The 55265-nt window shown below is 70.9% G+C and carries 57 protein-coding genes, 1 tRNA gene, 5 pseudogenes and 1 riboswitch (1 of these 64 running past the window's edge); of the genes and pseudogenes, 32 read left to right on the top strand and 31 right to left on the bottom strand.

Going from position 1 to position 55265, the window contains the following annotated elements; genetic code table 11:
• The 3 genes from ACFV7R_RS38975 to ACFV7R_RS38965 form a co-directional block, all read left to right on the top strand.
• Nucleotides 1–212: the end of an alpha-galactosidase gene (locus ACFV7R_RS38975; RefSeq protein WP_385272912.1), read on the top strand. It extends 1858 nt beyond the left edge of the window; 212 of the gene's 2070 nt are visible here — the last part of the coding sequence; the start codon falls outside the window, past its left edge; the stop codon is at nt 210–212.
• Nucleotides 213–519: 307 nt separating this feature from the next.
• Nucleotides 520–677: riboswitch (cyclic di-AMP (ydaO/yuaA leader) on the top strand.
• Nucleotides 678–681: 4 nt separating this feature from the next.
• Nucleotides 682–1674: a peptidoglycan DD-metalloendopeptidase family protein gene (locus tag ACFV7R_RS38970; RefSeq protein WP_385272909.1), complete on the top strand. Its 993-nt coding sequence runs from the start codon at nt 682–684 to the stop codon at nt 1672–1674.
• 212 nt (nt 1675–1886) lie between these two features.
• On the top strand, nt 1887–2672 hold the full coding sequence (locus ACFV7R_RS38965) for an SGNH/GDSL hydrolase family protein (RefSeq protein ID WP_385272943.1): 786 nt from the start codon (nt 1887–1889) through the stop codon (nt 2670–2672).
• 117 nt (nt 2673–2789) lie between these two features.
• On the opposite strand, the gene ACFV7R_RS38960 is transcribed toward ACFV7R_RS38965, so the two are convergent.
• Nucleotides 2790–3407, bottom strand: coding sequence for a TetR family transcriptional regulator C-terminal domain-containing protein (locus ACFV7R_RS38960; RefSeq protein ID WP_385272906.1), 618 nt, complete (start codon nt 3405–3407; stop codon nt 2790–2792).
• 53 nt (nt 3408–3460) lie between these two features.
• On the bottom strand, nt 3461–4639 hold the full coding sequence (locus tag ACFV7R_RS38955) for a Glu/Leu/Phe/Val dehydrogenase dimerization domain-containing protein (protein WP_385272903.1): 1179 nt from the start codon (nt 4637–4639) through the stop codon (nt 3461–3463).
• Nucleotides 4640–4768: 129 nt separating this feature from the next.
• On the opposite strand from ACFV7R_RS38955, the gene ACFV7R_RS38950 reads away from it, so the two are divergent.
• On the top strand, nt 4769–5953 hold the full coding sequence (locus ACFV7R_RS38950) for an MBL fold metallo-hydrolase (protein WP_385272901.1): 1185 nt from the start codon (nt 4769–4771) through the stop codon (nt 5951–5953).
• A 173-nt stretch (nt 5954–6126) separates the two neighbouring features.
• On the top strand, nt 6127–6561 hold the full coding sequence (locus tag ACFV7R_RS38945) for a VOC family protein (protein ID WP_385272898.1): 435 nt from the start codon (nt 6127–6129) through the stop codon (nt 6559–6561).
• A gap of 209 nt (nt 6562–6770) precedes the next feature.
• Here ACFV7R_RS38945 and ACFV7R_RS38940 read toward each other — a convergent pair whose 3' ends face one another.
• Nucleotides 6771–8093, bottom strand: a complete 1323-nt coding sequence (locus ACFV7R_RS38940) for an MFS transporter (RefSeq protein WP_385272895.1) — start codon at nt 8091–8093, stop codon at nt 6771–6773.
• On the opposite strand from ACFV7R_RS38940, the pseudogene ACFV7R_RS38935 reads away from it, so the two are divergent.
• The 7 genes and pseudogenes from ACFV7R_RS38935 to ACFV7R_RS38905 form a co-directional block, all read left to right on the top strand.
• Nucleotides 8086–8421: pseudogene (locus ACFV7R_RS38935) on the top strand (MBL fold metallo-hydrolase); the annotation flags it as partial. The gene ACFV7R_RS38940 and the pseudogene ACFV7R_RS38935 overlap by 8 nt on opposite strands.
• A 497-nt stretch (nt 8422–8918) precedes the next feature.
• Complete coding sequence (locus ACFV7R_RS38930) at nt 8919–10952, top strand: ATP-binding protein (protein ID WP_385272892.1); 2034 nt, start codon at nt 8919–8921, stop codon at nt 10950–10952.
• Between the two features lie 98 nt (nt 10953–11050).
• Nucleotides 11051–11485, top strand: coding sequence for a roadblock/LC7 domain-containing protein (locus tag ACFV7R_RS38925; protein ID WP_129803880.1), 435 nt, complete (start codon nt 11051–11053; stop codon nt 11483–11485).
• A 2-nt stretch (nt 11486–11487) separates the two neighbouring features.
• Nucleotides 11488–11859, top strand: a complete 372-nt coding sequence (locus tag ACFV7R_RS38920) for a DUF742 domain-containing protein (RefSeq protein WP_385272940.1) — start codon at nt 11488–11490, stop codon at nt 11857–11859.
• Nucleotides 11837–12463: an ATP/GTP-binding protein gene (locus ACFV7R_RS38915; protein WP_385272889.1), complete on the top strand. Its 627-nt coding sequence runs from the start codon at nt 11837–11839 to the stop codon at nt 12461–12463. Before ACFV7R_RS38920 ends, ACFV7R_RS38915 begins: the two co-directional genes overlap by 23 nt.
• 62 nt (nt 12464–12525) lie before the next feature.
• Nucleotides 12526–13095: a GAF domain-containing protein gene (locus ACFV7R_RS38910; RefSeq protein ID WP_385272886.1), complete on the top strand. Its 570-nt coding sequence runs from the start codon at nt 12526–12528 to the stop codon at nt 13093–13095.
• 59 nt (nt 13096–13154) lie between these two features.
• Nucleotides 13155–13745, top strand: a complete 591-nt coding sequence (locus tag ACFV7R_RS38905; protein WP_385272883.1) for a TetR/AcrR family transcriptional regulator — start codon at nt 13155–13157, stop codon at nt 13743–13745.
• Between the two features lie 15 nt (nt 13746–13760).
• Here ACFV7R_RS38905 and ACFV7R_RS38900 read toward each other — a convergent pair whose 3' ends face one another.
• The 4 genes and pseudogenes from ACFV7R_RS38900 to ACFV7R_RS38885 all read right to left on the bottom strand — a co-directional run bounded on the left by ACFV7R_RS38900 (nt 13761) and on the right by ACFV7R_RS38885 (nt 15314).
• A complete protein-coding gene (locus ACFV7R_RS38900; protein ID WP_385272937.1) occupies nt 13761–14366 on the bottom strand; it encodes a GPP34 family phosphoprotein in 606 nt (201 codons plus the stop codon).
• A 123-nt stretch (nt 14367–14489) separates the two neighbouring features.
• Nucleotides 14490–14747, bottom strand: a pseudogene (locus tag ACFV7R_RS38895) (YbfB/YjiJ family MFS transporter); the annotation flags it as partial.
• Nucleotides 14748–14764: 17 nt separating this feature from the next.
• Nucleotides 14765–14956 (bottom strand): YbfB/YjiJ family MFS transporter, encoded by a 192-nt coding sequence (locus tag ACFV7R_RS38890; RefSeq protein WP_385272880.1) that lies wholly within the window; start codon nt 14954–14956, stop codon nt 14765–14767.
• 55 nt (nt 14957–15011) lie between these two features.
• Nucleotides 15012–15314 (bottom strand): muconolactone Delta-isomerase family protein, encoded by a 303-nt coding sequence (locus tag ACFV7R_RS38885; RefSeq protein ID WP_385272877.1) that lies wholly within the window; start codon nt 15312–15314, stop codon nt 15012–15014.
• Between the two features lie 115 nt (nt 15315–15429).
• Here ACFV7R_RS38885 and ACFV7R_RS38880 point away from each other — a divergent pair, with 115 nt between their 5' ends.
• The 11 genes from ACFV7R_RS38880 (at nt 15430) to ACFV7R_RS38830 (ending at nt 25624) form a co-directional block, all read left to right on the top strand.
• On the top strand, nt 15430–16359 hold the full coding sequence (locus tag ACFV7R_RS38880) for a LysR family transcriptional regulator (RefSeq protein ID WP_385272874.1): 930 nt from the start codon (nt 15430–15432) through the stop codon (nt 16357–16359).
• Nucleotides 16360–16499: 140 nt separating this feature from the next.
• Nucleotides 16500–17213: an SDR family NAD(P)-dependent oxidoreductase gene (locus tag ACFV7R_RS38875; RefSeq protein WP_385272871.1), complete on the top strand. Its 714-nt coding sequence runs from the start codon at nt 16500–16502 to the stop codon at nt 17211–17213.
• A gap of 33 nt (nt 17214–17246) precedes the next feature.
• Entirely contained in the window at nt 17247–17666 is a 420-nt protein-coding gene (locus ACFV7R_RS38870; protein ID WP_385272868.1) for a YybH family protein, read from the top strand.
• 208 nt (nt 17667–17874) lie between these two features.
• Nucleotides 17875–18903, top strand: a complete 1029-nt coding sequence (gene tdh / locus ACFV7R_RS38865; RefSeq protein WP_385272865.1) for an L-threonine 3-dehydrogenase — start codon at nt 17875–17877, stop codon at nt 18901–18903.
• A 27-nt stretch (nt 18904–18930) separates the two neighbouring features.
• Nucleotides 18931–20124, top strand: a complete 1194-nt coding sequence (locus tag ACFV7R_RS38860; protein ID WP_385272862.1) for a glycine C-acetyltransferase — start codon at nt 18931–18933, stop codon at nt 20122–20124.
• Between the two features lie 36 nt (nt 20125–20160).
• Nucleotides 20161–21063 carry a LysR family transcriptional regulator gene (locus ACFV7R_RS38855; RefSeq protein WP_385272859.1) on the top strand — a complete coding sequence of 301 codons (903 nt, stop codon included), beginning with the start codon at nt 20161–20163 and terminating at the stop codon, nt 21061–21063.
• 36 nt (nt 21064–21099) lie between these two features.
• Nucleotides 21100–22473: a B12-binding domain-containing radical SAM protein gene (locus tag ACFV7R_RS38850; protein WP_385272856.1), complete on the top strand. Its 1374-nt coding sequence runs from the start codon at nt 21100–21102 to the stop codon at nt 22471–22473.
• A gap of 48 nt (nt 22474–22521) precedes the next feature.
• Complete coding sequence (locus tag ACFV7R_RS38845) at nt 22522–23109, top strand: helix-turn-helix domain-containing protein (RefSeq protein WP_385272853.1); 588 nt, start codon at nt 22522–22524, stop codon at nt 23107–23109.
• On the top strand, nt 23106–23639 hold the full coding sequence (locus ACFV7R_RS38840) for a GNAT family N-acetyltransferase (protein ID WP_385272850.1): 534 nt from the start codon (nt 23106–23108) through the stop codon (nt 23637–23639). Before ACFV7R_RS38845 ends, ACFV7R_RS38840 begins: the two co-directional genes overlap by 4 nt.
• A 30-nt stretch (nt 23640–23669) precedes the next feature.
• Complete coding sequence (locus ACFV7R_RS38835; RefSeq protein WP_385272847.1) at nt 23670–24029, top strand: MmcQ/YjbR family DNA-binding protein; 360 nt, start codon at nt 23670–23672, stop codon at nt 24027–24029.
• Between the two features lie 197 nt (nt 24030–24226).
• Nucleotides 24227–25624 carry an MFS transporter gene (locus tag ACFV7R_RS38830; protein WP_385272844.1) on the top strand — a complete coding sequence of 466 codons (1398 nt, stop codon included), beginning with the start codon at nt 24227–24229 and terminating at the stop codon, nt 25622–25624.
• A 1-nt stretch (nt 25625) separates the two neighbouring features.
• On the opposite strand, the gene ACFV7R_RS38825 is transcribed toward ACFV7R_RS38830, so the two are convergent.
• Together ACFV7R_RS38825 and ACFV7R_RS38820 are read right to left on the bottom strand one after the other, a co-directional pair.
• The gene (locus ACFV7R_RS38825) at nt 25626–26531 is read right to left on the bottom strand and encodes a transketolase family protein (RefSeq protein WP_385272841.1); all 906 of its coding nucleotides are present in this window, start codon (nt 26529–26531) and stop codon (nt 25626–25628) included.
• A 69-nt stretch (nt 26532–26600) separates the two neighbouring features.
• Complete coding sequence (locus ACFV7R_RS38820; protein ID WP_385272838.1) at nt 26601–27308, bottom strand: transketolase; 708 nt, start codon at nt 27306–27308, stop codon at nt 26601–26603.
• A 162-nt stretch (nt 27309–27470) separates the two neighbouring features.
• Between ACFV7R_RS38820 and ACFV7R_RS38815 the strand changes: the two genes are divergently transcribed.
• Nucleotides 27471–27547 (top strand) — tRNA-Pro (locus ACFV7R_RS38815).
• 104 nt (nt 27548–27651) lie between these two features.
• On the opposite strand, the gene ACFV7R_RS38810 is transcribed toward ACFV7R_RS38815, so the two are convergent.
• From ACFV7R_RS38810 to ACFV7R_RS38770, 9 genes and pseudogenes are all read right to left on the bottom strand, one after another.
• Nucleotides 27652–28782 (bottom strand): hypothetical protein, encoded by a 1131-nt coding sequence (locus ACFV7R_RS38810; RefSeq protein ID WP_385272835.1) that lies wholly within the window; start codon nt 28780–28782, stop codon nt 27652–27654.
• A gap of 95 nt (nt 28783–28877) precedes the next feature.
• A pseudogene (locus ACFV7R_RS38805) lies at nt 28878–29009 on the bottom strand (IS630 family transposase); the annotation flags it as partial.
• 295 nt (nt 29010–29304) lie between these two features.
• Complete coding sequence (locus ACFV7R_RS38800) at nt 29305–30339, bottom strand: IS110 family transposase (RefSeq protein ID WP_385272832.1); 1035 nt, start codon at nt 30337–30339, stop codon at nt 29305–29307.
• Nucleotides 30340–30421: 82 nt separating this feature from the next.
• Nucleotides 30422–30789, bottom strand: a pseudogene (locus ACFV7R_RS38795) (transposase); the annotation flags it as partial.
• Nucleotides 30790–30907: 118 nt separating this feature from the next.
• The gene (locus tag ACFV7R_RS38790) at nt 30908–32161 is read right to left on the bottom strand and encodes an ABC transporter substrate-binding protein (RefSeq protein ID WP_385272829.1); all 1254 of its coding nucleotides are present in this window, start codon (nt 32159–32161) and stop codon (nt 30908–30910) included.
• A complete protein-coding gene (locus ACFV7R_RS38785) occupies nt 32158–33414 on the bottom strand; it encodes a branched-chain amino acid ABC transporter permease (protein ID WP_385272826.1) in 1257 nt (418 codons plus the stop codon). Before ACFV7R_RS38785 ends, ACFV7R_RS38790 begins: the two co-directional genes overlap by 4 nt.
• The gene (locus ACFV7R_RS38780) at nt 33407–34297 is read right to left on the bottom strand and encodes a branched-chain amino acid ABC transporter permease (protein WP_385272823.1); all 891 of its coding nucleotides are present in this window, start codon (nt 34295–34297) and stop codon (nt 33407–33409) included. The genes ACFV7R_RS38785 and ACFV7R_RS38780 overlap by 8 nt, the downstream gene beginning before the upstream one ends.
• A complete protein-coding gene (locus ACFV7R_RS38775) occupies nt 34294–35247 on the bottom strand; it encodes an ABC transporter ATP-binding protein (RefSeq protein WP_385272820.1) in 954 nt (317 codons plus the stop codon). The genes ACFV7R_RS38780 and ACFV7R_RS38775 overlap by 4 nt, the downstream gene beginning before the upstream one ends.
• Nucleotides 35244–36113 (bottom strand): ABC transporter ATP-binding protein, encoded by an 870-nt coding sequence (locus ACFV7R_RS38770; protein WP_385272817.1) that lies wholly within the window; start codon nt 36111–36113, stop codon nt 35244–35246. The genes ACFV7R_RS38775 and ACFV7R_RS38770 overlap by 4 nt, the downstream gene beginning before the upstream one ends.
• 365 nt (nt 36114–36478) lie before the next feature.
• Between ACFV7R_RS38770 and ACFV7R_RS38765 the strand changes: the two genes are divergently transcribed.
• The 4 genes from ACFV7R_RS38765 (at nt 36479) to ACFV7R_RS38750 (ending at nt 41085) form a co-directional block, all read left to right on the top strand.
• Nucleotides 36479–37855 (top strand): PucR family transcriptional regulator, encoded by a 1377-nt coding sequence (locus ACFV7R_RS38765; RefSeq protein WP_385272815.1) that lies wholly within the window; start codon nt 36479–36481, stop codon nt 37853–37855.
• Between the two features lie 320 nt (nt 37856–38175).
• Complete coding sequence (locus tag ACFV7R_RS38760) at nt 38176–38487, top strand: hypothetical protein (protein WP_385272812.1); 312 nt, start codon at nt 38176–38178, stop codon at nt 38485–38487.
• A complete protein-coding gene (locus ACFV7R_RS38755; protein WP_385272809.1) occupies nt 38487–40121 on the top strand; it encodes a cation acetate symporter in 1635 nt (544 codons plus the stop codon). Before ACFV7R_RS38760 ends, ACFV7R_RS38755 begins: the two co-directional genes overlap by 1 nt.
• A 346-nt stretch (nt 40122–40467) precedes the next feature.
• Nucleotides 40468–41085, top strand: a complete 618-nt coding sequence (locus ACFV7R_RS38750) for a hypothetical protein (protein ID WP_385272807.1) — start codon at nt 40468–40470, stop codon at nt 41083–41085.
• Between the two features lie 45 nt (nt 41086–41130).
• Here the strand turns inward: ACFV7R_RS38750 and ACFV7R_RS38745 are convergent, their stop codons facing one another.
• The 5 genes from ACFV7R_RS38745 to ACFV7R_RS38725 all read right to left on the bottom strand — a co-directional run bounded on the left by ACFV7R_RS38745 (nt 41131) and on the right by ACFV7R_RS38725 (nt 44542).
• Nucleotides 41131–41763 carry a proteophosphoglycan 5 gene (locus ACFV7R_RS38745; protein WP_385272804.1) on the bottom strand — a complete coding sequence of 211 codons (633 nt, stop codon included), beginning with the start codon at nt 41761–41763 and terminating at the stop codon, nt 41131–41133.
• Between the two features lie 51 nt (nt 41764–41814).
• The gene (locus ACFV7R_RS38740) at nt 41815–42024 is read right to left on the bottom strand and encodes a hypothetical protein (protein WP_385272801.1); all 210 of its coding nucleotides are present in this window, start codon (nt 42022–42024) and stop codon (nt 41815–41817) included.
• A 225-nt stretch (nt 42025–42249) separates the two neighbouring features.
• The gene (locus ACFV7R_RS38735; RefSeq protein WP_385272934.1) at nt 42250–43251 is read right to left on the bottom strand and encodes a glycoside hydrolase family 43 protein; all 1002 of its coding nucleotides are present in this window, start codon (nt 43249–43251) and stop codon (nt 42250–42252) included.
• A 94-nt stretch (nt 43252–43345) separates the two neighbouring features.
• A complete protein-coding gene (locus ACFV7R_RS38730; protein ID WP_385272798.1) occupies nt 43346–44095 on the bottom strand; it encodes a PP2C family protein-serine/threonine phosphatase in 750 nt (249 codons plus the stop codon).
• Nucleotides 44096–44110: 15 nt separating this feature from the next.
• A complete protein-coding gene (locus tag ACFV7R_RS38725; protein ID WP_385272795.1) occupies nt 44111–44542 on the bottom strand; it encodes an SRPBCC family protein in 432 nt (143 codons plus the stop codon).
• A gap of 135 nt (nt 44543–44677) precedes the next feature.
• Between ACFV7R_RS38725 and ACFV7R_RS38720 the strand changes: the two genes are divergently transcribed.
• Nucleotides 44678–45475 carry a VOC family protein gene (locus ACFV7R_RS38720; protein ID WP_385272792.1) on the top strand — a complete coding sequence of 266 codons (798 nt, stop codon included), beginning with the start codon at nt 44678–44680 and terminating at the stop codon, nt 45473–45475.
• A 74-nt stretch (nt 45476–45549) separates the two neighbouring features.
• Here the strand turns inward: ACFV7R_RS38720 and katG are convergent, their stop codons facing one another.
• The 4 genes from katG to rox all read right to left on the bottom strand — a co-directional run bounded on the left by katG (nt 45550) and on the right by rox (nt 50343).
• On the bottom strand, nt 45550–47766 hold the full coding sequence (katG, locus tag ACFV7R_RS38715; protein WP_385272789.1) for a catalase/peroxidase HPI: 2217 nt from the start codon (nt 47764–47766) through the stop codon (nt 45550–45552).
• Between the two features lie 33 nt (nt 47767–47799).
• Nucleotides 47800–48237: a Fur family transcriptional regulator gene (locus tag ACFV7R_RS38710; protein ID WP_385272786.1), complete on the bottom strand. Its 438-nt coding sequence runs from the start codon at nt 48235–48237 to the stop codon at nt 47800–47802.
• Nucleotides 48238–48342: 105 nt separating this feature from the next.
• A complete protein-coding gene (locus ACFV7R_RS38705) occupies nt 48343–48762 on the bottom strand; it encodes a molybdopterin-binding protein (RefSeq protein WP_385272783.1) in 420 nt (139 codons plus the stop codon).
• A 150-nt stretch (nt 48763–48912) separates the two neighbouring features.
• Complete coding sequence (gene rox, locus ACFV7R_RS38700) at nt 48913–50343, bottom strand: rifampin monooxygenase (protein WP_385272780.1); 1431 nt, start codon at nt 50341–50343, stop codon at nt 48913–48915.
• A 331-nt stretch (nt 50344–50674) separates the two neighbouring features.
• Between rox and ACFV7R_RS38695 the strand changes: the two genes are divergently transcribed.
• Together ACFV7R_RS38695 and ACFV7R_RS38690 are read left to right on the top strand one after the other, a co-directional pair.
• Nucleotides 50675–51355 carry a hypothetical protein gene (locus ACFV7R_RS38695; protein ID WP_385272777.1) on the top strand — a complete coding sequence of 227 codons (681 nt, stop codon included), beginning with the start codon at nt 50675–50677 and terminating at the stop codon, nt 51353–51355.
• 178 nt (nt 51356–51533) lie between these two features.
• Entirely contained in the window at nt 51534–52178 is a 645-nt protein-coding gene (locus tag ACFV7R_RS38690) for a sigma-70 family RNA polymerase sigma factor (protein WP_385272774.1), read from the top strand.
• Nucleotides 52179–52297: 119 nt separating this feature from the next.
• Here ACFV7R_RS38690 and ACFV7R_RS38685 read toward each other — a convergent pair whose 3' ends face one another.
• The 4 genes from ACFV7R_RS38685 to ACFV7R_RS38670 form a co-directional block, all read right to left on the bottom strand.
• Nucleotides 52298–53125, bottom strand: coding sequence for a class I SAM-dependent methyltransferase (locus ACFV7R_RS38685; RefSeq protein ID WP_385272771.1), 828 nt, complete (start codon nt 53123–53125; stop codon nt 52298–52300).
• Nucleotides 53126–53198: 73 nt separating this feature from the next.
• On the bottom strand, nt 53199–54368 hold the full coding sequence (locus tag ACFV7R_RS38680; RefSeq protein WP_385272769.1) for a GTP-binding protein: 1170 nt from the start codon (nt 54366–54368) through the stop codon (nt 53199–53201).
• A 6-nt stretch (nt 54369–54374) separates the two neighbouring features.
• Entirely contained in the window at nt 54375–54545 is a 171-nt protein-coding gene (gene rpmF, locus ACFV7R_RS38675) for a 50S ribosomal protein L32 (RefSeq protein ID WP_385272766.1), read from the bottom strand.
• A gap of 127 nt (nt 54546–54672) precedes the next feature.
• The gene (locus ACFV7R_RS38670; RefSeq protein ID WP_385272763.1) at nt 54673–55026 is read right to left on the bottom strand and encodes a winged helix-turn-helix transcriptional regulator; all 354 of its coding nucleotides are present in this window, start codon (nt 55024–55026) and stop codon (nt 54673–54675) included.
• A 144-nt stretch (nt 55027–55170) separates the two neighbouring features.
• Between ACFV7R_RS38670 and ACFV7R_RS38665 the strand changes: the two are divergent.
• A pseudogene (locus ACFV7R_RS38665) lies at nt 55171–55265 on the top strand (FMN-dependent NADH-azoreductase); the annotation flags it as partial.

Below are 55265 nucleotides of genomic sequence, written 5' to 3'. Positions count from 1 at the left end.
GCGACGAGGCCGTCGTGCTCGCCTGGCTTCAGGCGCAGAGCTACGGGGAGCCCGTCCCGGCGCTGCGGCTGCGTGGCCTCGACCCCACCGCATCGTACGAATGCCGCGAAACGGGCGAAGTGCACCGGGGTGCCGTACTGCTGCACCACGGACTGCGCACCGGGCTGCGGGGTGACCTCGATGCGACGGTTCTCCGACTGCGCCGCATCTGACTCTTCTGTCCGAATTAACCTCTTCATTCCAAGTCGCTCGGGAATAAAGGAACCTGGAGCGACGTCACGTGAGCAGCGTCATATCCGTGACCGTGCGTCGCCCGTCATGTCCACGTAATCCAAGCGCTTTTCAAGGGCATTTGCGGAACATGACGGTTTCGGAATCCACGGAGGGTGACGGTGAATTCGGTGAACTGATCAAGAAGTGGGTGTTCGTGCGGAACCTCTTGCTTGTCCCATTGCGTCTTGGTCGCTTACGTTCCACACCGATCCGGGCGGACGCCTAATCCTGCCGCCGCCCGGTGCCCGCGCAAACCCACCCGTGTACGGCAGGAGCGGGGGACCCACAGGTACAAATGCCTGTTCCGGTCTCCGGAACGGCTAGGGGTACAGCCGCGCTTCGGCGCGGCCGGGCATCTCCAGTCCGCACCCGACAGCTCACCTCGCAGGCGCCGGAGAGGAATTCGCCATGCCCGCGAAGGGTAAGCACCGCCGTCCGAAGACCCAGCGTTTCACCCGTTCCATCGCCATTGCCGGAACCGGTGGCGCCGCACTCGCCCTCCCGCTGATGGGGGCCGCCGGCGCCCATGCCGCCACTGCGCAGTCCGCTCCGGAAAACGCCGTTCAGTCGGTCGCCGCAGAGAAGGCCACCGCCCAGAAGAAGGCCGCCGAAAAGAAGTCCGCCGCCAAGAACGCCGGTGTGAGGACCTATTCGGTGAAGATCGGCGACTATCTTGCGAAGATCGCCGAGGGGCAGAACGTCAGCGGTGGCTGGCAGAAGCTCTACCAGGACAACCGTGAGGTCGTCGGCGACAACCCGTCGCTGATCCACCCCGGCCTGAAGCTCACGATCGGCAAGAAGGCCGCGGCGGGCACGGACGAGCCGTCGTCCGCTTCGTCCCCTTCCTCGTCGGAGTCGTCGGAGGCGTCCGAGGCCTCGAAGTCGTCGAACTCGACGGAGTCCTCGGCGAAGCCGTCCGATCAGTCGTCGTCCGCCGAGTCCTCCGCGTCGAACACGTCGACGGCCACCCAGACCTCCGCCGGCACCTCCAGCGGTTACTCCTCCCCCGTTGAGGGCGTCGCCGTCGGCACCGCCTACAAGGTGGCGGGCAGCATGTGGTCCAGCGGCTACCACACCGGCGTCGACTTCGCCACGCCGACGGGCACCCCGCTCAAGGCCGTCGGCGCAGGCACGGTCGTCTCCGCGGGCTGGGCCGGTGCGTACGGCAACCAGGTCGTCCTCAAGCTGGCCGACGGCTACTACGCCCAGTACGCCCACCTGTCCTCGCTGTCCGTCTCCGCCGGCCAGACCGTGACCGCGGGCCAGCAGGTCGGCTTCTCGGGCTCGACCGGCAACTCGACCGGTCCGCACCTGCACTTCGAGATCCGCACCACGCCGAACTACGGCTCGGACGTGGACCCGGTCGCGTACCTCCGCTCGCACGGCGTCTCCGTCGGCTGACGCACGCGCTCTCACGCCACCGAAGGCCGGACCCCGATCCCCGGGTCCGGCCTTCGGTGTGCGCGGACGGAGCGGTTATTCCACAGTTGACCAACCTTTTGGCAGTGGCTTATCTCACCGCCCGTCAACCTCTTCCTACGGTCGCGTAGGTCACATTCGACGCGGAATCATGTCCCGACGTGGCAGACGATTCGAAGAATGACAGCAGATCAGTGATCGGGTCGTACGTGGCGGTGGGGGACAGCTTCACCGAGGGCGTAGGCGACCCCGGCCCCGACGGGGCGTTCGTCGGCTGGGCCGACCGCTTCGCCGTACTGCTCGCGGACCGCCGAGCCGAGGGCGACTTCCAGTACACGAACCTCGCCGTACGCGGAAAACTGCTCGACCAGATCGTGGCGGACCAGCTTCCGCGGGCCGTCGAACGCGCGCCGGACCTGGTCTCGTTCTGCGCCGGCGGCAACGACATCCTCCGGCCCGGCACCGACCCGGACGACGTCGCCGAGCGCTTCGAGCGGGCGATCGCCGCGCTGACGGCCGTCGCGGGCACGGTGATGGTGACGACCGGCTTCGACACCCGGGGCGTACCCCTGCTGAAGCACCTGCGCGGCAAGATCGCCACCTACAACGGGCATGTGCGGGCCATCGCCGACCGGTACGGCTGTCCGGTGCTCGACCTGTGGTCCCTCAAGTCCGTTCAGGACCGCAGGGCCTGGGACGACGACCGGCTGCACCTCTCGCCCGAGGGGCACACCCGCGTGGCGCTGCGGGCCGGTCAGGTCCTCGGCCTCCCCGTCCCCGCCGATCCGGAGCAGCCCTGGCCGCCGGTTCCGCCGCGCGGCACGCTCGACGTCCGGCGGGACGACGTCCAATGGGCGCGCGAGTACCTGGTGCCGTGGATCGGCCGCCGGCTGCGCGGCGAGTCGTCGGGCGACCACGTGACGGCGAAGGGGACGCTGTCGCCGGACGACATCAGGATGCGGATCGCGTCGGTGGCTTGAGGCACATCCGTGGCGGACGCCGGGGGAGCGGGTCGTTCCGATCGCCTGCGTCGGATCGGCCCGCCTCCGGCGCTGACGGGCGTACGCCTTGAACCGCAACCTGTCCTCGCGGACGGCTCACGCGTGCCCCGCCGACGGCACCTCGGCCAGTCCGAGCTCGCGGGCGAGCGCCTCGTCGGCCCACTCCTGGGCCCGGGCGCGGGACAGTGCGCCCGGGTACGACGTCAGCTGGACGGCGAGGCCGTCGAGCAGGGCCGTCAGCCGCAGCGCCGCGCCCATGGGGTCCGGGCAGCGGAACTCGCCGGCGGCCACGCCCTCGGCGATGACCTCGGCGATCGCCGCCTTCCAGCGCTTGTCGAGGTCCCGGGTGACCTCCTGCAGGGCCGGCTCGCGCAGGGCGGCAGCCCAGCCCTCTATCCACAGCCGCCAGCCCTTGGCCTGGCCGGTCGGGGCGTACCAGCGCACGGCCGACCGGAGCCGGCGCAGCGCCGTCGTGCGCCGGCCGAGCAGCTTGCTCAGCTGGGCCAGGTCGTCCTCGGCGGCGTATGCGAACGCGGCGGCGACGAGCTTTTCCTTCGTCGAGAAGTGATAGAGCACCAGCGCGTTGCTCACGCCGAGCGTGGAGGCCACGTCGGCGATCCGGACCGCCGCGACACCCCGCGCCTCGATCTGCTCCACGGCGGCGCGCAACAACTCCTCGCGCCGTTCCTGCACGCTCAACCGCACTCTCGCCACGCGTTCACCCTAGGCCCTGTCGCACCATCGGTGCGCACGCGCGCGTGCGGCCGTCACCGGTACCAGCCGTAGCGTTCCGCGAGCACCGGGAGCCGGGCCGCCGCGACGGCGTGCGCGGCGGTCCGTGGTGTCGTGCCGTCGGTCTGCGCGCGGGACAGGACGAGCTCGACGAGAGCGCGCATCGAGCGGCGCGTGTACGTGAACGCCTCGTCCGCGTCGGCGCCGATGTCGCCGAAGAGGGTCCACCACCACCAGGCGTTCGTCCCGGAGTTGACCACCACGTCCGGCAGGACCGTGACTCCGCGCGCGGTCAGCAGCTCCTCCGCCTCCGGCAGTACGGGCATGTTGGCCGCCTCGACGATCCAGCGGGCGGTGATCCGGTCCTGGTTCGTGGTGTCGATCGCGTAGGAGACCGCCGCCGGCACCAGCACCTCCGCGTCGGCGGACAGCCAGGCGTCACCGGCCAGTTCACGGTCCCCGGGCCGCAGTACGCCGCGGTCCACCACGCCGTACGCGTCCCGCGCGGCGAGCAGCGCCTCGACGTCGAGCCCGTCGGGGTTGGCGATGGTGCCCTTGATGTCGGCGACCGCCACGATCGTCAGACCCGCGCGCGCGAGGAACCGTGCGGTGGCCCCACCCATGGTGCCCAGCCCTTGGACGGCGACCCGCGTCCCGGCATACGGCACTCCGGCCCGGTCGAGGGCCGTGAGCAGCGACTCGGCGACCCCACAGCCGCCGACCAGCTCGTCGAGCCCGATGCCGTCCACCTCGACCGCGAACGCGTCGGCGAGCCTCTGCCTGGCGGTGGCCTCGTCGTCGAGCAGCGGATACACGGCCTGGATCGACGAGACGAGCCCTGCATCGGTGGCGGCCCGGTCCACGAGGTCCTGGGTGAGGCCGAGGTCCTCGCCCGTGGTCCAGCAGCTCTCGACGTACGGCCGCATGGCCCGCAGGTACCGCACCAGGATTCCGTACGCCTCCGGGTCCCGCGGGTCGCAGTCGATACCGCCCTTGGCGCCGCCGAGCGGGACGTAGCGGCCCTCGGGGTTGTAGTGCAGCGCCTCCTTCGTGGTCATGCCGCGCGCGAGCCCGGTGACCTCGTCCGACGTGCAGCCCGCGCGCATCCGCAGCCCACCGCTGGCGACGCCGCGCACCAGCCGGTCGACGACCAGGAAGCCCTGGCGGCCGGTGACGTGGTCGGTCCAGGTGAGCGACAGCAGGGGGGCGGTCATATGGAGACTCCTCGGGGCGGATCGGCCAGTGATTACTGACTCCCGGTTCAGTATGGCGCCTGGTCGGTGCAGGAGTGTCGGAGGGGCGGACCATAATGGGAGGCCTTACCGACTCCACCTGGAGGTACCGTGGCCGGTTCCCGTTCCCTGAGCTCCGGGCTCCGCGCGCTGCAGCCCGAGGCCTTCGGCGCGGATCCGAGCGGTGAGCGCATGGCGCGCATCCGCAGATCTCCCTACTTCAAGGACGGGGTCTTCCAGAACCCCGGCGGCCCCTCCCGGACCCGGCCGTCGGGGTCGCCACTGGACTTCGCGAAGAAGTACTTCGACAAGGAAGATCGCAGGCGCCGCTCCCCGAAGGGTGCGGTGCCGGTGCATGCCACCACGCTCGCCGACCTCGCCAAGCCGCCGGTCACCGGGCTGCGGCTGACCTGGATGGGCCACTCCAGCGTCCTCGCGGAGATCGACGGACAGCGGGTGCTCTTCGACCCGGTCTGGGGTGAGCGCTGCTCACCGTTCCCCTTCGCCGGCCCCAAGCGCCTGCACCCGGTGCCGGTCCCGCTGGCGGCGCTCGGCCCGGTCGACGTCGTGGTCATCTCGCACGACCACTACGACCACCTGGACATGCCCACGATCAAGGCGCTGGCCGGCACGGACACCCTGTTCGCCGTCCCGCTCGGCGTCGGCGCACACCTCGAACACTGGGGCGTGTCCGCCGAGCGGCTGCGCGAACTGGAGTGGCACGAGACGACGCGGGTCGGCGGGCTCACCCTGACCGCCACCCCCGCCCGTCACTTCTGCGGCCGTGGCCTGCGCAACACCCAGCACACGCTGTGGGCCTCCTGGGTCGTGGCGGGGGACGAGCACCGGATATTCCACAGCGGTGACACCGGGTACTTCGAGGGCTTCCAGGACATCGGCGCCGACTACGGCCCGTTCGACGCGACGATGATCCAGCTCGGCGCGTACAGCGAGTTCTGGCCCGACATCCACATGACTCCGGACGAGGGCATGCGCGCCCACCTCGACCTTCAGGGCGGGGAGCCGGGCGGTGTGCTGCTGCCGATCCACTGGGGGACCTTCAACCTCGCCCCGCATGCCTGGGCCGAGCCCGGCGAGTGGACGATGGACGCCGCCGGCGCGGTCGGACAGGCGGTCGCCGTCCCTGTTCCGGGCGAGCCCTTCGAGCCCGCTGGAATCCTCCCCACGCGCCCCTGGTGGCGGGATGTGTCCCTGCCGCTGAACCGCAAGTGGCCCGTTCCGGAGATCACCCCGGAGGCGTCTCGTGACGACCTCGACCTTGTGGGTGAGGGCTGACCGCGGATGGGCTGAAGCGCGTGACGGAAGTCCTCGCAACCATGTCGGAGTCCGAGCGGGAGCACCCCCTGCAACCGCACGACACAGCAGCGGCTCGCAAGGGCCATCCGCTCGTCAACATGCGGATTCCGACCGGGAATTGAGCAACAGAATCCCCCTGCTACGGTGGGCCGATGGCATTGATCAAGCAGTTCCAGGTCACCTTCGACTGCGCAGAACCTGAGCGCGTCGCTCGTTTTTGGTGCGAGGTGTTGGGGTACGTCGTACCGCCGCCACCCGAGGGGTTTGCCACTTGGGACGATTTCAATCGCTCGCTGCCGCCCGAGGACCAGGGCTCATGGTTCGCATGCAGTGATCCCTCAGGTGTGGGCCCGCGACTGTTCTTCCAGCGCGTTCCCGAAGGCAAGGTCGTCAAGAATCGGCTGCATCTCGACGTGCGGGTCGGCACCGGACTCGTGGGTGAAGAGCGCCTGGCCACGCTTGAGGCCGAATGCGCACGACTGGTCGCGCTCGGCGCGGTACGCGTGCGACTACTGCCTGCCGATGACGACAACGAGTCGTGCATCGTGATGCAGGACATCGAGGGCAACGAGTTCTGTCTCGACTGAGATCCTCCGAGACGGCAAGGCGGGGAGCCGTCTCCTTCGAGCCTCTCCAAGGGCTTGCAGATCATCAACGTGTCGTCTCGACCTTGCAGTGATCTGCAAGCCCTTACTTCCAGATCCCGTTGAGGACGAGGGCGGCGTGGGCGAGGCCGCCGGCGAGTGGCGATGCGGCACAGCGAACACACCACGATGCACTACGAGGAGAAGTGAGTTCACCGAGAGCCGGGCGAGTGCGGCAGGACGGCATTCGCCGGCGTGCCTGCCGCGGTCTGAGCACGGCCTCCTTCTGCAACGAGGCGGAGCACGCGCTCCCGCTCATGGCGGCCCCAGGTCTCCTTGGTCGCGAGGATGCCGATGAGGCCGATCAAGGCCGCGCCGAGATAGAGCAGCGCCGCGCCCGGCCATCCGAAGGCGCCTACCAGGGCGGCGGCAAGCAGCGGCGCGAAGCCGCCGATGGCCGCGGCGACTTGGTAGCCGAGCGAGGCGCCCGAGGTACGCGTTGCGGTGCGGAACTGTTCGGTGAGCAGAGAGCCCTGGGTTCCTGTAAGTGATGCGTGGATGAGGCCGATGCCGATGATGAACACCGTCACCACCAGGGCGGGTCGGGCGGAGTTGGTGAGCAGATACATCGGAAAGGCGAAGAGGATCGCCGCCGTACAGGCCGTTATGTAGATGGGACGGCGTCCGATGCGGTCGGTAAGTGCGCCGGCGAGGAAGGTGACCGCAATGGCGAGGACGCTGGCGGCGGTGATTGCGCTGAGGGCGACGGGCCGGAGGTCGGGGTGGCGTTCGGTGATGTAGTTGAGCAGGTAGGTCGCGGTGGAGTAGTAGGCGAAGGATTCCACGACGCGCAAGGCGATGACACGCAGGATGCCGCGCCAATCGCCGGCCAGGGTCTCGAGGAGGGGGTTCTTCTCGGTCTTGCCGTTGGCCTGGGCCTCCTGGAACTCGGGGGATTCCGAGAGTCGGGAACGTACGATCAGCGCGACCATCACAAGGACGGCGCTGAGCAGGAAGGGGGTCCTCCACTGCCAGTTGCCGTCGAGGGGGTCACTCCACGCGAACACGCCGCTGGCCAGCGCAATGCCCAGAGGGTTGCCGGACTGGGGGATCGCGGCGAACATGCCGCGGCGGTGCCACGGCGCGTGCTCGTAGGCCATGGTGATCGCACCGCCCCATTCGGCACCGAACGCAAGGCCCTGAAGCATGCGGAGGACCACGAGCAGGATCGGTGCGAGCACACCGACCTGTTCGTAGGTCGGCAGCGCGCCGATGAGAAAGGTGGCGGCACCCATGACAAGCATCGCCGTGACGAGGACGGGTTTGCGACCGACCTTGTCGGCGAAGTAGCCGCCGATGGCCCCTCCGAGCGGGCGCATGACGAAACCGACGGCGAGAGTGGCGAAGGAGAGCAGGGTGCCGACGAACCGGTCGCTCTCGGGGCGGCACCGTCGCTTTGTGCTGCCGCCTGGATGTGCTGGCTCGGCATGTGGCCGAAGTTCTGACACCTGATAGAGCGTCATGTTGCCCGACATCCACATGACTCCGGACGAGGGCATGCGCGCCCACCTCGACCTTCAGGGCGGGGAGCCGGGCGGTGTGCTGCTGCCGATCCACTGGGGGACCTTCAACCTCGCCCCGCATGCCTGGACCGAGCCCGGCGAGTGGGTGATGGACGCCGCCGAGCAGGCGGGGCGGGCGGCGGCGTCCCCCCGTCCCGGTGAGCCCTTCGAGCCGGCCGAGGAGCTTCCGGTCGACCCGTGGTGGCGAGCGGTGTCCGCGCCTCTGCCGCACGCGTGGCGCCGTCCGACGGGAGCGGTGACGGCATCGCCCGGCCGGGGTGACCTCGGCCCGGCGGGCCAGGGGCGACGGTCGAGGTCCCGTCGCGGCTCACCTGCTGACCGGCGGCAGCAGCCGCTGACCAGCACGGTGACGACCGGTGATGTTCCACGGGGCCGGGCGGGGACGGCACAGGCGCTCGGCAAGCCTCGCGGCCGTCCCCGGCGAGCGAGGAAACCGACAGACGGAGGGGGTCGGGGAGCTCTGAACTCCCCGACCCCTCCGCCTCTTCGTGACCGCTTCTGACCAGGTCCGATCGTTCGATGTGCCATTCGATACGGAGCGTCCGGCGGGCTTATCGGTCTGTCGTACGAGGCCTCATACCAGAGTGGGACGCTTGCCGTAGGACTTTGTCAACTGCCCACCGCACATGATGTGTTGGCGACTACTGTGAGTGTCCGTCGGGCGACGCAGGGCCGGTTTCGTCGGCTCTCTCGACCGGCGCCGCGATGCCGCATGCCCGAGTCACGCAGACCGGGCCCACTCAAGGCCCCGACCGACGGACCAGTACGAGGACACCGATGTCACACCTCCGCGCACCGGCCGCACGCGCAGACCGCCGCGAGGGCGGACGGCACGGACGGCCGGTCGCCCGTACCGTCCCCTCGCTGCCCGAGGCCCACATACGGCCCCAACTGCTGCGCCTGGCCGTACTGCCTCCCGTCGCGGTTGCCCTCAGCGCCTGCGCCGCCGTCCTGTTCACCGTCCGCTCCACCGGCGCCCGCAGCAGCCTCACCCTGTGGGGCGTACTCGCCGGAGCGGTCTGTGTGACGCTCGCCGGCATCGTGATCGCCGCCGTCGCCGCCGGCCGGACCGCCCGGTCCGTGCACGAACGCGTCGGTGCCCTGCGCCGCAGCAGCGCCCGCCGCGAGGCCGATCTACGGGCGCTCGTCGAGGCGTTGCGCCGCGGCGAGGTCCCGCCCCAGCGCAAGCCGCGCGGCGGACCCCCCGAGGACGCCGACGACTTCGAACTGCTCGCCGCCGACCTGGCCCGCGCGCACGACGGCGCCGTCACCGCCGTCGTGCAGGCCGCCCAGCTCTCCAGCCAGGCCGGCAGCGAACAGAAGCTGGAGGTCTTCGTCAACCTCGCGCGACGGCTGCAGTCGCTGGTGCACCGCGAGATCGCGATCCTCGACGAGCTGGAGAACGAGATCGAGGACCCCGACCTGCTCAAGGGCCTCTTCCACGTCGACCACCTCGCCACCCGCATCCGCCGCCACGCCGAGAACCTCGCCGTGCTCGGCGGCGCCGTCTCCCGCCGGCAGTGGAGCAACCCGGTCTCCATGACCGAGGTGCTGCGCTCGGCGATCGCCGAGGTCGAGCAGTACTCACGGGTGAAACTCGTGCCGCCCGTCGACGGCACCCTGCGCGGCCACGCGGTCGCCGACGTGATCCACCTGCTGGCCGAACTCGTCGAGAACGCCACCGTGTTCTCCGCCCCGCACACCCAGGTGCTGCTGCGCGCCAACCTCGTCACCTCGGGACTGGCCGTCGAGGTCGAGGACCGTGGCCTCGGTATGCCGGTCGCCGAGCAGAACAAGATGAACGCCCTGCTCACCGACCCCGACCAGGTCAACGTCGCGCGACTGCTCGCGGACGGCCGCATCGGGCTGTTCGTCGTCTCGCAGCTCGCCCGACGGCACGGCATCACCGTCCGGCTGCAGAGCAACATCTACGGCGGGGTACAGGCCGTACTCGTCGTGCCGCAGGCCCTGCTGGGCACCCCGCCGGGCGCCCTCGGCGCCGCACCCCCCGTGCAGGACGGCGCGGCCGAGGGGCGGCAGCCGCGGGAGGCCACGAGCGCGCGCCGAGCAGCCCCCGTACCGCCGCCCCACCTGCAGCCTCCGCACACCCGAACCGACACGGCCGCCCCCACCGGGCAACCCGTCACCGGGCAACCCGTCACCGGGCACTCGCGGCCGCCGGACACCGCACCGGCCACCGGCAGCCGACCGACGCCCCTGCCGGTGCGCGGAGCTGAGGAGCGGCCCAACCCGGCGGAGGCGGTGCCCGGCATCAGGCCCGGCGAGCGTGCGGTCGTCGCCGAGCACACGGCGACGCCGCCCACGCCCCGAGGCGGCGCGGTCCGCGGCACCATGGACAAGCCCCAACTGCCCCGTCGCCGCGCCCAGGAACACATCGCACCCCAACTGCGCGGCGGACCGGCTCCACGGCAGGACACCGAGCCCGTCGTCGGCCACGACCCCGGCCTGATGGCGGCCTTCCAACGCGGTATCGGCCTCGCCGAGGCCCAGCAGAACACGGAGTCCGCCCCCACGGCCGCCGCCCACCCCGAGCCCCAGCCGACACGGCCCGCACACCGGCCGCCGACCGTGGTGCCGGAGCCCCGCCACACAGACCTGACCACCACGACCACGCCCCTCTCCATGGACGTACGCCCCACAGACGTACGGCACATGGAGGGACCGCATACGGACGTACCACCGCACATGGAGCCGGCTCATATAACCGAACCGCGGCCCGCACCTGCCTCGCGCAACAGCGCGCCCGCGCCCGGCCCCGACCGCCCCGACGGGAGCGCACCAGCCGGATGACCACCGCTGCCACGCCCGTCACCACCCCCACCGCAACCACCCCCGGCGCACCTTCGGGCACGCCCGCAGACCTTCGTATCCCAAGGAGTCGATCCACCATGGCGACCGATGCCCCCACCGGCCATGTATCCGATCTCGACTGGCTGATGAGCGGCCTCGTGCAGCGCGTACCGCACACCAGCAGCGCCGTGCTCCTCTCCTGCGACGGGCTTGTGAAGTCGGTGCACGGCCTCGACCCCGACAGCGCCGACCACATGGCCGCCCTGGCCTCCGGTCTCTACTCACTCGGCCGCAGCGCCGGCGTCCGCTTCGGCGACGGCGGTGACGTCCGGCAGGTCGTCGTCGAACTCGACTCCACCCTGCTGTTCGTCACCACCGCCGGCTCCGGCACCTGCCTCGCCGTGCTCGCCGGCCGCGAGGCCGATGCCGCGGTACTCGGTTACGAGATGGCGATGCTGGTCAAGAGCGTCCGCCCCTACCTGGTGACCGCGCCCCGGCAGCACGCCGTCGAACCCACGGCGATGAGGCCTTGAGCGTGGCCACGGCCGGCGACGGGCCCTGGCTCGACGACGCGGCCGGACGGCTGGTGCGCCCGTTCACGGTCAGCAACGGCCGCACCCGCCCCAGCGTCGCGCTCGACCTCATCTCCCAGGTGATGGCCACCGGAGCCACCCCGCTCGGCTACCTCGGTCCCGAACACGCACAGGCCCTGGACCTGTGCCGCGCCCCCGTCTCGGTCGCCGAGGTCGCCGCCCACCTCAAGCTGCCGGCGGCAGTCACCAAGGTGCTGCTGTCGGACCTCGTCGACTGCGGCGCCCTCACCACAAAGCCCCCCGAGTTCCACCACAACACCACGGACCGGGCCCTTCTGGAGGCAGTGCTCGATGGACTACGACGACAGCTCTGACCACAACTACGGCGAAGGCACCGATCCCTTCCCCACCGCGCTCAAGATCCTGGTGGCGGGCGGGTTCGGGGTCGGCAAGACGACCTTCGTCGGAGCCGTCAGCGAGATCGCGCCGCTCAGCACGGAGGAGCTGCTCACCACGGTCAGTGCCGCCACCGACAACCTCGACGGGATCGAGAACAAGGTCGAGACGACGGTGGCCATGGACTTCGGCCGCATAACCCTCGACCCGCAGCACGTGCTGTACCTGTTCGGCACCCCGGGGCAGGAGCGGTTCTGGTTCATGTGGGACGAGCTGTGCGAGGGCGCGCTCGGCGCGGTGATCCTCGCCGACACCCGGCGCCTGGAGGAATGCTTCGCCGCCGTCGACTTCTTCGAGGAGCGCGGCCTGGGCTTCATCGTCGCCGTCAACGAGTTCGACGGGGCCCACCGCTACGACCCCGAGGAGGTACGCGCCGCCATCGACCTCGACCCGGACATCCCGGTCGTCCGCTGCGACGCCCGGATCTCCGCCTCCGGCGTGCAGACCCTGCTCACCCTCGTACGCCACCTCATCGCCCACGCCCCTGCCACCCCGGCGCCGAGCCACGGCGCCCACATGTGACACCCCCAACCCTTCCCACCGGAGCCGCATATGACGTACGCGCACAGCGACGGAACCCGGCCATGAGCTACGACCCGCCGCGCCCGGCCGGTCGTCTGCTGCTCACCCCCGAGGACAAGGAGGCCCCCGCCCGGACCCGGCGACTGCGCGGGCTGGGCCTGGGAGAGCGCCCCGAGCCCGCCCTCGACGCCTTCGCGGGCCATCTGGCGGCGCTCACCGGCTCGCCCTACGCCATGGTCAACTTCCTCGACGAGAACGGCCAGTTCTTCGCCGGCCTGCATGCGCCCGCCGTAGGACTCGTCGTGAAGGAGGACGGAACCCGGCCCGATCTCGGCCGCTCCCTGCCCCGTGACCACGGTTTCTGTCCCCATGTGGTGGTCCGGCGCAGGGCCCTGGCCCTGGAGGACGTCCGCGACTATCCGCGGTTCGCGGGCAACCCCGTGGTCGACGAGTACGGCATCCACTCCTACCTCGGAGCGCCGCTCATCGACACCACGGGCATGGTGCTCGGCACCGTGTGCGTCGCCGACGTCGCGCCGCGGCCCTGGGGGATGACCGGCCTGGAGGCCATCAAGGCGTCGGCGGCCGAGCTCGTGGCGAGCCTCGAGGCCGGCGGGCTCCCGCTGCTGTGACGGAGGACCGAGCCCGGCGGTACCAGCCGACCGGTCTAGTACCGCCGTACACTCCATGCATGGGACGCACCAGTGACGCCAAGCAGAAGATTCTCGCTGCTGCGCGCTCGTTGATCGAGGGGCGCGGTTACTCGGCGCTGGGCGTGGCCGAGATCTGCAAGGCGGCCGGGGTGCCGAAGGGCAGCTTCTACTACTTCTTCGAGTCCAAGGAGTCCCTCGCGCTCGCCGTCGTCGACGAGCACTGGGCGGCCCAGAAACGCGACTGGGCGCGCGTCCTGGGCGCAAACGCCGAACCCCTGGAGCGGCTGCGGCAGCTGTTCGAGGAGACGGAGGCCGGCCAGCGCACCGTCCAGCAGGGCTGCGGCACCGTGTCGGGCTGCCTGTTCGGGAACCTCACCCTGGAGCTGAGCAACCAGACCGAGACCGTCCGCGGGCGGCTGCAGGAGATCTTCGACGCCCAGGTCGACATGGTCGAGTCGGTCGTCGCCGAGGCGCGCGAGCGCGGTGATGTCACCGTCGCCGACACGCGGGAGGCGGCGCGGGCGGTGGTGGCCCAACTGGAGGGCCAGGTGATGTTCGCCAAGCTGTACAACAACACCCAGCGGCTGAGCCCCCTCTGGCAGAACTGCCGGGCCTTGCTCGGCGCCTGATCCGCCGGACAGGCCTCAGTAGCCGCGCCAGACGTTGTCGAACGCGGCGTCCTCGATCGCCTTCCGCTGTCGTACGGCCTCCAGCTCCATCACCGCGTCTCCGACGGCGGCCAGCACCGTCGTGGCCGCGTCACCGGCGAGGGCCTCCGCGTCCTCGGCCGGTTCGTCGCGGAGCCCGGCGGCGGCAGCCAGGGCGGCCAGGACGGGTTCGCCCGCCGACCAGCGGGCCTCGGCCTGGCGCCGGGCCGGCGAGTCGACCAGTACCGTCCGCCCGGTCCGCAGCGCAAGCCGGTGGCTCCGAGGTCGGGCCGTCAGCCCCATCCGCTCGAAGTCGTCGACGTAGGCGGAGGAGAGCCCCCGGCCCCGGCGCCACAGCCAGTCCTCGACCGACTCGTACGGCTCCTGTCGTACGAGGGCCGCGGCAGCCTCGTCCAACAGTCGGTCCCCTGTGGGCGCCTGGGCGCCCGGCAGGATGCGGTCGCCGTCCAGGACGAGGGCCTTGGCCTCGACGAGGTCGAACACCTCGGCTCCCGCCAGGGCGAGCGACAGATCACCCTGCTCCACTGGGCGGCCGGGCGCCGCGTCCAGGGCGACGATCGCGAGGTCCCGTGCAGTGGTCATGAGCGGCTCCAGGTCAGTTCGCCGAGTGCGGGGGAGAGCGTCGGGTCCGGCGCCCTCGGTCGATTCTCGCCGCTGTTCGGGGGCTGTGTGTCGTACTACGACCATGTGGTGCGGGAATCCGGTCCGCAGCACGGCCGCGAGCGCGGCCGCCGCCCACCAGGCGGTCCGCCAGTCGGCGACGGACCGCAGGACCAGGACCAGCAGACCGGACAGTGCGATGCCGGCGCCCACACCGCCGAACGCCCAGCCGGGCAGGTGCGGCGGGTGTTCCCGCAGGTGGTGGAGGAGGGAGGCGACCGCAACGACGAAGACCAGGGCACTCGCCACCCCGGCCGGCTGCCGCAGCGAAGCCCACGCGACGGTGCTGTGGGTGGCGGGCATCGCGGCGAGCGTGCCGGTCAGCAGGAGCAGCGAGCCGCGCAGGACGGCACGCGAACGGACCAGGGCGGGGCAAGGATGTCCGCGAGTGCCCCGACGAGATGGCCGACGTGGTCGGCGGTGGCCGGGTTGGCTCCGGCGGCGGCCGACAGACCGGCCTGGGTGTGCATCAGCGGCAGGACCGGGGTGTAGACGAAGTGGCCGACGCCCATGCCCCCGCGAGCGCCGTGGCGGACCGGGCGACACGGCACCGGGGGGACGTGGTGCTCACTTCGTGCTGTCGGCGTTGCCCGGGTCGTTGGGGTGGGACTCGAGCGGGGTGACGGTGATGGTCATCCACGGGCGCAGGGGCAAAGTGCCGAGCACCTTCTCGTGGAGCTCCTCCTCGTCGGCGGCCCGCCACACGCCGATGCTGCGCAGCTCGCCCACCGGACGCCACAGTCGGGCCAGGTTGCCGGTGGCGGCAAGCTCCTTCGCGCGGACCGCCTCGGCGGCCCGTCGCCGGTCGACCTCGTCCTGGCTGGTGCCCTCGGGGACGGTGGTGGTGATCTCGGCCAGGAACTCCCGCATGATCTGCCTCCGGTCGTGCTCGTCGGGTGTGCCCCCATCGTGGGCCCCTCACCAGCATCGATGCCACGACCGGCTTCCTCGCTGCTGATAGGCGCAGCCTCCCAGCGCACGTAGCATGGCGCGTGTGGAACTGCGTCAGCTGCGGTACTTCGTCGCGGTCGCCGAGGAACTGAACTTCGGCCGGGCCGCCGAGCGGCTGCTCATCGCGGGCCCCTCGCTCTCCCAGCAGATCAAGGCGCTCGAACGGGACCTGGGCGTCCGGCTGTTCGACCGGGACCGCCGCTCTGTCTCCCTCACCCCGGTCGGCGCCGCCCTGCTCCCGCACACCCGCGCCCTGCTGGAGCAGGCCGACGACCTCAAGCGCCGGGCCGGTCGGCTGGCGGGCTCGGAGTCGGTACGGCTCGGCTACGTCAACTGGCTTCCTCCGGACCTGACGTCACGTACGGCCGCCGTGGCCAAGGTGCACATCGACGCCTGGGTCGCGCCCTCCCACACCCAGGCCGCCCGGGTCGCGGACGGCAGTCTGGACCTCGCCGTGTGCTGGGTGCGCAACGAGGACCTGAAGCGGCTCGGGCTGCGGGGCCGGCTGATCGGCGCCGACCGTCTCTACGCCGTGGCCAAGGGCCCGCGCACCGGCGATGTGCGAGCCGGGGACACCGACGTCCTCATCGACGACGACATCACCTCCTGGCAGTCCTGGAACATGTACGCCGAAGAGCTGGCGCGGACCACCGGGGCTCGTGAGGTGCGCATCTCCGACGGGGCCGTCACCGGTCCCGCCTTCTTCGACCACGTTCGCCGATGCCGCCGCCCGGTCGTCAACTCGCCCAAGGGACAAACCAATCCCATCCCGCCCGACCTGGTCCGACGCGAGATCGTCGAGCCGAAGATCTACTGGACCTGGTCCCTGGTCCGGCGCGAGAACGAGGACCGCCCCGGGGTGCTCGACACCGTGGACGCCCTGTGCGACGGCGTCGGCGACCTCGGGATCCACGCCCCGGACGCCTGGCTGCCCGCCGACGACCCGTACGCACTCCCGCACTGATCTGCACTGCGAGCCTGAGCCTTCCAAGCGGGAGGAAACGAGTCCCATCCAGCCTTTGACGTCGTCTGTTCGCCGACCTACCTTCTCAAATAGTCGACCGGTCGGCTAGTAACCGGTCACCCACTTCGGAGAAGGTCACCTTGAGCACGCAGAACCAGAAGGTCGCGGTCATCACCGGCGCTTCGCAGGGCATCGGTGCCGCCCTGGTCGAGGGCTACCGCAAGCTCGGTCACGCCGTCGTCGCCACCTCGCGCACCATCGCCCCCGCCGACGACGCCGGCATCGTCACCGTCCAGGGCGACATCGCCGACCCGGCCACCGCCGAGCGCGTCGTCGCGGCCGCCGTCGAGCGGTTCGGCCGTATCGACACCGTGGTCAACAACGCGGGCATCTTCATCGCCAAGCCGTTCACCGACTACACGGCCGAGGACTACGCCGCCGTGACCGGCATCAACCTGTCCGGCGTCTTCCACATCACCCAGCAGGCGATCCCGCACCTCCTCGCCCAGGGCGGCGGCCACATCGTCAACGTCACCACGAGCCTGGTCGACAGCCCGGACTCCAGGGTCCCCTCCGTCCTGGCCTCGCTGACCAAGGGCGGCCTGCAGTCCGCCACCAAGTCCCTCGCCATCGAGTACGCCACCCGCGGCATCCGCGTGAACGCCGTGTCGCCCGGCACCATCAAGACCCCGATGCACCCGGAGGAGACCCACGACGTCCTCGCGGCCCTGCACCCGGTCGGCCGGATGGGCGAAGTGAGCGACATCGTCGACGCGGTGCTCTTCCTGGAGACGGCTCCGTTCGTCACCGGCGAGATCCTGCACGTCGACGGCGGTATGAGCGCCGGTCACTGAGCGGTCGCCGGATCACCGAGGAAGGATGACGTCATGAACAGCACGACGGAAGACACCACGGTCCTGCGTGACGTCCTCGACCGTTGGAAAGCGGCCGTCGACGCCCATGAGCCGAAGCAGGTCGCCGCCGTCTTCACCGACGACGCGATCTTCCAGGGGCTGCAGCCCTACGGTGTCGGCCGGTCCGGTGTCGCCGAGTACTACGCCTCCCAGCCGATCGGGATGAGGGCCGCCTACCACGTCCTGGAGACCCGGCGGTTCGCGGACGACCTCGTACTCGGTTACCTGGACGTCGAGTTCTCGTTCACCGACCGGCCCGCGCGCCCCGTCAAGCTCGCCGTCCTGGTGAAGCGGCAGGAGGACGGTTGGTACATCGCCCACTACCAGGTCTCCCGCCTCGACCAGGCCGGTCCTCCCGAGCGGCCCCGGGCGCACTCCTACGGAAAGGTCTGACAGGTTCCGCCGCTGGATCCCGAGCCGGCCGCCCGTTCCGCGGCCGGGCGGAGGGCGTGAAGCAGAGCTGAGGCGCCGCTTAAGAAATCCTCGATGGACCGGGGGTGGCGTCGTACGGCAGATTGCTACGCGATTCCACCCCTCTCCCCGGCCGCGGGCTCCTTCGGCATGCCCGTGGCCCGGGGTCTCACCCACAGGAGCCGTAGCGTTGAAGGCGCTGGTCAAGGAGAAGGCGGAGCCCGGGCTGTGGCTCGCGGACGTCCCGGAACCCGCCGTCGGGCCCGGCGACGTACTGATCAAGGTGCTGCGCACCGGCATCTGCGGCACCGACCTGCACATCCGGTCCTGGGACGGCTGGGCGCAGCAGGCGATCCGTACGCCGCTCGTGGTCGGGCACGAGTTCGTCGGTGAGGTCGTGGAGACCGGCCGGGACGTCGCGGACATCGCCGTCGGCGACCGGGTCAGCGGCGAGGGCCATCTGGTGTGCGGCAAGTGCCGCAACTGCCTGGCCGGGCGGCGGCACCTGTGCCGGGCCACGGTCGGGCTCGGTGTCGGCCGGGACGGGGCCTTCGCCGAGTACGTCGCCCTGCCCGCCGCCAATGTGTGGGTGCACCGGGTTCCGGTGGACCTCGATGTCGCGGCGATCTTCGACCCGTTCGGGAACGCCGTGCACACCGCGCTGTCCTTCCCCTTGGTCGGCGAGGATGTGCTGATCACCGGCGCCGGGCCGATCGGCCTGATGGCTGCGGCTGTGGCACGGCACGCGGGTGCCCGGAACGTCGTGATCACCGACGTCAGCGAGGAGCGGCTGGACCTGGCGCGGAAGATCGGTGTGAGCCTGGCGCTCAATGTCTCCGGCTCCTCGATCGCCGACGGACAACGGGAGTTGGGCCTGCGCGAGGGCTTCGACATCGGTCTGGAGATGTCCGGCCGCCCCGAGGCCCTGCGCGACATGATCGCCAACATGACGCACGGCGGGCGGATCGCCATGCTGGGCCTGCCGGCCCAGGAGTTTCCCGTCGACTGGGCCCGGATCGTCACCTCGATGATCACCCTCAAGGGCATCTACGGCCGGGAGATGTTCGAGACCTGGTATGCGATGTCCGTGCTCCTGGAGGGCGGCCTCGACCTCGCCCCCGTGATCACCGGCCGCTACAGCCACCGTGACTTCGAGGCCGCGTTCGCCGACGCGGCAAGCGGCCGCGGCGGCAAGGTCATCCTCGACTGGACTGCGTAAGTCACCCGTATTTCAAGGAGTTCCCTGATGTTCGACTCCGTGCGCGACGACCTGCGCGCCACCCTCGACGAGATCCGCGCCGCCGGTCTGCACAAGCCCGAGCGCGTGATCGGCACCCCGCAGTCCGCGACCGTGCACGTCACCGCGGGCGGCCGCCCCGGCGAGGTCCTCAACTTCTGCGCGAACAACTACCTCGGCCTCGCCGACCACCCCGAGGTGATCGCCGCCGCCCACGAGGCGCTCGACCGCTGGGGCTACGGCATGGCCTCCGTGCGCTTCATCTGCGGTACGCAGGAGGTGCACAAGGAGCTGGAGGCGCGGCTGTCGGCCTTCCTCGGCCAGGAGGACACGATCCTCTACTCCTCCTGCTTCGACGCCAACGGCGGTGTCTTCGAGACGCTGCTCGGCCCGGAGGACGCGGTGATCTCCGACGCGCTCAACCACGCGTCGATCATCGACGGCATCCGGCTGTCGAAGGCCCGCCGCTTCCGGTACGCCAACCGTGATCTGGCCGATCTGGAACGGCAGTTGAAGGACGCGTCCGACGCGCGCCGCCGCCTCATCGTCACCGACGGCGTGTTCTCCATGGACGGCTATGTGGCGCCGCTGCGTGAGATCTGCGACCTCGCCGACCGCTACGACGCCATGGTGATGGTCGACGACTCCCATGCTGTCGGCTTCGTCGGCCCCGGCGGCCGTGGCACCCCCGAGCTGCACGGCGTGATGGACCGCGTCGACATCATCACCGGCACCCTCGGCAAGGCGCTGGGCGGCGCCTCCGGCGGCTATGTCGCGGCCCGCGCCGAGATCGTGGCTCTCCTGCGCCAGCGCTCGCGCCCGTACCTGTTCTCCAACACGCTCGCCCCGGTGATCGCCGCCGCCTCCCTCAAGGTCCTCGACCTGCTGGAGTCGGCGGACGACCTGCGCGTCCGGCTGGCCGAGAACACCGCCCTGTTCCGCCGCCGGATGACCGAGGAGGGCTTCGACATCCTCCCCGGCGACCACGCCATCGCACCCGTGATGATCGGCGACGCGGCGAAGGCCGGCCGGATGGCCGAGCTGCTGCTGGAGCGCGGTGTGTACGTGATCGGCTTCTCGTACCCGGTGGTGCCTCAGGGCCAGGCCCGCATCCGCGTGCAGCTGTCGGCCGCGCACTCCACGGACGACGTGAACCGCGCGGTGGACGCGTTCGTGGCGGCGCGGGCGGAGCTGGAGGGCTGAGATTCAGCACACGGGGCATTTGAGACAATCGATCCCATGATCGAAGCGCGGCGGCTCCACATCCTCCGTGCGGTGGCCGACCACCGCACGGTGACGGCGGCTGCCGCCGCGCTGTACCTCACGCCCTCGGCCGTGTCCCAGCAGCTCACAGCCCTTGAGCAGGAGACGGGGCACCGCCTGGTCGAACGCGGTGCGAAGGGCGTACGGCTGACCCCGGCCGGCGAGATCCTGCTCAACCACACCAACGCGGTCCTCGCCCAGCTGGAGCGGGCGGAGGCCGAGCTGGCCGCGTACGGCTCGGGCGAGGCCGGCACGGTCACCGTCGCCTCCTTCGCGACCGGCATCGCCCTGGTCGTCGCGCCCGCCGTGGCCCGCCTCGCCGACTCGGCGCCCGGCATCCGCATCCGGGTCCAGGACGCCGAGGGCGACGCGAGCCTGCCGATGGTCCTGGACCGGCAGGTCGATGTCGCGGTCGCCGTCGAGTACCGCGGGGCGCCGCCCGCCGACGACCCGCGGCTGGCCCATGTCCCCCTGTACGCCGAGCCCTTCGACGCGGTCGTCCCGGTGACGCACCGCCTGGCCGACGTGGGCGAGGTGCCGCTTGGGGAACTGGCCAAGGACCCTTGGATCGGCCCCTACCCGGGCAACCCCTGCCATGACGTGGTGGTCCTGGCCTGCGAGAACGCCGGATTCCAGCCCCGGCTCGAACACTCCTCGGACGACTTCCGCGCGGTCGTCGCACTGGCCTCGGCCGGGGCCGGCGTGGCCCTCGTACCGCGCTCGGCGCTGATCGGCATGGACCTCGCCGGGGTCGTCGTACGGCCTGTCGACGGTGTCGCGCCCACCCGCCGGGTCTTCGCGGCCGTACGCCGGGGCGCGGAGGAGCACCCGCTGATCCGTCCCGTGCTGGACGCGCTCGGAGAAGCATCCCAGCCGTAGGGAACCGGCCACCGGTCGAACGCAGTCTCGGCTGTCATGCGTGTGACGATGATCCTTCCGGCCCTGACCGAGGCGACGAGCCCGTTGTTCCGGCCCATCAAGTACTCGCTGTTCCCGCCGCTCGGCCTCGCCACCCTGGCCGGCTATCTGAACCCCGACGACGAGGTCACGCTGCACGACGAGCACGTGGAGCGCATCGACCTGGAGACCCTGCCCACCCCCGATCTCCTGGTGATCCAGCCGTACATCACCTCGGCCCGGCGCAGCTACGAGATAGCCGATCACTTCCGCGCCCGGGGCGTGCACGTCGCCATGGGCGGTCTGCACGTCACCTCGCTCCCCGACGAGGCGGCGGCCCACGCCGACACGATCTTCACCGGGCCGGGTGAGGACACCTGGCCGCTGTTCCTGAAGGACTTCCGCGACGGCGCCCCCGCCCGCCGCTACGACTCGACCCGGCGCACCCTGGCCGGACTACCGCCCGTACGCCGTGACCTGATCAAACGTCACCTCTACCTCGTGCCCAACTCGATCGTGGTGTCGCGCGGTTGCCCGCACCACTGCGACTTCTGCTACAAGGACGCCTTCTTCGAGGGCGGCAAGTCCTTCTACACCCAGACCGTCGACGACGCCCTCGCTGAGATCGACCGGCTGCCCGGCCGCCACCTCTACTTCCTCGACGACCACCTGCTCGGCAACCGCCGCTTCGCGGAAGCCCTGTTCGACGGCATGAAGGGCATGGGCCGGCTGTGGCAGGCAGCGGGCACGGTCAACTCCGTCCTAAAGCCCGACCTGTTGGAGAAGGCCGTCGAGGCCGGGCTGCGCAGTCTGTTCGTCGGCTTCGAGACCGTCAACGACGCCAACCTCGCCGAGCGCCGCAAGAACCAGAACATCGGCACCGACTACGCGGCGGCCGTACGGCGTCTGCACGACGCCGGGGTGATGGTCAACGCCAGCTTCGTCTTCGGGCTCGACCAGGACGGTCCCGACGTCTTCGGCCGCACGGTGGAGTGGGCGGTCACGCAGGGCATCGAGACGGCGACCTTCCACATCATGACGCCGTATCCGTCGACCGGGCTGTGGAAGCAGCTGGAGTCCGAAGGCCGGATCGTCCACCGCGACTGGGACCTCTATGACACCCGCCATGTCGTCTACCGGCCCAAGGGAATGACGCACCGTCAGCTGGAGGACGGCTACTGGCGCGCGTACCGCGACTTCTACCGCTGGTCCAACATCTGGCGGGGTGCGGCGGCCCAGCCGGGCCGGCACGAGCGGGTGCGGCACCTCGCGTACGCGGGCGGCTGGAAGAAGTTCGAGCCCGCGTGGGATCTGCTGATCCGGTCGAAGCGGGTGGTGCGGGCGCTGCCCGCGCTGGAGCGGACGCTGGCAGCCTTCGGCGGGCGGGAGTGACGGGGGCCGCAGGGCAGGATTTCTCACATCTGGGATAGCATCCCAGATGTGAAACAAGATCTTGCTGTCGAGGCCGGGCCCGACCCCGTCGACGCCCGGCTCGGCGCCCGCCTGGCCGAGCTGCGGGCCGAACGCGGCTGGTCCCTGGGGGAGTTGGCGGAGCGCAGCGGAGTGAGTCGGTCGACCCTCTCCCGGGCCGAGCGCGCGGAGATCAGCCCCACCGCCTCGCTCCTGAACCGTCTGTGCGCCGTGTACGGGCGGACCATGTCCCAGCTGCTCAGCGAGGTCGAGGCCGAACCCGCGCTGCTGGTGCGGGCCGCCGAGCAGCCGGTGTGGGAGGACAAGGCCTCCGGGTTCGTACGACGCTCCGTGTCGCCGCCGCACACCGGGCTGCGCGGCGAACTCGTCGAGGGGCAGCTGGCCCCGGGCGCCGACATCGCGTACGACCGGCCGCCCGTGTCCGGCCTCGAACAGCACATCTGGGTGCTGGAGGGGGCGCTCGACGTGACCGCGCAGGACGTCGAGCACCATCTCGACGCCGGTGACTGTCTGCGGCTGAGGGTGTGGGGGCCGACGCGGTTCCGGTGCGCCGGACCCGAGCGGGTGCGGTATGTGCTGGCGGTGGTGCTGCCGTGATCGTGAACCGGCTGGATGCCGCTCAACTGACGGACTGCGTGGAGCAGTTGGCCGGGCTGATGGTCGACACCGTGGACGGCGGCGCCTCGATCGGCTTCCTCGGGCCGCTCGACCACGCGGTGGCCATCGCCTGGTGGAAGGAGCGGGCGGCGGGAGTGGCCGCGGGACAGTTCGCCGTCTGGGTCGCCCAGGACGGCGGACGGACGCTGGGTACGGTCAGTCTGGCCTTCCCCGACAAGCCCAACAGCAGCCACCGCGCCGAACTGGTCAAGCTGATGGTGCACAGGGAGGCCCGCGGCCGGGGTCTCGGCCGCAGCCTTCTGAGCACGGCCGAGGAAGCGGCCGTCGACGCCGGCATCACGCTCCTCCATCTGGACACCGAGACCGACAGCCCGGCGGAGCACCTCTACACCTCGGCCGGCTGGACCCGGGCCGGGGTGATCCCGGACTACGCGGCCGACCCGTACGGGGTGCTGCGGCCGACCACGCTGTACTTCAAGCATGTGGGGACAAGCGCTCCCACCAGGTGATTGTCAGTGGCAGCGGCTACGGTGCCTGTCATGCCGGATGCCGAAGACGTACGCCGTATCGCCCTGTCCCTGCCGGACACGACGGAGAAGATCGCCTGGAGCATGCCCACGTTCCGGGTCGCGGGGAAGATGTTCGCCACGCTGCCGGAGGACGAGACCTCCATCGCCGTGCGCTGCCCCAAGGAGGAGCGCGACGAACTGGTCCTGGCCGAGCCGGAGAAGTTCTGGATCGCCGACCACGAGGCGCAGTTCGCCTGGGTGCGGGCGCGGCTGGCGGCGCTGGAGGGCGAGGGCGAGCTGCGGGACATCCTCGCCGACTCCTGGCGCCAGGCGGCCCCGACCCGACTGCTCGACGCCTACCCCGAGTTGGGCCTGCCTGCCGCCGACTGAAGCATCCTCCGGCGTTGTCAGTGCCCCATGGAATGATCCGGAGGGCGTGGGAGCCGGGGCGGAGGGGGCCTCGGCCACCACAGGCACGGGAGGGGCTCGTGCCGGGTCGGCCGGGGAGGGGAGCGCGGGGGATGACCGGGACGTCGTCACAGCCATCGCACGAAGGGGGCGGGGTGGGGCCGGCGGAGGGTGCGCCTGTGGGCCGGGCGTCCGGTGACGGGTGGGCTCCGGGGGAGGGTGCGCCGTCGGGAGCGGGGGGCGGCAGCAGGTTCGGCGACGGACGGGGTGACAACGTTGCCGGGGCGCCGCGTGAGCGGAGCGGCGGGGGAGCGCGGCCGGTCTGGTCGCGGGACTTCGCGCTGTTCTTCGTCGCCCGGGGCGTCGCCCGGCTCGGCGACACCATGCTCCCGGTCGCCCTCGCCGCAGGCCTCCTCCAGCACGGGTACGGTGCGGGCGCGGTCGGCCTCGCCATGGCGGCGACGGCCGCGGCCTTCGCCGGCCTCGTCGTCTTCGGCGGGGTCATCGCCGACCGGTTCAGCACGCGCAAGCTGATGATCGGCGCCGATCTGGTGCGGCTCGGCACCCAGTCCTTCGCGGCCGTGCTGTTCCTCATGGATCACGTGGTTCTCTGGGAGATCTGCGCGATCGGCGTCGTGAACGGCGTTGCGGGCGCCGTGTTCCAGCCCGGTGTGGCCGGCATGGTGCCCCGGCTCGCCTCCGACCTCCAGGGCGCCAACGGCGCCATACGCATCGCCGAGTCCGCCGCCCAACTCGCCGGTCCCGCCGTCGCCGGCCTCCTGGTCGGCTTCGCCTCACCGGGCGGCGTGTTCGCGGCCCATGCCGCCACCTACGCGGTCAGCGCCCTCTGCCTGCTACTGCTCCGGCTCCCCCCGCTTCCGCAGGGCAGCCGCTCTCCGGGGCGTGGCGCGAGCGCCTTCAAGGCCGATCTCGTCGAGGGCTGGCGGGAGTTCCGGTCGCGCACCTGGCTGTGGGGCGTGATCGCCGTCTGGTGCGTCTACATGATCGCCGTCCACGGTCCGACCGTGCCGCTCGTCGCCACGGAGGTCGTCCAGGAGCACGGGCCGCGCGCCTACGGGCTGGTCAACTCCGCGCTGGGCGCCGGCACCGTCGTCGGCGGACTCCTCGCCCTCAGGCTGCGCCCCCGCCGGATGCTACGGGCCGGGGCGATCGCCCTCGTCGGCTTCGCCGGGTTCCCCGCGACCGTCGGCCTCGGCCTCGACGTCCCGGCGATGGCCGCCGGTGCTGCCGTGGCCGGGGCCGGGATGTCGTTCTGGGGCGTCATGTGGGCGACCAGCGTCCAGACCCAGGTGCAGCCCGACGTCCTGAACCGCATCCACGCCTACGACGTCGCCGGCTCCCTCGCCATGATGCCCGTCGGTCAGGCCCTCGCGGGCCCGGCCGCAGCCGCCCTCGGCGCGGACCACGTCCTCCTCGTCTCCGGCGCGATGAGCTTCGTCGTCGTGATCGCCCTGCTCTCGGTCCCGGCGATACGCGGCCTGGTGCGCGTCGACCCGCCGACGGCCCGCTCCGGGAGGAGGGGCATACGAGGGGAGGTGTGTGCGGAGAAGGGGTGACTCACCGGGCTGCCGCCACGAAACCCGCGATCCGCTCCCGCAGTGACCGGGCGTCGAGGCCGTGCGCGGTGACGTGCTCCTCGACGGTCCCGTAGCGGCGCAGCTCCCGGCGGCCCACTCCCAGGCCCAGGACACGGTGCGGCACGTGGGAGAGGGCGTCGTTCACGGTGGCTGTCGAGGTGCCCGCCAGGTAGGGCTCGACAAGGACGACGTCCGTCCCCGCCGACTCCGTGGCCCGGCGCAGGGCGGCCGTGTCGAGAGGCCGGACGGTCGTCGCGTAGAGCACGGTGACATCGATGCCCTCCGTGGCGTCGAGCACGGCGTCGAGCGTCGGCCCGACGGCGAGGACCACCCCCGCACGCCCCTCGCGGACCGTACGGAGACGCGCGCCGTCGACCGGGAGGCCGTGCGCGTTCGACTGCACCGACAGCCGGACGTACACCTTGTCGTCGCCGGCGGCGACCGCCTGGCGCAGGAGCGTCTCGGCCTCGTCCGGGTGGCCGGGCACGTGCACGGTCCAGCCGTCGACGGTGTCGAGCAGCGCCACATCGCCGGGAGCCATGTGCGTGTACCCGCCCGCCGGCCAGTCGAAGGACGCCGCGGCACTCACCAGCACCGCCCCCACCCCTTGGTGGCCGAGGTCCAGCTTGACCTGCTCAAACGGCCGCTCGACCAGAAAGCTGGCAAAGGTGTGCACGACCGGCCGCAGCCCGGTCAGCGCCAGCCCCGCGCCCGTCCCGATGAGCAGCTGCTCGCGGATACCGACGTTGATCACCCGGTCGGGGTGCCGTCCCCGGGCGTCGGTGAAACCGTCCACGCCGATCTCGGCCAGGACGACCGCGACCCGGGGATCCTCGTCGAGCAACCGGGAGATGACAGGGGCGAAACGGTCACGCATGGTGTCCATGGACGTCGGCTCCTTCGCTGAGGCCGTAGGGAGAGCGAACTGGTTCTGCAGGCCTGCCCGATCGCCGCCTCACGCGGACTTCGGCTCCACCCGGGCCACGACCACGTGCGGGCGGCCCGGATGCGGCGCGGTGAAGGCGGCGTGCAGTGCCGCGTGATCGCGACCGTCGACGGTCACCGTGGACCAGCCCGCCGCGTCGAAGCGAGCCGCGATGCCGCCGGGCCGGGCGTGGCTGGCGGAGGCGTTGTCCACGACGACGGTGTGCAGCCGGTCCAGTCCGGCGGGCCCGGCGAAGGCGATCGCCTCGTGGTTGCTGCCCTCGTCCAGCTCGGCGTCCCCGACCAGCACCCACACCCGCGGTTCGACCAGGCCCTGGGCACGCAGCCCCAGCGCCGTGCCGACGGCGATCGGCAGCCCGTGCCCCAGCGAGCCGCTGCCGATCTCGGCGCCCGGCACCAGCATCCGGTCGGGGTGGTGTCCGAGCGGGGAGTCGTAGGAGCCGAAGCCCGGCAACCAGTCCACCGGAACGAAGCCCTTGGCGGCCAGGACCGCGTAGTACGCCATCGGCCCGTGCCCCTTGGACAGCAGGAACCGGTCCCGCCCCGGGTCCTCCAGCCGCCCCGGCTCGACCCGCAGAACCCGGTCGTAGAGCACCCACAGCACGTCCAGCGTGGACGTCGCCGCAGGCCCGTGCTTCTCGTCGCCGGTCATGAGGGCCATCAGGCGGGGCAGATCGGTGCAGCCGTACGTACGGGTGCCTTCGTCGATGATCGTCATGTGGACGATCGTGCAACCTCAACCAAACTTCAGGTCAAGCGTCACTCGTCGGCGAGCTGCACCGTGCGCCGGCCACGCATAATCGGGTGCGCGACCACCGACCCGAGTGCGGTATTGTTTCCATGCGTGCTCGGCCGGGGGAAAGCCCAGGTCAGACGGCACCGGGACGTGGCGCAGCTTGGTAGCGCACTTGACTGGGGGTCAAGGGGTCGCAGGTTCAAATCCTGTCGTCCCGACCAGCTTTGATGCAGGTCGGAGGCCGTTCTCCCGCTCAGGGAGGGCGGCTTTTCGCGTTGCTGGAGGGCTGGTAGTCGCACTGTGGTCGCGGGCCGGATGCGGGGCGTTACCGGAGACTGTGGCGGTCGAGGCGGTGGATGAGGGCGGGGCGGCGTTGGTAGTTCTCGCGCAGGCGGGTCAGGCGCTGGTGGAAGTCGGTGCCCCGTCCGGTGTGGCCGTAGGCGTCGCGCAGTTCCGCGAGGAGGGCGACGGCCTGGTCGTAGGCGGTGCTCTTCTTGGTGGCGATGTGCGCCTCGATCCGCTGCCAGGCGGACTCGGCCTCGCGTGCGAGGGCGGTCAGGTGCCGGGCGCGGGCTTCGGCTCGTTCGTGTTCGGCGTGCTGTCGGCGTTCGGTGCGCAGGGTGTGGGCGGCGTCCAGGAGGTGGGCGGCGGACCGGCGCCCGGGGATCGCAGTGGGGGCGGCGGTGCCGCGCAGGCGGTGCAGGAGTTCGGTACGCAGCTGCGGTTCGGGGCCGAGAGCGAGCCGCAGCAGCAGGGCGTCTTTCTCCTGCTCCGGTAGGGCGGCGATCAGCGGCGCGAGTTCCTTCTTCGCGGGATTGGCCGACTTCCTTGGGCTCGGCGGGCTGGCCTGCGCCGCGGCCGCCAGCAGATCGGCGTCCACACGCAGGAAGTCCGCGAGCGCGCGCTGCGGAGCGGTCAGCTCGCCGAGGCCGGCCGGGACAGGCGGTTCGGGGCAGGACTGATACTCCTCTTCTTCGTCGTCTTCGAGTTCCCAGGCGGCGAGCGCGGAGAGCCACGCGAGGTAGAGGGGGCGCAGGTCGCTGGTGGCGAGTTCGTCGCGTACGCCGATGAGGGCGGCCAGCGAGTCGTCGGAGCCCTCGATCCAGTCGCCGCCTTCGTCCTCGCTGGTGAGGTCGAGCAGCAGGTGGGTGCGGGTGGTCCAGGCGTCGACGCGGTGGTCCAGGCAGTACGGCTTCACCGTGGGCAGGGCCAGGGCTTGCCTGGGCAGGCGGAGCATCAGCCGGTGGGTGCCCCAGTTGGTGACGTATAGGTGTGCGTCGAAGTAGCGCTCGACCATGCGGCGTGGGTTTCCGCTCAGATCACCCCAGTTGTAGGTGTTGGTGAAGCTGGTGGCGGTGATCCGGGCCCGGCTGGAGATGGCCCGCAACTGGTCCTGCTCCTCGCGGCTGAGCGGCCGGTCGAGGGCCTGGAACTCGTAGTACTGGTACTCGCTCACACGGCGGACCCTACTGCCGTCGCTGATGGACCGGGGACCGGGCGAGGTTGCCGGCGCCGCCTAGTGCTGTGACCGCATAGGTTCGCCGGGTGGGGTCAGGCTGCGGTTTTGAGGGGGCGCCCGCCCCATCGGATGCCTTTCTCGCTGCGGATGCGGGCGCGTTCACGGCGTTCGGCGGCCAGGACGTCGCGGTGGCGGGCGTTGGCGTTGCGCCAACGCACCCATGAGGGCCGGACTTGTCAAGGGCAGACGAGTACCTGGCCCGGCGTGCTCACGGGCTGGGGCCGGGCAGGGGAGCCTGTGCCTCTTCGGCCGGGGTGTCGGTAGTCCCCGGAGACAGGTCGGGCGGAGGAGGTCTCACACGCACCCATTCGGTTCCGTGCACCGCTGCCGGGCCGGCGCCATGACCCTGGTCCGGGGGCCGGGCTGCTCATTCAGGTAGTCGAGTGCGGCGGGGCCGGCTCATGCGTTGACGCGAGCGCGCCCGGGGTCGGCAACCCTTCCGGGAAGGAAGTGTGGGTGTCATCGGCTCGGTGCTGCCTCCCGGACCGGACGGGTGTCCTGCTGGCAGGCTTCGTACTGGACGAGCAGATGCCCGGCGCGGGTGAGGAGTTTGCGGGCGATCGCGCTCGTGGCGATCTTCTTGCCGCGGCGGTGGGCGATCTGCTGGTAGCAGGCGACGAACTGCGGGGATCGTTTGGCGGTTTGGGCCGCTTCGTTCAGGATCCAGCGCACCCAGGGATTGCCTTGTCTGGAGATGTGGCCGTAGCGGACGGTGCGGTCCGAGCCGCGGACGGTGGGGGTGAGCCCGGCCCAGGAAGCGAGCCTGCGGGCAGAGGGGAACCGGCGGATGTCCCCGATCTCGGCCAGCAGGACCAGAGCGGTGAGTGGTCCCATTCCCGGCAGGGTGGTCAGGACCTGTACCCGCGGGTCGGCCCTGGCCGCCGCCGTCAGCTCGGCGTCGAGCCGGTCGATGGGGGCCTGCACGGCATCGATCATCTCCAGCAGATCGGTGACCACGGTGCGGGAGGCCGTGGGCAGCGGGAGCTGGTCCATCCACGCACGCCCGGGTCCGCTCCAGCAGCTGCGGCTGGTTCCCCGGTCACAGCCGTGGTCGGCCAGCACAGCGTGGATCCGGTTGCGCAACAGGGTCCGCAGCCGGACCAGTTGGGCCCGGTGCCGCAGCATGGCCCGCCGCTGCCGGACCGGGAGCGGGGCGATCCACGCCTCGGGCAGCAGATCGGCCCGCAGCGGCCGGGCCAGGGTGGCCGCATCGACCTTGTCGTTCTTCAGCCGGGCCGCGGCGATGGCCCTGCACTGCAGCGGATGGACGAGGTGCGGCTCGAAGCCGTGCTCCTGGAGCAGGTCCACCAGCCAGCCCCACCCGAAGGCCGCCTCGAACGCCACCGGGGTGCCTGCCGGAAGATCCCCGATCACCCCCAGCACCGACACCCGCCCGTTGGGCACATTCCTGTTCACCCTGATCCCGCCGCCCTGGCTGGCGACGGCGATTTGCGAACCCTTGCGATGTACGTCGATCCCGACGTAGACAGACATCCCGGGCCTCCTTCCCGAGCTCGCAGGAACCCGGAACCAGAATCCACCGGGCTGAGCGAAGGGGGCCCGGCCCTCATAGCGTCAGGTAGGCGGCGAGTTTGCGGATCGACCAGCGGGTGAAGGGCTGGCCGAGCTTGGTCGGGCGGGTGGTGGCCGTCTGGACGACGAAGTCCTCGTCGTCAGGGTTGAGTTGGCGGGGACGACCTCCCGCCCACTGAGGTCCAGGCAGGCCAGGCCGATCTCGTTGAAGCGGTGGATCACATCGCGGACGGTGTCCTCGTCGGCCTGCACCAGCTGGGCGATCACCGGCACGCGGTTCCCGCCGGCCGAGGCCAGCAGCATCATCGCGCGCCGGTAGCGCACCGAACTGGTGCTGCCCCGGCGCACGATCTGCTGCAGCCGTTGGCCCTCCTGGTCGGTCAGTCTGCGCACACGGACAGGCTCGGCCACCGCGCCTCCAGCGATCGGAACGGACATCACCGCACATCCAACCGCCACGACCACCAACCCGGCGAACCTATGCGGTCACAGCACCAGCTCCTTGGTCATGCCCTTGAGCCGGGCGGGTTCAGCCCTTGGGCAGGGCGTAGGTCCGCGCCGCGGGCACCTCGTGGGCCGGTTCGACGTTCGCGAGGCCGCCGGGGGCCGTCTTCGCCGGCTTGTGGATGAAGGACTGGTACGTCGGCGGCTTGGTGCGGTCCGAGAAGTTCAGCGGCACGCCGAGCACGGTGAGCCGGGACTGCTTGCGGTGGGCAGCGGCGATGCCCTCGCGCGTCAGGTCCTTCGCCTTGCAGGCTGCCTTGAGGTCTTCGCCGAGGACGCTGATCGCGTTCCAGCCGCTGACGACACCTGAGTCGAGCAGGTCCTTCGGGTACTTCGCCTTGTAGTCCTTGGCGAGCTTCTGCATGGCGGGGTTGTCGGTGAACGCCGGGGCGGGGCTCACCACCTGGAGCATCTTCTCCAGGGCGGGTCCGACCGGGGTCGCCATCAGCTGCGGGGCGAAGCCCGGCGAGCTGGTGAGGACCGGGACGGTGAAGCCCGCGGCGGCGGCGGTGCCGACCAGGGCGGCCGTCTGACGCGGACCGGCGCTGATCAGGACCGCCTTGACGCCGGCCTGCTTGAGCGCGGTGACCTGGGCGGTCAGGTCCTGGTCGGTGGGCTTGATCTTCTGCCCGACGACGGTCAGCTTCGCCTTCTTCGCCGCGTAGGTGGCACCGGCGAGCGCGTTCTCGCCGTACTCGCCCTCGAAGTAGACGTGGCCGATCTTGTCGCCCGCCTTCAGCTTGGCCGTACGGACGACGTGGTCGACGCCGTTGATCATGTCGACGTCGTAGGTGGAGCCGACCACCTGGACGTACTCGCCGCCCAGCAGGGTGGAGGCCCAGGCCATCGGGAACGTGAGCAGGTGCTTGGACTCGAGCTCCTGCGACAGCGAGGACACCACCGGGGAGCCGACCATCTGGGACACGGCGGCCACGTTCGGCTCGGTCTCGGTGAACGCGGACACGGCCTTCTGGACGTCGTAGCCGTGGTCCTTGACAGTGATTCTGACGGTCCGGCCGCAGATGCCTCCGGAGGCGTTGAGCTGGTCGGCGTACAGCTGCTGGGCGTTGACGATGCTCTTGCCGAGCGAGGCGTACGGGCCGGTGAGGTCGGTGAGCGCGCCCAGGGTGATGGTCTTCTCCGTCACTCCGGGGCCGGTCTTGACGCCGTCGCTGCCGGCGCTGCTCGCGTCGGTACCGCTCTTGGTGCTGCAGGCCGTGGCGCTCAGGGCGAGTGCGGCGATGACGGCTGCGGCGGGGGCAAGTCGGGTGCTTCTCACGGGGTGTGCTCCTTCGGGGTGGTGCGGGTGCGGAGAGGGAAACGCCGGGTGCGGGGGGAGTCGTCGCCCTTGCGGCGCGGCCGTCTGTGGGCCAGTCCGGCCAGGCCGCCGGGGGCGAAGATCAGAACGAGGACGATCGCGGTGCCGTAGAGATAGCGGGCCGCGTCGCCCGGGGACACGCCGGATCCCGTGGTGCCGGGAGCGGTGAGCAGGGGCAGGTCGTCGGCGTACTTGGTGAGCAGGTGGGGGATCAGGGCGACGAAGACGGCGCCGCAGACCGCGCCGCTCACCGAGCCGAGGCCGCCGATGACGATCATCGCGAGGTAGTCGATGGACAGCAGCAGGCCGAAGTGGTCGGGGACGACGCGCTTGAACACCAGGGCCAGCAGGGCGCCCGCGGCACCCGCGTACATCGAGGAGACGATGAACGCGGAGGCGCGGTAGCGGGTGAGATGGACTCCCATCACGGCGGCGGCGACCTCGCTGTCGCGTACGGCGCCGAGGGCGCGGCCGGGGCGTCCGCGCAGGATGTTGCGGGCGGCGAGCCAGGCCACGGCCATCAGGGCCAGGCCGACGTACCACAGGCGCTCCAGCCCCCCGAAGGGGACGCCGAGGACGGCGAGCCCGTCAGGGGAAGTGTCGGTGAAGGAGAAGCCGAATATGTCCAGCGGCGGTACGGAACGGCCGTTGAAGCCGCCGGTGACCTGCGGGGCGTTGAGCATCATGTGATGGCCGAGGAACACCAGGGCGAGGGTGGCGATGCCCAGGTACATGCCGCGCAGCCGGCCGGAGATGGGGCTGAACAGGCCGCCCGCCGCGCCGGCGAGCACGATCGCCAGCACGAAGGCGAGGACCGGCGGGAGCCCGAGGCCGTACAGGCTGCTGGAACCGGTGCCGGACGGCTCGGCCGCCAGCCACACATAGCCGTACGCGCCGACGGCGAGGAAGAAGGCGTGGCCGAGGGAGAGCTGGCCTGTCGTCCCGGAGAGCAGGTTCAGCCCGATGGCGCCGATGACGGCGGCCATGGCGAACAGGCCCGTCTGGAGCCAGAACGAGGTGACGTAGAAGGGGAGGGCGAGCAGGACCAGTACGCCGGCGGCCGGAGCGGCCGCGCGCCGCCCGCGGGGACCGAGCCTGCCGGACCACCCGGCCTGGACGGACGGGGAATCGGCGGCCGCGGGGGTGGGAACCGCCACGGTGTCGACGGTGCCAGTGGTGTCATGGGAGCCAGTGGTGTCGCGGGTATCAGACACGGGTCAGCTCCTTCGATCCGAAGAGACCGGTGGGCCGGACCAGGAGCACGAGCACCATCACGAGGTAGGGGGCCACATCGGAGAATCCGGCGCCGAGGACGCTCAGTTCGTTCTGGTAGCCGGCGGCCATCGCCGCGGTCAGGCCGATCACCAGACTTCCGACGAGCGCGCCGGCGGCCGAGTCCATGCCGCCGAGGATCGCCGCGGGGAAGGCGCTCAGGGCGATCTGACTGGTCGTACGGTCGAGTCCCGGCGCGGGGAACGCGGCGAGGAACACGGCGGCGAGCGCGGCGAGCACCCCGGCGACGCACCAGGCGATGAGCCGTACGCGGTCCAGCCGTATCCCCATCAGGGCCGCGGCTTCCGGGTCGGCGGCGGCGGACCGCATGGACAGGCCCCAGCGGGACCAGCGGAAGGCGGCGAAGAACGCGCCGATGACGATGACCGCGACGACGATGCTCGCGATCCGGGCGTCGGCGACGGTGATGCTGCCGAGCCGGGTCACATCGGCGCCCCAGGGGTCGCCCATGGTGAGGTAGTCGGCGCCGACCTGCCGGTTGAGTTCGGTGCTGAGCAGGACGTCCACGCCGATGGTGAGGATGGTCAGTGTGTGGATCTCCGCGCCGCGCAGGCCGCGGGTGGCCAGCAGCTGGACGAGTCCGGCGAGGGCCGCGGCGAGCGCGGCGCCGACGAGGACGGCGGGGATGAAGCCGATGGCGTCGTGGAGGCGGGCCGTGACATAGCCGCCGAAGAGCAGCAGGGAGCCGTGCGCGAAGTTCATCACGCCGGACGCTTTGAAGATCACGACGAAGCCCAGGGCTATCAGGGCGTAGACGGAGCCGAGCGCCAGTCCGTTGAGGACGGTTTCGGTGAGTTTGATCATGATGCCTCCTCCGAGTCGCGCTCGGTGTCCGGGGCGGTAGCCTCGGCGGTGTCCGTGCCGGTGTCCGTGTCCGTGGCAGATTCCGGTTCCGGCTCGGCTTCCGGTTCCGGCTCGGTGTCCTGGACGGGGGTGCCGAGATACGCGCTGATGACCGCCGGGTCGTTCTGGATGCGCTCGGGCGGCCCGTCCGCGATGAGGCGGCCGAAGTCGAGCACGGTCACCGAGTCGGCGATCCGCATGATCAGCCCCATGTCGTGCTCGACGATGAGGATCGAGATGTCCAGGGCGTCACGCACCCGGGCGATCGTCTCGGCCATGGCCGAGCGCTCGGTGGGGTGCATGCCGGCGACGGGCTCGTCGAGCAGCAGCAGCCTGGGCTCCATGCAGAGCGCACGCGCCATCTCCACCCGCTTGCGGTCGCCGTACGCGAGCCCGCCGACCGGCTTGTCGAACGCCGGGCCGAGGCCCAGGAAGTCGGCGATCTCGGCCGCGCGCTCCCGGTGGCGGCGCTGCTCGCGCACCGTATGGGGCAGCCGCAGCGCGCTCGCAGTGAAGCCTGCCCGGGTCAGCCGATGGCGGCCGAGCATGAGGTTGTCGGCGACGGTCCCGTGGGTGAGCACGATGTTCTGGAAGGTGCGGGCCACGCCGAGCTGAGCGATGCGGTGCGGTGCGAGGCGGGTGAGGTCCTTGTCCGCGTACCGGACGGCTCCGGCGGTGGCGCGGTAGACGCCCGAGATGACGTTGAAGCAGGTCGACTTGCCCGCGCCGTTGGGGCCGATGAGCGCGTGGATCGTGCCGGGCGCGACCGTGAAGGACAGGTCGTCGAGGGCGACCAGGCCGGAGAAACGCACGGTCAGGTTCTCGACCGTGAGGGCCGGGACCGGGTCGGGTCCTCTGTCCGGTGGGGTCGTGGCGGCCTCGGGGGTCGTGTCCGTCGTGCCGATGCTCATCCGTTCCACCTGCCAAGCTCCGTCAGTCCCGGTCCCGTCACGGAAGGAGTGCTCGCGGCCGTCACGTACGCGGCGTCGCCGTCCGCGTCAGGCGCGCCGCAGCCGGTCTCGTACGTCTCGCCCAGGTACAGCCGTCGCACCTCGTCCGCCGCGGCGAGGTCGGCCGATGCCCCCTCCAGCCGCACCTGGCCGACGTCCAGCACCGACGCGCGATCGGACAGCTCCAGGGCCATCGCGGCGTTCTGCTCGACGAGGAGGATCGAGGTCCCCTGGGCGTTGATCTCACGGATGATCTCCGCGATGCGCTGGACCATCAGCGGCGCGAGCCCCAGCGAGGGCTCGTCGAGGAGCAGCAGCCGCGGCGCCGCCATCAGCGCGCGGCCCATCGCGAGCATCTGCTGCTCGCCGCCGGACATCAGCCCGGCGGCCTGCCGCCGCCGCTCGGCCAGCACCGGGAACTGCGCGAAGACGCGCTCGCGGGCCGCCCGCAGCTCGGCGCGGGAGCGGCATGCCGACCCCAGGAACCCGGCCCGGAGGTTGTCCTCCACCGAAAGGGCGCCGAAGATCCGCCGGCCCTCGGGCACCTGCACCACCCCGGCGGCCACGGACAGCGCGGCGTCGCCGCTCAGCCGTACGCCGTCGAAGTGCACCGTGCCGCGCTCGACCGTGCCGCGGTGCAGTGCGAGGGTTCCCGAGACCGCACGGAGCAGTGTGGACTTTCCCGCTCCGTTGGAGCCGAGTACGGCCACGATCCGGCCCTGCGGTACGGTCAGCGACACCCCGTGGAGCGCCTGCACGGACCGTCCGTAGCTGACGTGCAGATCGCTGACCCGAAGGGTCCCCGCCTCGGACTCTGGTGGGCTCATCAGGGCGTTCTCCTTGCTCATCGTCGAGCGGGCGCGTGCCGGGCGCCGGACTGGAGCGCTACGAGAACACGGTGGTAGCGGGGCGTCCATGGACTGGGAGCGAGTCGCTGTCAGCTCCCAGCCGGGGCGTGATCCGCTTGTGAGGGGGCACAATCCGTACCTCCTGCTGTGCGTGGATCATCACGATTTGACGGACGTTTCGTTTCAGGGGGTGACCGACTGCTCAGCATGTGGATTCCTTGAAGCGCGCTCCATGGGCACACGCCGATCGCCGGCCGGTGGAGCCACCCACCTGCGACCCGCGCAGCGCAAGACATGGCGACCCGCCGTGCTGTTCTCGCACGCCCCGTCCGTCTGGAGGGTCCATGCACACCAGTTCCGTCCGTGGCGCGGTCCGCCCCCGCGTCACCACCGCCGGCACTGCCACCACCACCGCCGGTCCGCGGCCTGGTGCCGCCGCCGTCGGCCCACCCCCCGGCGCCACCGCCGTCGGCTCGCCACCGACCCTGCCCGAGCCCGCCGACGAGCCCTCGCCGCACCAGCTCTTCGACCACGCCTGCCGGCGCCTGCTCGGGTGCGGCCGGGCATTCAGCGACACCGTGGCGGACCAGATCCGCACCGAGGTGCCGTACTACGCCGACCCGGTGCTCGCACCGCCCGACCTGCCGCAGTCCGTGTACAAGGGCGTACGCATCACCCTGGAGGCCGCCCTCGACCCGGACCGGATCATGGACGTCGAGCGCTACACCCGTGAGCTCGGCATCCGCCGGGCCGAGGAGAACCGCCCCCTCGACGAGGTACTGCACGCCTTCCGGGTAGCCGGATCGGAGGTCTGGAGCGGGATCATCGGCGCCGTGGAGCGGGACGGCCTCGGCGACCAGCGCCACCTCGTGCGCGTGGCCGAGCTGGTGTGGAAGAGCAACGACCGCGACTGCGTCCTGCTGGCCGACGCCTACCGCCAGGTCGCCAAGGGTGTGGCCAGCCGCCACACCGAGCGCGTACGCCTGATCCTCGCCGCCGTACTGGAGAGCCGCAACGATCCGGCGTTCATCCGGGACGCGGCGTCGATCCTCAACCTGCCGCCCGACGGACGCTTCGCGGTCGCGGAGATACGGGCCACGCCGCCCTTCGGCCGCACGCCCGACGCCGTCCCGGAGATCCGCGGCATGCGCGTCCTGCGCCACACCGGGGGCCGGCGCGATGTGCTCGTCGCCCATCTCGGCGACCGCCCGCTCGACGCGCTTGTCTCCGCCCTCGACGCCGGTCCCGGCATGCGCATCGGCGTCAGCCCGGTCGTCCAGGGTCTGGAGAACCTGCCCCGGGCGCGGGACATGGCCGGACTCGCCCTGCGCACCTGCCGGGGAGACGGCGAGGTCGCCCGGCTCGACGCCCGTCTGCCCGACGGTCTGCTCATCTCACGGCCCGACCTGTCCGCCGAACTCGCCCTGCGGGTGCTCCGGCCGCTGTACGACCTGGAGCCCGCCGACCGCGAAACGCTGATCGACACGCTCGGGGTGTGGATCGAGAAGGGCGGCTCGGCGGTCCAGGCGGCCCGGCACATGCTGTGCCACCGCAACACGGTGTTGAACCGGCTGCGCCGCTTCGAACAGATCACAGGGCTCGAACTGTCCCGCCCCCGTGACCTCGTACGGCTCACGCTCGCGTTCGACGCACTCCAACTGCTCGGGCCTGCGGCCGTCCTCGGCGGCGCGGACGCCTGGGATCGCGACGTGGACGGCTGAGGCCGCAGGTTGCGACGTATGTCCACCGCGAGCACGCGATGCGTGCCCCGGCTCGGGCCGCCGCGCATGCCCCTCGCCTCTCCCGGCGGCCGTACCGCCGTGGCCGGTTTCCTTCCCCGCAGGTGGCTGAATGGGCATCAGCACAGTCACCTCCCTCCGGCGTTGGGAGCGGACAACGGCGTGCCCGAAGCGCATGGACTGACTGGTCGGTACGTGCTCTGGTGAGCCCGCATCAGGGGCAATGCCGTCAGGGGCAATGCCCGCGCAAGGCATCGCCCGAGCCGGGCGATGCGCGCATCCCTGCCCGCCAGGAGAGCTCCATGGCCCATCAGCACGCCCATCCGCACACCCCCCAGCACCATCAAAGACCCCGGCCCCACCCGCCCGGCAGATCCTTCCTGCTCGTCAACGGACTGACCTTCGCGGTCCACCTCCTGCTCGCCTGCACCGCCGAGGACCTGCTGGCCACGCGAGTCACCGGAGAGATCACCCTCGGCGTCGTCGCACTCCTCGCCCAGAGTTCGCTCCTGCTGTGGACGGCGGCGCGCTACGACCGCACCCCCTACGGCGAAGCCCCTTACGACGAGACCCCCTACGGCGAGGCCTCGTACGAGCCGCAGGGGGAGCGCTGATGCTTCCTCAGATGCTGCTCGCCGCAGGGGCACCCGGCACCCTCGACCTGGACACCGACACCCGCTCCTGGGTCCTCGTCGGCTTTCTGACGTTCATCGTCCCGATGCTGCTCATCTGTGTGCTCAACGGCCCCGAGCGCGACCGGGTCAACGACTTCTACACCGCGGGCCGCAGGCTGCGCCCCGTGCAGGGCGCCATCGTCCTCTCCGGCGTCTATCTCTCCGCCGCAACCGTGCTCGGTACGACGGGAGCCGTCGCGGTCTTCGGCTTCGACGGCCTGTTCATCGCCCTGTGCACCGTGCTGTCGCTCGGCGTCCTGCTCCTGCTGGCCGGCCCGCTGCGCGAGCGCGGCAGCTACACCCTCGGCGACACCTTCGCCCTGCGCGCCCCGGGGCCCGCCGTGCGGATCGCGGCCGCCGTCGTCACGTTGAGCGCCTGTATCCCGTATCTGATCGTCCAGCTCTCCGGCGCGGGCCGGACCACCGCCATGCTGCTCGGCCTTTCCGGACGGGGCGCCGAACAGACCGTCATCGTCATGATCGGTGCGCTCGTCGTCTGCGCCACGGCCTTCGGCGGGATGCGAGGCATGATCGCGCTGCAGATCATCAAGACAGTGTTCCTGCTCGCCATGGCGCTCGCCGTGGCCGCGGTGCTGCTCCACCGCTTCCACTGGAGCGCCGACTCCCTCATCGACACCGCCGCTCGGGGCAGCGGTCGACCCGAGGGCTACATGCGTCCCGGCCTGCGCTTCGCCGCCGGCGGCCCGGTCGAGAGCACGCTCGACTTCATCGGCCTGATGATCACCGTGGTGCTGGGCGTGGCGTGCCTGCCCCATGTCGCCACCCAGCTCAACACCGCGCCCGACCCGGCCGCCGCCCGACGTACGGTCCGCCACACCATCGGGATCGTCGCCGCCGTCTGCCTCGTCACCACCGTGATGGGCTTCGGTGCCGCGGCGGTGATCGGTGCCCCGAAGATTCTCGCCGCCGATCCCGGAGCCACCAGCAGCCTGCTGATGCTCACCGGCGATCTGGCGGGAGGATCGTCGGCGCAGACGGGCGAGGCATGGCTCGTCGTGCTGGTCGCCTGCGCGGTGTTCCTCACGACCCTTGCGGTTGTCGCGAGCGTGACCCTGGCGGCGGCGGGCGCGGTCGCCCACGATCTCGTCACCAACGTGGTGCGCCGCGGGCGTACCACCGAGGGCCGGGAGGTGGCCGCGGCCCGTATCGCGTCCGCCCTGGTCGGGATGCTGAGCATCTGCTGCGCGGTGTGGGTCCAGGGCTGGAACATGGGCTTCCTGTCCACGCTCTCCCTGGCGGTGGCGGCCTCCTGCCTGCTCCCGGCGCTGGTGTACGCGTTGTTCTGGCGCGGCTTCACGCGCCGGGGACTGCTGTGGACGCTGTACGGCGGCCTGGGCTCCGCGATCGGACTCCAGGTGTGCAGCCCCGTCTTCTCGGGCAACCCGATGGCGCTGGTGCCCGAGTGGCACATCGACTGGTTCCCGCTCCAGACAGTCGCCCTGGTGTCGCTGCCCGTCGCGTTCCTGCTCGGCTGGCTCGGCAGCGTGACGGGACAGCGGCATACGGCCCCGGTGGCGGAGGCGCCGGTCAAGCCTGACGCACTGACGCATTGACGCACGGACGCACGAAGGCGGCGGCCGGCGGAGCGCCCTCACACGCTCCACTGACCGCCGCTTCCACGCAACTCGGTACGGGCTCGAGCCTCCACCGATCCCGGAGCGGTTCACTCCTTTACCCGGCTGAGTACGCTGGACAGTGACCTCGAAGAACGATCCTTCGCACGCCGCTCATGGAGCACCCAACTGGGGGTCAAGGGGTCGCAGGTTCAAATCCCGTCGTCCCGACTTTTCGAACATTCGAAAGTCGCAGATGAGGGGTCGTTTTCCGAACGGCCCCTCGTTGCTTTTCCCGCGCTCCCGGGTGGGAGCGGCACGGGGGAGCACGCTCTCACTCGTCCCCTTGTCCGGTTCCGGCACGGTCGCGCCGGCTCGCGGGTACGCGGCCGGCGTCCGTGAGGCCGCCCTGCCCGTGCTGCGGCGCACCGCCGACGAACTCGGCGCACCCCGTCTGGTCGCTCCTGAGGAGCCTGGCAGGATCGGCGGCATGGACTACTGGCCGTACCCGCCGACCGAGGCGGACCGTGTCGACCCCTTCGACAGCGAGCGCACCGAGACGCAGTACGTCCTCTTCGGCGGCCACCGGCCCACGTCCGCGTTCACCGATCCCGCCAGATTCCGCGATCCGGATCTGCACAGATCGATCCCGTGGGGATACAAGATCCTCCGCATGGCGCAGAAAGTGGCCGTCCTGCGCCACGGCGATGTCGTACGCGAATGGCCGGTGCTGCACCGCGACCCCCGCGTCGACCCGGTGGACCCGCCTGCCGGCGAGACGCTGTACCTGGACAACTGGCGGCGCAGTGTCTGCGGGTACCGGGTCCTGACCTCGCCGGCCTCGATGACCGCCCCGGACGACGCCTACGACCGCGCCGCCGCCGTCGCGGTGGCCCGCACCGCCTCGCGCACCGAAGGCCGCGCCCTGGTCGTGTACATGTACGACGCCGAGAACTGGCACTGACGAAGGCCGGTGCCGTGTCCGCAAACGCTTCGTCGCTGCGCCTGGTCAGAAGGCCAGGAACTTCCTGGCTGCGGCCGCGCCCGCCGCGGGGTCCCAGCCGCCCTTCCCGATGACCGCGATCACGTGATCCTCCGTGACGTCGCCGTCGGCGGCGATCAGCGCGTCGACGGCGGCCTGGGGTGGAGCCGCGCCGTTCAGTCCCGGGGCGTTCCTCGTGAATACCGCGATGCTCTCGCGGGTCTCCTCGAGGCTCAGGGCGGGCAGGCCCACGCTGCGAAAACCGTCGTCGACGCTGTACTCGGCGCGTTTCCATCCGTCGGCGCCGTCGAAGCCGTAGACGAAGCCGACATAGTCCTCTGCGTCCAGGGTCTGCTGCACGACGGGCCGCCACCAGTCCGGTGCTCCGGCGAGCAGATCGGTCTCCTCCTCGCCGAACTCCTCCGCGGCAGGGCCGTAGTACGTCTCCGAGTACTCGTGGTCGTTGCCTGTCAGCACCGCACGGCCCTCGTCGAGGTGGTGCAGCTTGAGCCAGTTGCCACCCGCGTCGTCGAAGTGCCAGACGCGGCCCTCGGCATGGCACATGGAGCCCCATTTACGGGCAGCACAGACCGCTGCGAAAGCCGCCCAGCGTCCGCGCAGCTGTGCCGGTGCGGGCAAGTCCAACGCCACCAGTCCCATGGCGGTGTCCACCTCTCTGTCTCAGGCCGCTCGAGCGTGCGCATCGTGTGCTCAGGACATCCAAGCGCATGCCTCTGACAACGGGCCCTTGGCCTGATGGCCTTGCTCGCGGGCGATGCGCAGGAACTGCTCCACCAGCGGTTCCTGTGCGGCGCCCCCCGAGACGGGGGAGAGCCCCACGACGTCAGCGCGGCCGGTGGGCCAGTAGGCGGCGGAGGGCTGGATGTGTCGAGCCGACCACGGCCCGGAGGTGCTGCGCACCGGAGAGCTGTGACTGCAGATGCCGCCGGCGGGTGGTTGCCCGCCCCGCGCCCAGGGCGGGGCGGGTCGGGCGGGGGTCCGGTCGCCCGGGCGACGGCTGCGTACAGCGGGCCGAGGTGGCCGAGCTGGGCTGACCGCGGCGGGCGGCGCATGAGTCTCCGGTCGGCAGAGCCGCCGTCGCTCAATGGCGGTCGGACTACAGCCGTGGTGCTGCTGGACTCGTCGTCATCCACCACCGTCGAGGTCGTCACGTCGGCGGAGGATCCGTAGCTCATGGCCGAGGAGCTGCATCTCGTACAGCTTCCCGCGCGCGTTGTCGAAGGGGCGGTGGAGGACCATCATCAGCCGGCCGTCGAAGGTGTGGAACAGCATGCCGTGACCGCTGTCGTCGCGGACCAACGGCCGGTGCTGCTGCCAAGGCCCTGCAAGGTTGCCGGACTTCGAGACGGCGTAGGTCTGCACATAGCCGCCGCCGACGGTGCCGTCCTGGCCCGTCATGTTCTTTTCGTACGTGGACCACAGCATGATCAGGGAGCCGTCAGGGGGGCGGTACAGCTGCGGGCCGTCGGTGACATAGGGCGGGAGCTGATGCGGTACGCCGCTGGGGATCTGCTCGCTGAGCCAGAACGCGTCCGACGCCTTGAACAGGAAGACCGGGTCTCCGACGGTTCCCGACAGGTCCGGGGCGAGTCGGATCGCCTCCATCGTTCCGTCGACGGTCTGCAGCCACTCGTGTGCGTACACCATCCAGGGCTGCCCGGACGGGTCGGCGTAGAGCGTGCCGTCGAGGGTCATGAGGTGTTCGGGCGGGGTGGGGCGTGACGGGTCGATGACGGTGAAGGGCCCCAGCAGTGAGTCGGAAACGGCGATGACCGTGCCGCGCATGTGGTTCGCGAGCTGGAAGGGGGTGCCCCATTGGCCGGGTGGTGGTACCGGAAGCGGCTTGCTCCGGCTGTGCAGGGTGGTGAACAGGTAGTACCTGCGGCCCCATTCGTGCACCTCCGGCGCCCAACCGCCGTCGGTCGCCCAGATTCCCTTCTGTCCGGCGGTCAGGAACACCACCACAGGGCGCATCCAGTCGCGCAGGTCGTGGCTGCGGTAGACCATCGTGCCGGTGCCGTCCACGCCCGACACCGAGGGGTCGTTGGATGTGTAGAGGTGGTAGGTGCGGGTCTTCTCGTCGGCGACGACGAACGGATCGTGCAGCGGCATGCCGGGAAGCCGCATCAGCTCGGTGTCAGCCACGGGCGAAGAATACGTCGGCCTTCCTGGCGAGGCAGCGGGGCAAACGGTACGCGCTCGTGATCGGCCGTCAGCAGCCCTACTCGTCGCCGACGCGTACCACCGCCAGCGTGATGTTGTCGGGGCCGCCCGCCGCGATGGCGGCCTTCCACAGCTCGAAGGCCGCACGTCCGTCGTCGTGCTCCCGCAGCACCTCGTCGAGCACGTCCGTCGTCAGCGGGTCGGTCAGACCGTCCGTGCAGATGAGGTAGCGATCGCCGGGTGACAGGGACTCGGTCGTCACGTGGGGGACGACGGCGCGGTGGACGGGGCTGCCGCCCAGGCACTGGGTGACCACGGACGTGGTGCGCTGCCCGGGTTCGAGCGGTGGGCTGTCGTCGATGCTCACCTGGCGCAGCCTGCCGTGCGAGGCCGCGTAGACCCGGCTGTCACCGACGTTGAACGCCAGCAGCGACTCGCGTTGTACGACGATTCCGGCCACCGTCGTCCCCATGGTCGCCAGCTCGCTTTCCGCGTCGCCGCCGGCCGCCTCGAAAACGGCGCGGTTGCAGGCGTTCAGGGCGCTGCATACGGCGTCCTCGCTGTTCAGGGCGGGACCGATCGACGCGATCCGGCGGGCCACCAGGGCGCTGGCCACCTCGCCGCCGGGATGCCCGCCGAGGCCGTCGGCGACGGCGACGACGAGGGGCGTCCCGAGCGGGAAGACCAGGGTCTGCGGACTCTCGGTCACGGTGGCGCACAGCGTCCACGGGCCGATGACGAGGCTGTCCTCGTTACGGTCACGCAGCAGCCCGGGATGGCTCAGCGCGCTCACGGCGACGTACGGCATGCGGCGCCACCCCGCTCACCGTTCTTGTTCCACGTACTCCTTGAAGTGCTCCAGATCGCTGCGGACGAGCCGCTCGATCGCGTTCGCCTGGGCGAATCCCTTCGGCCCGCCGAAGGCCTCCCTGATCGTGCCGGGGTCGTACTCGAGCCGTGCCTGGACCCGGGTGTGGTTCTGGTCGAGGGGCTGCAGCGAGAAGGAGCCCGCCAGCTCGGGGGCGCCCGCGGTGTGCCACTCCATCACGCGTTCGTCGCCGTGGTCGGAGACCTCGGCGTCGAACTCCCGGGCCCGTCCGCCGGTCTCGACGTCCAGATGCGCTCGGCCTCCCGCGTCCGTGCGGGCGGCGCGTACTCCCTCCACGAAGCGCGGATAGTTCTCCACCCGGTGCAGGCTCTCCCAGGCCTTGTCGACCGGGACTCCGACGTCGACATGTTCTTCGAGGGTGCTCACGGCCCACCTCCATGTGCGGATCATGACGGATGGCCTTCCGCTTCCAGTGTGCGCCCGGCACCGGCCGGTCGCCGGGTGATTGTCAGTGCCGGGTGCCACGCTGAGGTCACACAGGATCTGCGAAAGGGAATCGCCGTGATCACCACTGACTTCGTCCCCGGCTCCCCCTGTTGGCTCGACCTCGGTGCCCCCGACGTGCGGGCTGCCGCGGCCTTCTACGGCGCGGTGCTCGGCTGGGAGTACGAGTCCATGGGGGAGGGGGAGGACATGGAAGGCGGGATGTTCCGGAAGGACGGCAAGATCGTCGCCGGGCTCGGCAAGCTGACCGAGGAGGGTGCCCGCTCGGCCTGGATGATCTACTACTGCGTCACCGACGCGGACGCCACGACCCAGGCCGTGGAGCGTGCGGGCGGCACGGTGCGGGTGGCGCCGATGGACCTCGACGAGTGGGGCCGGATGGCGCAGTACAGCGATCCGCTGGGGGGCCAGTTCGCCGTCTGGCAGCCGGGGACGAACAAGGGCCTCGAGCTGGTGGACCAGCCGGGCTCGCTGTCGTGGACCGAGCTGTACACGAGCGACGCCGCGGCTGCGAAGGAGTTCTACGGCGGTGTCTTCGGCTGGCAGTTCAGTGACATGGAGCTGCCGGGCGGCGGGGGTACGTACTCCCTCATCACTCCCGCCGGGCTCCCCGAGGAGCGTATGCACGGCGGTGTCATGGAGCTCCCCAAGGAGAATCTTGCGCCGGCGAACGGGAGGCCGTACTGGCACCCCGTCTTCGCCGTCGCCGACTGCGACGCCGCGGTCGCCGCGGTCACCGGGAACGGCGGCAGCGTGCAGATGGGGCCGGAGGACGCGGAGGGCGTCGGCCGGCTGGCCGTCTGCCTCGACCCGTCGAGCGCGGACTTCGTGGTGCTCACTCCGAGCACGAGTTGAACCCCGGGAGACCGGACGTCCGGGCCGGCCCGTGCGGACCGGCCCGGACGTCGTGGTCGGAATGATCGGAAGGATCAGACGAGGTCGAACCGGTCCAGGTCCATGACCTTGCTCCACGCCGCGACGAAGTCGTTCACGAACTTCTCCTTCGCGTCATCGCTGGCGTAGACCTCCGCCAGGGCGCGCAGCTCGGAGTTCGAGCCGAAGACCAGGTCGGCGCGGGTGCCGGCCCACTTGACCTCGCCCGTGGCCGCGTCGCGGCCCTCGAACGTGGTCTGGTCCTCGGACGTCGCCTTCCACGTCGTACCCAGGTCGAGCAGGTTGACGAAGAAGTCGTTGGTCAGAGCGCCGGGCGTGTCGGTGAAGACGCCGAGCGGCGACTGCTGGTGGTTCGCGCCCAGGACGCGCAGGCCACCGACGAGGGCCGTCATCTCGGGGGCGCTCAGGGTCAGCAGGTTCGCCCGGTCCAGGAGCAGGTACTCGGCGGGCAGCCGGTTGCCCTTGCCGAGGTAGTTGCGGAACCCGTCGGCGGTCGGTTCGAGCGCGGCGAACGACTCCGCGTCCGTCTGCTCCTGCGAGGCGTCCACGCGGCCCGGCGTGAAGGGGACCTCGATGTCGAAGCTGCCGTCCTTGGCGGCCTTCTCGATCGCGGCGCCACCGGCGAGCACGATCAGATCGGCCAGGGACACCTTCTTGGCACCGGAGTTGAACTCCCGCTGGATGCCCTCCAGGGTGCGCAGCACCGTCGCCAGCTGGTCGGGCTCGTTGACCTCCCAGCCGCGCTGCGGCTCGAGGCGGATGCGGGCGCCGTTGGCGCCGCCGCGCTTGTCGCTGCCGCGGAAGGTGGAGGCCGACGCCCAGGCGGTGGACACCAGCTCGGAGACCGACAGGTCCGAGTCGAGGATCTTGGCCTTGAGCACCGCGATGTCCTCGGCGTCGACGACCTCGCCCTCCGCCTCGGGCAGCGGGTCCTGCCACAGCAGGGTCTCCTCCGGGACCTCCGGGCCGAGGTACAGCGACTTCGGGCCCATGTCGCGGTGGGTCAGCTTGTACCAGGCGCGGGCGAAGGCGTCCGCGAATTCCTCCGGGTTCTCGTAGAACCGGCGGGAGATCGGCTCGTAGATCGGGTCGAAGCGCAGCGACAGGTCGGTGGTGAGCATCATCGGGCGGTGCTTCTTCGACGGGTCGTGCGCGTCGGGGACGATCTCCGGGGCGTCCTTGGCCACCCACTGGTGGGCGCCGGCAGGGCTCTGGGTGAGCTCGTACTCGTACTCGAAGAGGTTCTTGAAGAACCCGTTGCTCCACTGGGTCGGCGTGGTGGTCCAGGTGACCTCCAGGCCGGAGGTGATGGCGTCCGCGCCCTTGCCGGTGCCGTAGGTGCTCCTCCAGCCCAGGCCCTGCTCCTCCATGGAGGCGGCCTCGGGGTCGTTGCCGACGTGGTCCGCAGGGCCGGCGCCGTGGGTCTTGCCGAAGGTGTGGCCACCGGCGATCAGGGCGACGGTCTCCTCGTCGTTCATCGCCATCCGGCCGAACGTCTCACGGATGTCGCGGGCCGCGGCGATCGGGTCCGGGTTGCCGTTCGGGCCCTCCGGGTTGACGTAGATCAGGCCCATCTGGACCGCGCCGAGCGGGTTCTCCAGCTCCCGGTCGCCGGTGTAGCGCTGGTCGTCGAGCCAGGTGGTCTCGGGACCCCAGTACACGTCCTCCTCCGGCTCCCAGACGTCCTCGCGGCCACCGCCGAAGCCGAAGGTCTTGAAGCCCATCTGCTCCAGGGCGACGTTGCCGGTGAGGATCATCAGGTCGGCCCAGGAGATGCTCTGGCCGTACTTCTTCTTGACCGGCCACAGCAGACGGCGCGCCTTGTCGAGGTTGCCGTTGTCCGGCCAGCTGTTGAGCGGGGCGAAGCGCTGCTGTCCGGCGCCGGCGCCACCGCGGCCGTCGCTGGTCCGGTAGGTGCCCGCGCTGTGCCAGGCCATACGGATCATCAGCGGGCCGTAGTTGCCGAAGTCGGCGGGCCACCAGTCCTGCGAGGTGGTCAGCACCTCGGCGATGTCCCGTTTCACGGCCGCGAGGTCGAGGGCCTTGAACGCCTCGGCGTAGTCGAACTCCTCACCGAGCGGGTTGGCCACGGCGGGGTTCTTGGCGAGGATCTTCAGGTTGAGGCGCTCCGGCCACCACTGGCGGTTGCCGCCGCCCTGGGTCGGGTGCGCGGCGCGCCCGTGCGCGACCGGGCAGCCGCCTGTGGTCTCCGCCTTGGGGTCGGTGACGATTGCATCGGGGTTCTCAGCCATGGAAATCCTTCCGGACGTGGTGGATCACGGTGCTCAGGTACTGCGGCGGGTGGAACAGCCGGGGCACACGCCCCAGTAGATGACCTCGGCCTCGTCGATCGAGAAGCCGTGGTCGTCGGACGCGGTCAGACAGGGGGCATCGCCGCGCGCGCAGTCGACGTCGGCGACGGCACCGCACGACCGGCAGACGACGTGGTGGTGGTTGTCCCCGACGCGCCCCTCGAACCGGGCCGGACTGCCGGCCGGTTCGATGCGGCGTACGAGACCCGCCGCAGTGAGGGCGTGGAGGGCCTCGTACACGGCTTGGAGGGAGACATGGCCGACACGCTCGCGCACGCCGGAGGCGATCGCCTCGACGCCGAGGTGGTCACCGGCCCGGACGGTCTCGAGCAGCGCGACACGGGCGGCCGTCACCCGCAGGCCGGCACCGCGCAACTCCTCAGCGGTGGTCGGGGGCCGGGATGCGGTCATGCCGCCGAACCTACCCTCAAGAACACGAACGGTTCAAGAAAACGAATGGTTCTAATTTTGCGGCGTGTCGTGCGCGTTCCTCCGCCGCCCCGGCCGCAGTTCGGATCAGCCGACCGCGAGTGAGACCTCCGTCGCCTTGATCAACGCGACGACGGAGGAGTCCGGTTCCAGGTCGAGTTCGGCGACCGCTTCCCTGGTGATCGCGGAGGTCAGCTCCCCGCCTTCCGTCGCGATCCGGACAGAGGCCATGGCGCCGCCCGTCGTGATCTCCCGCACGGTGCCGCGCAGCCTGTTGCGGATGGACAGGCCGTCCACACTGCCGGTGGCGAGGGCGACCTCCGTGGACTTGACGAGGGCGCGCACGGCGGACCCCTCGGCAAGGCCGAGGTCGCGCACCGCCTCCCGGGTGATCGCCGCGGTGATGTCCTGACCTCCGTCGAGGCGGACGGTCACAGTCGCCATGGCCTCGCCGGTGGTGACGGCGGTGACGGTGCCGGGCAGTTGATTGCGGATGCTCAGGCTCACGACGGAACACCTCGAAAGGGGATGTACTTCTCGGATCAGGGCACAGTGCAGCCTTACGGTAGCCCCGTCAGCCCTGTCCGAACGGGTACGACGACCCGGTTGGGGCTGAGGGCGTGCCCCCTCCCGTCCTTTCGAGCCACACCTGTGCGCTCAGCCGGCGGCAGCGCCGAACCACTCGGGCAGCCGGCCGAGCAGATCCTGCTGGTCCTCACCGACCCACGCCACGTGGCCGTCCGGCCGCAGCAGCACCGCGGGCACGTCCAGTTCCTCGCTGATGTCGACGACGTGGTCGACCCGGTCTGCCCAGCCCGCCACCGAGAGCCGGCCGGTCCGGTCCAGCAGCAGCCCGCGGCCGCCGTGCATCAGCTCGTAGAGTCGCCCCCGCTTCAGCTCCACGTCCCGCATCCGCCGGCCGAGCAGGTCATGCCCCTCGCCGAAGTCGTAGCGGACCCCCATCGCAGTGATCTTCTCGATCAGGTACCGGTTCACCTCCTCGAGGTCCATGAGCTCCGACACCAGTCGGCGCACCGCCTGGGGGCCCGGCTCGGTGGACATCAGCTCCATCTGTGCGCGGGTGTTGTCCAGCACGTCGGCGGCCACCGGGTGCCGTTCGGTGTGGTAGCTGTCCAACAGCCCCTCCGGTGCCCAGCCGTTCACCTCGGCGGCCAGTTTCCAGCCGAGGTTGAACGCGTCCTGGATACCGAGGTTGAGCCCCTGCCCGCCGGTCGGCGGGTGGATGTGCGCCGCGTCGCCGGCCAGCAGCACCCGGCCTACCCGGTAGCGCTCGGCCTGCCGGGTGGCGTTGCCGAAGCGGGACAGCCAGCGCGGTGAGTGCACGCCGAAGTCGGTTCCGGCGACCGCCCGCAGCTGTTGCTTGAACTCCTCGAGGGTCGGCGGGACCGTACGGTCCTCGGCCAGCCCCTCGGCGGGTACGACGACCCGGTGCACCCCGTCCTCCCCGAAGGGCGCGGCGCCGAACCGCTTCTGGGTCTTGTTGACCTCGGCCACCACGGCGGCCAGTTCCTCCGCCGGTACGGCCACCTCCATCTCGCCCAGCAGCGTCTCGACCGTGGAGGGCTCGCCGGGGAAACCGACGCCGAGCAGCTTGCGCACCGTGCTGCGGCCGCCGTCGCAGCCGACGAGGTAGCGCGAGCGCAGCCGCGTGCCGTCGGTCAGCTCGACGGTCACCCCGTGGTCGTCCTGGCTCAGCCCGACCACTTCGCAGCCGCGCCGGATCTCGGCGCCGAGCTCGGTGGCGTGCTCGGCCAGCAGGCGGTCGGTGGTGGGCTGCGGGATGCCGAGAACGTAGCCGTGCGCGGTGTCCAGCCGGTCGGGCGAGGGCTTGGCGATGGCGGCGAAGAAACCGCCGAGCGGGTACTGCTTGCCGTGCGCGAGGAACCGCTCCAGCAGACCGCGCTGGTCCATCACCTCGATGCTGCGCACGTGCAGGCCGAGCGCGCGGACATACCTGGTCGGCTCCGCCTCCTTCTCCAGCACGACCACGTGCACACCGTGCAGCCGCAACTCGCCGGCCAGCATCAAGCCGGTCGGTCCGCCGCCGGCAACGATCACGTCAAACATGAAACCCCCCATTCGACAAGGCTGTCGGCCAGCTGCTCCGCGCAGTCCGGGCGGGCAAGGGAACACACGCTTCGCGCATCCCTGATTTCCGCAGTTTCTGGCCTCGGCCGGAGATTCTGCGGCACGACCCGGGGCTTGCCGCAAGGCCCCCCGTGCGCTATATGTTGAGAGTGGCAAGGAGTGGGTAACCTCCTTGCCTTTCCCATTTGTTGTGGCCACGTTCGGCATGTGCATGTGGCTCGTGTCACATGGCTCGGATTGAGTCGCGGACCCCGCCGATTTCCGTACCTACGGGTGACACCGGGACGCCGGATGCAAGGATGAGGCCGTCATGACTGCTGGGTGGTGTTCTCGCACAATTCGGGCCGCGGTGTTCGCGGCCGTCTGTGTGCTGCTCGCCGCCCTGGGCCACGTACTGATGTCCGGCAGCCATGTGCCCTGGTGGGCGCTGGTCGGCGGCGCCGCCGTGACCACCGCCGGGGGGTGGTGTCTGGCGGGCCGGGAACGCGGGCTGCCGCTGATCGTGGCCGTCGTGGCCACCGCCCAGACGGCGCTGCACTCGGCGTTCTCCCTCGCGCAGTCGGCGACCGGGGGACAGCACACCGTGCCTTCGGACACGGGTGCCATGGGCCACGACATGTCCGCCGCGCACATGTCCTCGATGCACATGGGCTCGATGCCCATGCACTCGATGGACGCCATGGACCTGGGCCATACCGCGGGCCACGTCATGGGCGGTTCGTCCTCGTCAGGGATGATCGCCGCCCACCTGCTGGCCGCACTGCTGTCCGGCCTGTGGCTCGCCCACGGCGAGCGTGCCGCCTTCCGCATTCTGCGCGCCGTGGCCGGATGGCTGGCGGCGCCGCTGCGGCTGCCGCTCGCCGTGCCCGCCCCGCCGCGGGCCCCGCGCCCGCGGCCGCGGCGGCGCAGTTCGGCACGGTCACCGCGCCGACTCCTCCTCGTCCACGCGATCACCTTGCGGGGTCCGCCCCTGGGGACTGCTGTCGTCTGACGACAGCCGGCTTCCCGAGGCAGCCCCGAGGCGCCTCGGGCCACGGTCGTACGCCCGCGCGGGCATCAGGACGCCCCGCAGGGTCCCGTACGGCCTGAATCCCCACTCGCCGGATCCCGCCGCAGCGTGCCTGTGCGCGCCGCCGGCCGGGCTCCCGGATGACCGAGAAGGACACCAGGTGATCACTCCTGCCCTGCCCGCCTCGTACGAGAAACGCCGCGAGACGTTCCGCGCGCGAACCGAGGACCACGGGACCGAGACTGCCGACGAGTCGATTACCGCCTGGGCGCTTGCCGCCCGCGGCGGCGACCCGGAGGCCGTCGACCACTTCGTCCGTGCCCTGCACCGCGACGTCCTGCGCTACGTCGCCCATCTGTGCGCCGACCCCCAGGCCGTCGACGACCTGGCGCAGGACACGTTCCTGCGGGCGCTCGGCAGCCTGCACCGATTCGAGGGCCGCTCCTCCGCGCGTGCCTGGCTGCTGTCCATCGCCCGCCGTGCGGTGATCGACAGCTACCGGTACGCCTCCGCCCGGCCGCGTCTGAGTGACGTACCGGACTGGCGGCTGGCCGTGGAGCTGGCCCAGCCGCGCGATCTGCCGGGCTTCGACGACGGCATCGCCCTGCTCGACCTGCTCGCGACGCTGCCGGAGGAGCGCCGGGAGGCGTTCGTCCTCACCCAGCTGCTCGGGCTGCCGTACGCGGAGGTCGCCGAGTTGGCCGACTGCCCGGTCGGGACGGTCCGGTCCCGGGTCAACCGGGCCCGCACCGCGCTCATCGACCTGCTCGCCGCGGCGGACGAGCCTGCCGCGCTGGCTGCCTGAGCGACGACCAAGGGTGCCGACGCCCGCCGTGGAGGCGGCCGTCGGCACCCTTGTGTCAACTCGGCGGGCGCCCAACTCGCCTGCGAAAAAGGCGAGTTGGGCGCCGTGCGGTCGCTGGGTCAGGGGAGTCGGAGCAGGTTGATCCGGTACTCCTCCACCTGCGGCAGCCGCTGGGCCTTGAGGTCGCTGAGCATCTCCTGATACGCCGTCGGCAGTTCGTCGTACATCGTGGCGGGCAGGCTGGTGAGTGTGTGGGAGGCGAGCAGTCGGGTCCCCGGTCGCCGGTCGGTGAGTTCGGCCGGATCCGCGCACGACCACTGCATCTTGGCGTCGACCTTGCTCAGCGCGTCGTGCTGGTCCTGGGTGGCGATGATCCCGGGACCGGCGGTGTCCAGGGCGAGCAGCGCGCCGGGGAAGCGCTCGGCGAGCAGGGTGAGGACCTTGCGCACCTCCGCTTCGGGCAGGTAGGGCAGCACCGCTTCGGCGGCGAGGAAGCAGGGGCCGTCCGACTGTGCGGCGACGGAGTCGGCCCATGCCTCGTCCGTCACCGACGAGGCGATCATCGTGCGGCGGGCAGTGTCGGTGAAGAACGTCCGGCGCAGGTCGATCACGTCGGGCAGATCGAGGTCGAACCAGCGGGCGCGGCCGGTGTCGACGCGCTCGTATCGTGTGTTGAGGCCTGTGCCGATCTCGATGACCGTGCCGCCCGGGTGTTCGGCCAGGAAGTCGGCCACCCACCGGTCGAACAGGCTGGTGCGCAGGACCGTGCCGATGAGGCTCGGTCCGTTGTCGAAGCGGGCGAAGTCGTAGTCGATCGAGGTCACGATCTCCTCGGCCCGGGCGTCGCGCAGTGCGGCGTCCTTCTTGCGGCTTTCCACCGCGCGTCCGTACAGCGGGATGAGCAGGGTCTCCTGAACCGTGCCCAGACGTACACCGTGCTCTGTCATGGCAGTCTCCCGTTTCGGTGTCCGTACCGGGTCGGGCGGTGCCGTGGCTGCGTCCACCGCCCGACCCGGGGTCTCAGGTCCCCGCCACGGCGGAGTGTTCGTGGTCGCAGGTGTCGTCGATGCCATAGGTGTCCCAGGCGGGGAACGGGTCGCCGGACGGCGGTTCCTCGCCGTCGTGCATCAGACACTCGGCCAGTGCGGTGTGCAGGGCGTCGGCCTTCAGCTCCGTACCGATGAAGACCAGTTCCTGAGCGTACGGGGCCTCCTCGTCGCGTGCGGCGGACGGCTCGAAGCGGGCGACGGAACCCGCCTGCGACCACAGGCCCGTCACCTGCGGGCGGCTCGCCAGGGTGAAGAAACCCTTGGAGCGCAGAATCCGCCCGTGGTCGCCGCCGTCCAGCTCCTGGGTCACGAAGGTCCACAACCGGCCGGGATGGAAAGGCAGTTCGGAGCGGAACACGGTCGAGGAGATGCCGTACTCCTCCGTCTCCGGAACATGGTCCCCGTTGAGCTCCCGGACCCAGCCCGGCGCCTGCTGGGCGCGCTCCAGGTCGAAAAGGCCGGTGTCCAGGACCTGTTGGAGGTCGACCCGGCCGTGGGTGGCGGGGACGACGCGGGCGGCCGGGTTGAGGCGCGCCAGGGTCGCCCGCAGCCTTTCGGCGGTGGCGGTGTCCACCAGGTCGAGCTTGTTCAGCACGAGGACGTCGGCGAACTCGACCTGGTCCATCAGCAGGTCGCTGACGGTGCGCTCGTCGTCCTCGTGCTGGTCGAGGCCCCGCTCGACGAGTTCGTCGCCGCTCGCCAGCTCTGCCAGGAAGTTGGCCGCGTCGACGACGGTGACCATGGTGTCCAGACGGGCCAGATCGCCCAGGGTGGCGCCGTCGTCGCGGGCGAACGCGAAGGTGGCGGCCACCGGCATCGGCTCGGAGATGCCGGACGACTCGATCAGAAGGTGGTCGAAGCGGCCCTCGCGGGCCAGCCGGTCGACCTCCTCCAGGAGGTCGTCGCGCAGGGTGCAGCAGATGCACCCGTTGGTCATCTCGACCAGCCGCTCCTCGGTGCGCGACAGCGCGGCCTCACCGCCGCGTACCAGCGCGGCGTCGACGTTGATCTCGCTCATGTCGTTGACGATCACGGCGACGCGCAGCCCCTCGCGATTGGCGAGGACGTGGTTGAGCAGCGTGGTCTTGCCCGCCCCGAGGAACCCGGACAGGACGGTGACGGGCAGTCGGCCGTACGGCATCCTCGCTCAGCCCTCGGGGCGCAGCAGCCCGCGCTCGTACGCCTTGACCAGGTTCTGCGGCACGAGGTGGCTGACGCCCTCGATCGTGACCGGCACGAGCCGCGGCGTGCTCGCCTTCCACTGGGCGCGGCGGTGGCGGGTGTTGCTGCGGGACATCTTCCGCTTGGGGACGGCCATCGGGATCCTTCCTGGGCGCGTTCGTCACTCCCCCCGGGGGGAGTGACACAGACGCTACATGAAAATGGATCCCATTACTAAGTGGGTCGGGCTCCCGTCGGCGGGGTCGGCCGGTCGGGTAAGTCGACTAACAGGGCCCGCTGTCCGGCAGGTGCTTCTCCGCCCAGTCCCCGAGTTCCTTGAGGGCGGGTTCCAGGGCGGCCCCGGATTCGGTCAGCCGGTAGGAGACCCGTAGCGGCGGGCCCTCCTCCACCTCGCGCACGACGAGTCCCGCGGCGCCGAGCTCGGTGAGCCGGTCGGAGAGCATGCGCTCGCTGATCCCGGGGATCGCCCGGCGCAGGTCGGCGAAGTGGGCCGGCTGTCCGATGAGCACGGCCACGATCGGGCCGGTCCAGCGCTTTCCGAGCAACTGGAAGACGCGGGTGATGCCGTTGTCCACCCGCTTGCACGCCCCGGCGTCATGGCCTTGCTCGACTGTCATGCCTTCAGGGTACTGTGTCACCGTGCGGGGATGAAAAAAAGTAAGTCCCTGTGGTATCCATAGTCCCGCACGAAGAATTAGCACGGCGGGCGCCCTGCCACCCCGCGGGCGCCGGCCGGTTCACTGCTCATTGGAGATTTCCTGATGGCCACGTTGCTGCACATCGACTCGTCCGTGTTCCCCGCGTCCGCCTCCGCGTCCCGGGCCGTCGCGGAGACCTTCCGCAGGGCCTGGGAGGA

The organism is Streptomyces sp. NPDC059866, from assembly GCF_042731325.1.
Lineage (GTDB): Bacteria > Actinomycetota > Actinomycetes > Streptomycetales > Streptomycetaceae > Streptomyces > Streptomyces flavusporus.
Note: the sequence above shows the minus strand (reverse complement) of the source record. Positions and strands in the feature narration are given on the sequence as shown.

Coding starts and splice junctions, on each gene's coding strand:
- ACFV7R_RS38970 (WP_385272909.1), top strand. CDS start 682: ATGCCCGCGAAGGGTAAGCACCGCCGTCCGAAGACCCAGCGTTTCACC.
- ACFV7R_RS38955 (WP_385272903.1), bottom strand. CDS start 4,639: ATGACCGCCCCCCTGCTGTCGCTCACCTGGACCGACCACGTCACCGGC.
- ACFV7R_RS38945 (WP_385272898.1), top strand. CDS start 6,127: ATGGCATTGATCAAGCAGTTCCAGGTCACCTTCGACTGCGCAGAACCT.
- ACFV7R_RS38940 (WP_385272895.1), bottom strand. CDS start 8,093: ATGTCGGGCAACATGACGCTCTATCAGGTGTCAGAACTTCGGCCACAT.
- ACFV7R_RS38930 (WP_385272892.1), top strand. CDS start 8,919: ATGTCACACCTCCGCGCACCGGCCGCACGCGCAGACCGCCGCGAGGGC.
- ACFV7R_RS38925 (WP_129803880.1), top strand. CDS start 11,051: ATGGCGACCGATGCCCCCACCGGCCATGTATCCGATCTCGACTGGCTG.
- ACFV7R_RS38915 (WP_385272889.1), top strand. CDS start 11,837: ATGGACTACGACGACAGCTCTGACCACAACTACGGCGAAGGCACCGAT.
- ACFV7R_RS38910 (WP_385272886.1), top strand. CDS start 12,526: ATGAGCTACGACCCGCCGCGCCCGGCCGGTCGTCTGCTGCTCACCCCC.
- ACFV7R_RS38905 (WP_385272883.1), top strand. CDS start 13,155: ATGGGACGCACCAGTGACGCCAAGCAGAAGATTCTCGCTGCTGCGCGC.
- ACFV7R_RS38900 (WP_385272937.1), bottom strand. CDS start 14,366: ATGACCACTGCACGGGACCTCGCGATCGTCGCCCTGGACGCGGCGCCC.
- ACFV7R_RS38890 (WP_385272880.1), bottom strand. CDS start 14,956: ATGGGCGTCGGCCACTTCGTCTACACCCCGGTCCTGCCGCTGATGCAC.
- ACFV7R_RS38885 (WP_385272877.1), bottom strand. CDS start 15,314: ATGCGGGAGTTCCTGGCCGAGATCACCACCACCGTCCCCGAGGGCACC.
- ACFV7R_RS38880 (WP_385272874.1), top strand. CDS start 15,430: ATGGCGCGTGTGGAACTGCGTCAGCTGCGGTACTTCGTCGCGGTCGCC.
- ACFV7R_RS38870 (WP_385272868.1), top strand. CDS start 17,247: ATGAACAGCACGACGGAAGACACCACGGTCCTGCGTGACGTCCTCGAC.
- ACFV7R_RS38860 (WP_385272862.1), top strand. CDS start 18,931: ATGTTCGACTCCGTGCGCGACGACCTGCGCGCCACCCTCGACGAGATC.
- ACFV7R_RS38855 (WP_385272859.1), top strand. CDS start 20,161: ATGATCGAAGCGCGGCGGCTCCACATCCTCCGTGCGGTGGCCGACCAC.
- ACFV7R_RS38850 (WP_385272856.1), top strand. CDS start 21,100: ATGCGTGTGACGATGATCCTTCCGGCCCTGACCGAGGCGACGAGCCCG.
- ACFV7R_RS38835 (WP_385272847.1), top strand. CDS start 23,670: ATGCCGGATGCCGAAGACGTACGCCGTATCGCCCTGTCCCTGCCGGAC.
- ACFV7R_RS38825 (WP_385272841.1), bottom strand. CDS start 26,531: ATGGACACCATGCGTGACCGTTTCGCCCCTGTCATCTCCCGGTTGCTC.
- ACFV7R_RS38820 (WP_385272838.1), bottom strand. CDS start 27,308: ATGACGATCATCGACGAAGGCACCCGTACGTACGGCTGCACCGATCTG.
- ACFV7R_RS38800 (WP_385272832.1), bottom strand. CDS start 30,339: ATGTCTGTCTACGTCGGGATCGACGTACATCGCAAGGGTTCGCAAATC.
- ACFV7R_RS38780 (WP_385272823.1), bottom strand. CDS start 34,297: ATGATCAAACTCACCGAAACCGTCCTCAACGGACTGGCGCTCGGCTCC.
- ACFV7R_RS38775 (WP_385272820.1), bottom strand. CDS start 35,247: ATGAGCATCGGCACGACGGACACGACCCCCGAGGCCGCCACGACCCCA.
- ACFV7R_RS38770 (WP_385272817.1), bottom strand. CDS start 36,113: ATGAGCCCACCAGAGTCCGAGGCGGGGACCCTTCGGGTCAGCGATCTG.
- ACFV7R_RS38765 (WP_385272815.1), top strand. CDS start 36,479: ATGCACACCAGTTCCGTCCGTGGCGCGGTCCGCCCCCGCGTCACCACC.
- ACFV7R_RS38760 (WP_385272812.1), top strand. CDS start 38,176: ATGGCCCATCAGCACGCCCATCCGCACACCCCCCAGCACCATCAAAGA.
- ACFV7R_RS38755 (WP_385272809.1), top strand. CDS start 38,487: ATGCTTCCTCAGATGCTGCTCGCCGCAGGGGCACCCGGCACCCTCGAC.
- ACFV7R_RS38745 (WP_385272804.1), bottom strand. CDS start 41,763: ATGGGACTGGTGGCGTTGGACTTGCCCGCACCGGCACAGCTGCGCGGA.
- ACFV7R_RS38735 (WP_385272934.1), bottom strand. CDS start 43,251: ATGCGGCTTCCCGGCATGCCGCTGCACGATCCGTTCGTCGTCGCCGAC.
- ACFV7R_RS38730 (WP_385272798.1), bottom strand. CDS start 44,095: ATGCCGTACGTCGCCGTGAGCGCGCTGAGCCATCCCGGGCTGCTGCGT.
- katG (WP_385272789.1), bottom strand. CDS start 47,766: ATGGCTGAGAACCCCGATGCAATCGTCACCGACCCCAAGGCGGAGACC.
- ACFV7R_RS38710 (WP_385272786.1), bottom strand. CDS start 48,237: ATGACCGCATCCCGGCCCCCGACCACCGCTGAGGAGTTGCGCGGTGCC.
- rox (WP_385272780.1), bottom strand. CDS start 50,343: ATGTTTGACGTGATCGTTGCCGGCGGCGGACCGACCGGCTTGATGCTG.
- ACFV7R_RS38695 (WP_385272777.1), top strand. CDS start 50,675: ATGACTGCTGGGTGGTGTTCTCGCACAATTCGGGCCGCGGTGTTCGCG.
- ACFV7R_RS38685 (WP_385272771.1), bottom strand. CDS start 53,125: ATGACAGAGCACGGTGTACGTCTGGGCACGGTTCAGGAGACCCTGCTC.
- ACFV7R_RS38680 (WP_385272769.1), bottom strand. CDS start 54,368: ATGCCGTACGGCCGACTGCCCGTCACCGTCCTGTCCGGGTTCCTCGGG.
- rpmF (WP_385272766.1), bottom strand. CDS start 54,545: ATGGCCGTCCCCAAGCGGAAGATGTCCCGCAGCAACACCCGCCACCGC.
- ACFV7R_RS38670 (WP_385272763.1), bottom strand. CDS start 55,026: ATGACAGTCGAGCAAGGCCATGACGCCGGGGCGTGCAAGCGGGTGGAC.